Origin of the sequence: Sphaerospermopsis sp. LEGE 00249, from assembly GCF_014299995.1 — a bacterium.
In the GTDB taxonomy this organism is placed as follows: domain Bacteria; phylum Cyanobacteriota; class Cyanobacteriia; order Cyanobacteriales; family Nostocaceae; genus Sphaerospermopsis; species Sphaerospermopsis kisseleviana.
Map to the genome: position 1 here is coordinate 1 of NZ_JACJUZ010000040.1, position 48,375 is coordinate 48,375.

59 protein-coding genes and 2 pseudogenes are annotated in these 48,375 nt (G+C 37.2%); 33 read left to right on the forward strand and 28 right to left on the reverse strand.

Going from position 1 to position 48,375, the window contains the following annotated elements; all coding sequences use genetic code 11:
• Positions 1–70: IS630 transposase-related protein (locus H5968_RS26145; protein ID WP_222620568.1), on the reverse strand; the 70-nt coding region annotated here is incomplete at its 3' end.
• Between the two features lie 490 nt (positions 71–560).
• Between H5968_RS26145 and dusB the strand changes: the two genes are divergently transcribed.
• Together dusB and H5968_RS25735 are read left to right on the forward strand one after the other, a co-directional pair.
• Positions 561–1,637 (forward strand): tRNA dihydrouridine synthase DusB, encoded by a 1,077-nt coding sequence (dusB, locus tag H5968_RS14530; protein ID WP_187040530.1) that lies wholly within the window; start codon positions 561–563, stop codon positions 1,635–1,637.
• Positions 1,638–1,652: 15 nt separating this feature from the next.
• The gene (locus H5968_RS25735; protein WP_255427138.1) at positions 1,653–1,778 is read left to right on the forward strand and encodes a hypothetical protein; all 126 of its coding nucleotides are present in this window, start codon (positions 1,653–1,655) and stop codon (positions 1,776–1,778) included.
• On the opposite strand, the gene dnaK is transcribed toward H5968_RS25735, so the two are convergent.
• Together dnaK and H5968_RS14540 are read right to left on the reverse strand one after the other, a co-directional pair.
• A complete protein-coding gene (dnaK, locus tag H5968_RS14535) occupies positions 1,762–3,672 on the reverse strand; it encodes a molecular chaperone DnaK (protein ID WP_187040531.1) in 1,911 nt (636 codons plus the stop codon). The two genes, H5968_RS25735 and dnaK, sit on opposite strands and share 17 nt — an antisense overlap.
• A 321-nt stretch (positions 3,673–3,993) precedes the next feature.
• Positions 3,994–4,164, reverse strand: a complete 171-nt coding sequence (locus tag H5968_RS14540) for a hypothetical protein (RefSeq protein WP_187040532.1) — start codon at positions 4,162–4,164, stop codon at positions 3,994–3,996.
• A 92-nt stretch (positions 4,165–4,256) separates the two neighbouring features.
• Between H5968_RS14540 and H5968_RS14545 the strand changes: the two genes are divergently transcribed.
• A complete protein-coding gene (locus H5968_RS14545; protein ID WP_187040562.1) occupies positions 4,257–5,051 on the forward strand; it encodes an Rpn family recombination-promoting nuclease/putative transposase in 795 nt (264 codons plus the stop codon).
• Between the two features lie 83 nt (positions 5,052–5,134).
• On the opposite strand, the gene arsC is transcribed toward H5968_RS14545, so the two are convergent.
• From arsC to H5968_RS14575, 6 genes are all read right to left on the reverse strand, one after another.
• Positions 5,135–5,530, reverse strand: coding sequence for an arsenate reductase, glutathione/glutaredoxin type (gene arsC / locus H5968_RS14550; protein WP_255427139.1), 396 nt, complete (start codon positions 5,528–5,530; stop codon positions 5,135–5,137).
• Between the two features lie 232 nt (positions 5,531–5,762).
• Positions 5,763–6,923: an ACR3 family arsenite efflux transporter gene (gene arsB, locus H5968_RS14555; protein WP_096571761.1), complete on the reverse strand. Its 1,161-nt coding sequence runs from the start codon at positions 6,921–6,923 to the stop codon at positions 5,763–5,765.
• A gap of 226 nt (positions 6,924–7,149) precedes the next feature.
• Complete coding sequence (gene arsJ / locus H5968_RS14560; RefSeq protein ID WP_137666017.1) at positions 7,150–8,412, reverse strand: organoarsenical effux MFS transporter ArsJ; 1,263 nt, start codon at positions 8,410–8,412, stop codon at positions 7,150–7,152.
• An 86-nt stretch (positions 8,413–8,498) separates the two neighbouring features.
• A complete protein-coding gene (locus H5968_RS14565; protein WP_187040533.1) occupies positions 8,499–9,515 on the reverse strand; it encodes an ArsJ-associated glyceraldehyde-3-phosphate dehydrogenase in 1,017 nt (338 codons plus the stop codon).
• Position 9,516: 1 nt separating this feature from the next.
• The gene (locus tag H5968_RS14570) at positions 9,517–10,575 is read right to left on the reverse strand and encodes a PstS family phosphate ABC transporter substrate-binding protein (RefSeq protein ID WP_187040534.1); all 1,059 of its coding nucleotides are present in this window, start codon (positions 10,573–10,575) and stop codon (positions 9,517–9,519) included.
• A gap of 156 nt (positions 10,576–10,731) precedes the next feature.
• The gene (locus tag H5968_RS14575; protein WP_187040535.1) at positions 10,732–11,055 is read right to left on the reverse strand and encodes a helix-turn-helix transcriptional regulator; all 324 of its coding nucleotides are present in this window, start codon (positions 11,053–11,055) and stop codon (positions 10,732–10,734) included.
• Between the two features lie 100 nt (positions 11,056–11,155).
• Between H5968_RS14575 and H5968_RS14580 the strand changes: the two are divergent.
• A pseudogene (locus tag H5968_RS14580) lies at positions 11,156–12,984 on the forward strand (SUMF1/EgtB/PvdO family nonheme iron enzyme).
• Positions 12,985–13,639: 655 nt separating this feature from the next.
• Here the strand turns inward: H5968_RS14580 and H5968_RS14585 are convergent.
• From H5968_RS14585 to H5968_RS14595, 3 genes are all read right to left on the reverse strand, one after another.
• Positions 13,640–14,845 (reverse strand): aspartate aminotransferase, encoded by a 1,206-nt coding sequence (locus H5968_RS14585; RefSeq protein WP_187040536.1) that lies wholly within the window; start codon positions 14,843–14,845, stop codon positions 13,640–13,642.
• A gap of 106 nt (positions 14,846–14,951) precedes the next feature.
• The gene (locus H5968_RS14590) at positions 14,952–16,100 is read right to left on the reverse strand and encodes an iron-containing alcohol dehydrogenase family protein (protein WP_187040564.1); all 1,149 of its coding nucleotides are present in this window, start codon (positions 16,098–16,100) and stop codon (positions 14,952–14,954) included.
• 229 nt (positions 16,101–16,329) lie between these two features.
• On the reverse strand, positions 16,330–16,851 hold the full coding sequence (locus H5968_RS14595; RefSeq protein ID WP_096571754.1) for a Ycf51 family protein: 522 nt from the start codon (positions 16,849–16,851) through the stop codon (positions 16,330–16,332).
• 331 nt (positions 16,852–17,182) lie between these two features.
• On the opposite strand from H5968_RS14595, the gene H5968_RS14600 reads away from it, so the two are divergent.
• Positions 17,183–17,965, forward strand: a complete 783-nt coding sequence (locus tag H5968_RS14600; RefSeq protein WP_137666010.1) for an HAD family hydrolase — start codon at positions 17,183–17,185, stop codon at positions 17,963–17,965.
• 134 nt (positions 17,966–18,099) lie between these two features.
• Positions 18,100–19,275: a DNA double-strand break repair nuclease NurA gene (locus H5968_RS14605; protein ID WP_096571752.1), complete on the forward strand. Its 1,176-nt coding sequence runs from the start codon at positions 18,100–18,102 to the stop codon at positions 19,273–19,275.
• A 164-nt stretch (positions 19,276–19,439) separates the two neighbouring features.
• On the opposite strand, the gene ychF is transcribed toward H5968_RS14605, so the two are convergent.
• The 3 genes from ychF to H5968_RS14620 all read right to left on the reverse strand — a co-directional run bounded on the left by ychF (position 19,440) and on the right by H5968_RS14620 (position 21,172).
• Entirely contained in the window at positions 19,440–20,531 is a 1,092-nt protein-coding gene (ychF, locus tag H5968_RS14610; RefSeq protein ID WP_187040537.1) for a redox-regulated ATPase YchF, read from the reverse strand.
• A 39-nt stretch (positions 20,532–20,570) separates the two neighbouring features.
• Complete coding sequence (locus H5968_RS25740; RefSeq protein ID WP_228051606.1) at positions 20,571–20,771, reverse strand: hypothetical protein; 201 nt, start codon at positions 20,769–20,771, stop codon at positions 20,571–20,573.
• An 83-nt stretch (positions 20,772–20,854) separates the two neighbouring features.
• A complete protein-coding gene (locus H5968_RS14620; protein WP_096571749.1) occupies positions 20,855–21,172 on the reverse strand; it encodes a hypothetical protein in 318 nt (105 codons plus the stop codon).
• 340 nt (positions 21,173–21,512) lie between these two features.
• Between H5968_RS14620 and H5968_RS14625 the strand changes: the two genes are divergently transcribed.
• Positions 21,513–21,677: a hypothetical protein gene (locus H5968_RS14625; protein WP_228051600.1), complete on the forward strand. Its 165-nt coding sequence runs from the start codon at positions 21,513–21,515 to the stop codon at positions 21,675–21,677.
• Between the two features lie 82 nt (positions 21,678–21,759).
• On the forward strand, positions 21,760–21,885 hold the full coding sequence (locus H5968_RS25745; protein WP_255427140.1) for a hypothetical protein: 126 nt from the start codon (positions 21,760–21,762) through the stop codon (positions 21,883–21,885).
• Between the two features lie 8 nt (positions 21,886–21,893).
• Here the strand turns inward: H5968_RS25745 and H5968_RS14635 are convergent.
• Positions 21,894–23,093 (reverse strand): annotated as a pseudogene (locus tag H5968_RS14635) (IS4 family transposase).
• 84 nt (positions 23,094–23,177) lie between these two features.
• Here H5968_RS14635 and H5968_RS25750 point away from each other — a divergent pair.
• Positions 23,178–23,303: a hypothetical protein gene (locus H5968_RS25750; RefSeq protein WP_255427141.1), complete on the forward strand. Its 126-nt coding sequence runs from the start codon at positions 23,178–23,180 to the stop codon at positions 23,301–23,303.
• A 92-nt stretch (positions 23,304–23,395) separates the two neighbouring features.
• Here H5968_RS25750 and H5968_RS14640 read toward each other — a convergent pair whose 3' ends face one another.
• From H5968_RS14640 to acnB, 4 genes are all read right to left on the reverse strand, one after another.
• Positions 23,396–25,414, reverse strand: a complete 2,019-nt coding sequence (locus tag H5968_RS14640; protein WP_187040539.1) for an ATP-binding protein — start codon at positions 25,412–25,414, stop codon at positions 23,396–23,398.
• A 158-nt stretch (positions 25,415–25,572) separates the two neighbouring features.
• Positions 25,573–25,914: a XisI protein gene (locus H5968_RS14645; RefSeq protein WP_187040540.1), complete on the reverse strand. Its 342-nt coding sequence runs from the start codon at positions 25,912–25,914 to the stop codon at positions 25,573–25,575.
• The gene (locus tag H5968_RS14650) at positions 25,884–26,315 is read right to left on the reverse strand and encodes a XisH family protein (RefSeq protein WP_187040541.1); all 432 of its coding nucleotides are present in this window, start codon (positions 26,313–26,315) and stop codon (positions 25,884–25,886) included. The genes H5968_RS14645 and H5968_RS14650 overlap by 31 nt, the downstream gene beginning before the upstream one ends.
• A gap of 92 nt (positions 26,316–26,407) precedes the next feature.
• Entirely contained in the window at positions 26,408–28,975 is a 2,568-nt protein-coding gene (gene acnB / locus H5968_RS14655) for a bifunctional aconitate hydratase 2/2-methylisocitrate dehydratase (RefSeq protein WP_187040542.1), read from the reverse strand.
• Between the two features lie 147 nt (positions 28,976–29,122).
• Here acnB and H5968_RS14660 point away from each other — a divergent pair, with 147 nt between their 5' ends.
• The 5 genes from H5968_RS14660 to H5968_RS14680 all read left to right on the forward strand — a co-directional run bounded on the left by H5968_RS14660 (position 29,123) and on the right by H5968_RS14680 (position 31,494).
• The gene (locus H5968_RS14660) at positions 29,123–29,539 is read left to right on the forward strand and encodes a XisH family protein (RefSeq protein WP_187040565.1); all 417 of its coding nucleotides are present in this window, start codon (positions 29,123–29,125) and stop codon (positions 29,537–29,539) included.
• A complete protein-coding gene (locus H5968_RS14665; RefSeq protein WP_187040543.1) occupies positions 29,527–29,871 on the forward strand; it encodes a XisI protein in 345 nt (114 codons plus the stop codon). The genes H5968_RS14660 and H5968_RS14665 overlap by 13 nt, the downstream gene beginning before the upstream one ends.
• A 65-nt stretch (positions 29,872–29,936) precedes the next feature.
• Entirely contained in the window at positions 29,937–30,689 is a 753-nt protein-coding gene (locus tag H5968_RS14670; protein ID WP_187040544.1) for an HNH endonuclease, read from the forward strand.
• A gap of 147 nt (positions 30,690–30,836) precedes the next feature.
• Positions 30,837–31,070: a hypothetical protein gene (locus tag H5968_RS14675; protein WP_187040545.1), complete on the forward strand. Its 234-nt coding sequence runs from the start codon at positions 30,837–30,839 to the stop codon at positions 31,068–31,070.
• Positions 31,057–31,494, forward strand: coding sequence for a PIN domain-containing protein (locus H5968_RS14680; RefSeq protein ID WP_187040546.1), 438 nt, complete (start codon positions 31,057–31,059; stop codon positions 31,492–31,494). Before H5968_RS14675 ends, H5968_RS14680 begins: the two co-directional genes overlap by 14 nt.
• A gap of 167 nt (positions 31,495–31,661) precedes the next feature.
• Here H5968_RS14680 and H5968_RS14685 read toward each other — a convergent pair whose 3' ends face one another.
• Both H5968_RS14685 and H5968_RS14690 read right to left on the reverse strand, forming a co-directional pair.
• Positions 31,662–32,039 (reverse strand): hypothetical protein, encoded by a 378-nt coding sequence (locus tag H5968_RS14685; RefSeq protein WP_096571731.1) that lies wholly within the window; start codon positions 32,037–32,039, stop codon positions 31,662–31,664.
• Between the two features lie 528 nt (positions 32,040–32,567).
• The gene (locus H5968_RS14690; RefSeq protein WP_096572833.1) at positions 32,568–33,626 is read right to left on the reverse strand and encodes an NAD(P)/FAD-dependent oxidoreductase; all 1,059 of its coding nucleotides are present in this window, start codon (positions 33,624–33,626) and stop codon (positions 32,568–32,570) included.
• A gap of 102 nt (positions 33,627–33,728) precedes the next feature.
• Here H5968_RS14690 and H5968_RS14695 point away from each other — a divergent pair, with 102 nt between their 5' ends.
• The 7 genes from H5968_RS14695 (at position 33,729) to H5968_RS14720 (ending at position 38,160) form a co-directional block, all read left to right on the forward strand.
• Entirely contained in the window at positions 33,729–34,571 is an 843-nt protein-coding gene (locus H5968_RS14695) for a YaaW family protein (protein WP_096571730.1), read from the forward strand.
• On the forward strand, positions 34,553–35,884 hold the full coding sequence (locus H5968_RS14700; protein WP_187040547.1) for an O-antigen ligase: 1,332 nt from the start codon (positions 34,553–34,555) through the stop codon (positions 35,882–35,884). The genes H5968_RS14695 and H5968_RS14700 overlap by 19 nt, the downstream gene beginning before the upstream one ends.
• A 317-nt stretch (positions 35,885–36,201) precedes the next feature.
• Entirely contained in the window at positions 36,202–36,690 is a 489-nt protein-coding gene (locus H5968_RS14705) for a hypothetical protein (protein WP_187040548.1), read from the forward strand.
• Positions 36,691–36,753: 63 nt separating this feature from the next.
• Positions 36,754–36,885: a hypothetical protein gene (locus H5968_RS25755; RefSeq protein WP_255427142.1), complete on the forward strand. Its 132-nt coding sequence runs from the start codon at positions 36,754–36,756 to the stop codon at positions 36,883–36,885.
• On the forward strand, positions 36,882–37,439 hold the full coding sequence (locus H5968_RS14710) for a Uma2 family endonuclease (protein WP_187040549.1): 558 nt from the start codon (positions 36,882–36,884) through the stop codon (positions 37,437–37,439). The genes H5968_RS25755 and H5968_RS14710 overlap by 4 nt, the downstream gene beginning before the upstream one ends.
• 101 nt (positions 37,440–37,540) lie before the next feature.
• Entirely contained in the window at positions 37,541–37,768 is a 228-nt protein-coding gene (locus H5968_RS14715; RefSeq protein WP_137666290.1) for a DUF2281 domain-containing protein, read from the forward strand.
• Positions 37,765–38,160, forward strand: coding sequence for a type II toxin-antitoxin system VapC family toxin (locus H5968_RS14720; RefSeq protein WP_096571722.1), 396 nt, complete (start codon positions 37,765–37,767; stop codon positions 38,158–38,160). The genes H5968_RS14715 and H5968_RS14720 overlap by 4 nt, the downstream gene beginning before the upstream one ends.
• Here H5968_RS14720 and H5968_RS14725 read toward each other — a convergent pair.
• Both H5968_RS14725 and H5968_RS14730 read right to left on the reverse strand, forming a co-directional pair.
• A complete protein-coding gene (locus H5968_RS14725; protein ID WP_187040550.1) occupies positions 38,128–38,313 on the reverse strand; it encodes a hypothetical protein in 186 nt (61 codons plus the stop codon). The two genes, H5968_RS14720 and H5968_RS14725, sit on opposite strands and share 33 nt — an antisense overlap.
• Positions 38,306–38,581, reverse strand: coding sequence for a hypothetical protein (locus H5968_RS14730; protein ID WP_187040551.1), 276 nt, complete (start codon positions 38,579–38,581; stop codon positions 38,306–38,308). The genes H5968_RS14725 and H5968_RS14730 overlap by 8 nt, the downstream gene beginning before the upstream one ends.
• Before the next feature lie 169 nt (positions 38,582–38,750).
• Between H5968_RS14730 and H5968_RS14735 the strand changes: the two genes are divergently transcribed.
• From H5968_RS14735 to H5968_RS14775, 9 genes are all read left to right on the forward strand, one after another.
• Complete coding sequence (locus H5968_RS14735) at positions 38,751–38,966, forward strand: hypothetical protein (RefSeq protein WP_027400994.1); 216 nt, start codon at positions 38,751–38,753, stop codon at positions 38,964–38,966.
• Entirely contained in the window at positions 38,963–39,415 is a 453-nt protein-coding gene (locus tag H5968_RS14740; protein WP_187040552.1) for a type II toxin-antitoxin system mRNA interferase toxin, RelE/StbE family, read from the forward strand. Before H5968_RS14735 ends, H5968_RS14740 begins: the two co-directional genes overlap by 4 nt.
• Position 39,416: 1 nt before the next feature.
• A complete protein-coding gene (locus H5968_RS25760; protein WP_255427143.1) occupies positions 39,417–39,755 on the forward strand; it encodes a XisH family protein in 339 nt (112 codons plus the stop codon).
• 91 nt (positions 39,756–39,846) lie between these two features.
• Positions 39,847–40,065: a type II toxin-antitoxin system HicB family antitoxin gene (locus H5968_RS14750; RefSeq protein WP_002765634.1), complete on the forward strand. Its 219-nt coding sequence runs from the start codon at positions 39,847–39,849 to the stop codon at positions 40,063–40,065.
• Positions 40,066–40,067: 2 nt separating this feature from the next.
• Complete coding sequence (locus H5968_RS14755; RefSeq protein WP_187040553.1) at positions 40,068–40,256, forward strand: type II toxin-antitoxin system HicA family toxin; 189 nt, start codon at positions 40,068–40,070, stop codon at positions 40,254–40,256.
• A 343-nt stretch (positions 40,257–40,599) separates the two neighbouring features.
• Positions 40,600–40,818, forward strand: a complete 219-nt coding sequence (locus H5968_RS14760; RefSeq protein ID WP_096571719.1) for a hypothetical protein — start codon at positions 40,600–40,602, stop codon at positions 40,816–40,818.
• A gap of 4 nt (positions 40,819–40,822) precedes the next feature.
• Positions 40,823–41,221: a PIN domain-containing protein gene (locus tag H5968_RS14765; RefSeq protein WP_137906231.1), complete on the forward strand. Its 399-nt coding sequence runs from the start codon at positions 40,823–40,825 to the stop codon at positions 41,219–41,221.
• 173 nt (positions 41,222–41,394) lie between these two features.
• Entirely contained in the window at positions 41,395–41,601 is a 207-nt protein-coding gene (locus H5968_RS14770) for a prevent-host-death protein (protein ID WP_187040554.1), read from the forward strand.
• Position 41,602: 1 nt separating this feature from the next.
• A complete protein-coding gene (locus H5968_RS14775; RefSeq protein WP_187040555.1) occupies positions 41,603–41,803 on the forward strand; it encodes a Txe/YoeB family addiction module toxin in 201 nt (66 codons plus the stop codon).
• 132 nt (positions 41,804–41,935) lie between these two features.
• Here H5968_RS14775 and aroB read toward each other — a convergent pair whose 3' ends face one another.
• Positions 41,936–43,033 carry a 3-dehydroquinate synthase gene (aroB, locus tag H5968_RS14780; RefSeq protein WP_187040556.1) on the reverse strand — a complete coding sequence of 366 codons (1,098 nt, stop codon included), beginning with the start codon at positions 43,031–43,033 and terminating at the stop codon, positions 41,936–41,938.
• A 148-nt stretch (positions 43,034–43,181) separates the two neighbouring features.
• On the opposite strand from aroB, the gene petL reads away from it, so the two are divergent.
• Complete coding sequence (gene petL / locus H5968_RS14785; RefSeq protein ID WP_187040557.1) at positions 43,182–43,274, forward strand: cytochrome b6-f complex subunit PetL; 93 nt, start codon at positions 43,182–43,184, stop codon at positions 43,272–43,274.
• A gap of 111 nt (positions 43,275–43,385) precedes the next feature.
• On the opposite strand, the gene bioB is transcribed toward petL, so the two are convergent.
• Positions 43,386–44,387, reverse strand: coding sequence for a biotin synthase BioB (gene bioB, locus H5968_RS14790; RefSeq protein ID WP_187040558.1), 1,002 nt, complete (start codon positions 44,385–44,387; stop codon positions 43,386–43,388).
• Between the two features lie 76 nt (positions 44,388–44,463).
• Between bioB and H5968_RS14795 the strand changes: the two genes are divergently transcribed.
• Positions 44,464–45,033: a GNAT family N-acetyltransferase gene (locus tag H5968_RS14795; protein ID WP_187040559.1), complete on the forward strand. Its 570-nt coding sequence runs from the start codon at positions 44,464–44,466 to the stop codon at positions 45,031–45,033.
• A 241-nt stretch (positions 45,034–45,274) separates the two neighbouring features.
• A complete protein-coding gene (locus H5968_RS14800) occupies positions 45,275–46,723 on the forward strand; it encodes a YdiU family protein (RefSeq protein WP_187040560.1) in 1,449 nt (482 codons plus the stop codon).
• Positions 46,724–46,767: 44 nt separating this feature from the next.
• Here the strand turns inward: H5968_RS14800 and H5968_RS14805 are convergent, their stop codons facing one another.
• Both H5968_RS14805 and H5968_RS14810 read right to left on the reverse strand, forming a co-directional pair.
• A complete protein-coding gene (locus H5968_RS14805; RefSeq protein ID WP_187040561.1) occupies positions 46,768–47,823 on the reverse strand; it encodes a glycerate kinase in 1,056 nt (351 codons plus the stop codon).
• Between the two features lie 193 nt (positions 47,824–48,016).
• Positions 48,017–48,349, reverse strand: a complete 333-nt coding sequence (locus tag H5968_RS14810; protein WP_137666309.1) for a DUF565 domain-containing protein — start codon at positions 48,347–48,349, stop codon at positions 48,017–48,019.
• Positions 48,350–48,375: the final 26 nt, after the last annotated feature.

Here is a 48,375-nt window from a genome sequence, read left to right on the forward strand (position 1 = left end):
CACCATTTTCTATATAATCTATTACTTTTTGTCTTAAATCTAAACTATAAGCCATGATTTCTACTCCCATACCTTCTCTCTTCAATCTTATACTCTTTTTGTCTCATTCTTAAGTTAAACTACTATAGTAGTGCTATTGTCGGTGCTAAGACTTTATCTGAATTTTGTAAAGATTTAGAAGATTCTGGTCGTAATAAAAACTTAGCAGAAGCCCCATCAAAATTATCCAAAGCAATGACAGAATATCAAAGAGTTGAAGCAGCTTTACAGCTAGAATGTGAGTAATAGGCAAGAGTCAAAAGGCAGGATCGAAGACGTTTTGAAGGTACTTAACTTTTATGTATGTACTTTGTTTCTAGTCATTAGACATCTCCAAAATAGAATGTATTAATTTGTCATAAGTTGTAGGGGCGAAGCTTATGGGCGATAATTTAACGGAAAAATCAGACATCTAGATATCCCATAAGCTTCGACCTGCCCCCATAAATAAGTTCCATAATTTCTTTTCTGGAGATGTCTATTATATTAATTTAATTGATTGAATTTATTGAATTATTCTTATGCTTTCACTGTCCCCTACTCTTCAAGCTCGACTTTCCCAACCTTTAAAAATCGGCTCATTTGAAGTCAAAAGCCGGGTGCTACAATCACCATTATCCGGGGTGACAGATTTGGTATTTCGGCGTTTAGTGCGGCGTTATGCACCAGATTCAATGATGTATACGGAAATGGTAAACGCCACGGGGTTGCATTATGTCAAACAACTACCAAAAATTATGGAGGTAGACCCCAACGAACGCCCTATTAGTATTCAGTTATTTGATTGTCGTCCTGATTTTTTAGCCGAAGCAGCAGTTAAAGCAGTAGCAGAAGGTGCGGATACTGTTGATATTAATATGGGTTGTCCAGTTAATAAAATCACTAAAAATGGTGGTGGTTCTTCCTTATTAAGACAACCGGAAGTAGCTGAAGCTATTGTGCGGGAAGTTGTGAAAGCTGTTGATGTTCCCGTAACCGTGAAAACCCGCATTGGTTGGAATGATAAAGAAATTACCATTCTTGACTTTGCTAAAAGAATGGAAGATGCGGGTGCAAAAATGATTACCGTGCATGGTAGAACCCGCGCTCAAGGTTACAATGGTAACGCTCGTTGGGAATGGATAGCCAAGGTAAAAGAAATCTTATCTATTCCTGTAATTGGAAATGGGGATATTTTCTCAGTTGAAGCGGCGGTAAGATGTTTAGAAGAAACCGGTGCAGATGGGGTGATGTGTTCCCGTGGAACTTTGGGTTATCCGTTTTTAGTCGGTGAAGTTGACCATTTCTTAAAGACTGGGGAATTATTACCAGCGCCTACACCCATAGAACGTTTACAATGTGCCAGAGAACATCTTTATGCTTTATGGGAGTATAAAGGCGATCGCGGAGTTCGTCAAGCCCGTAAACATCTCACCTGGTATGCTAAAGGTTTCACGGGTGCAGCAGACCTGCGCGGACAATTAAGTTTAGTAGAAACCGTGCAACAAGGTTTAGATTTAATTGATAAAGCAATAGAAAAAATATCCTCCGGTTATGAACCAGAAGATTGGGGACTGGGGACTGGGGACTGGGGACTGGGAAAAAATTTTAGATTTTAGATTTTAGATTTTAGATTGGAGTTATTTGTATTCTTCCCAATCACCAATCACCAATCACCAATCACCAATCACCAATCACCAATCACCAATCACCAATCACCAATCACCAATCACCAATCACCGCTTACTTACTCTCAGTAAAATCAGCATCAATCACATCATCACCACCACCGGAAGGAGGAGTAGAACCACCACCAGCACCGGGACTTTCAGCACCAGGAGCAGCACCACCACCAGCTTGTTGATAGATATTGCTACCTACTGCAAACAACGCTTGTTGCAATTCTGGTGTGAGTTTCTTGATTTGCTCATCATCTTCCTTAGCTACTGCTTCCCGCAAATCTTTCACCAAAGCTTGAACCTTGGTTTTATCAGCTTCTGGAACTTTATCACCTAATTCTTCCAATTGCTTCTCAGCTTGGTAAGCTAAAGAGTCAGCTTGGTTCTTGCGTTCAATTTTCTCACGACGTTCTTTGTCCGCAGATGCGTTGCGTTCAGCTTCCTGTACCATGCGTTCCACATCATTTTTATCCAAGGTGGAAGCACCAGTAATGCTGATAGATTGTTCCTTACCAGTTCCCTTATCTTTTGCAGTAACGTTGAGGATACCGTTAGCATCAATGTCAAAGGTAACTTCAATTTGAGGTACACCACGGGGAGCAGGAGGAATACCATCTAAGCGGAAAGTTCCCAAACTCTTGTTATCGTTAGCAAACTCCCGTTCACCTTGCAGAACATGAATTTCTACGTTGGTTTGACCATCAACCGCAGTGGAGAATACCTCAGATTTTTTGGTAGGAATAGTTGTGTTACGAGGAATAATCTTGGTCATCACTCCACCCAAGGTTTCCACACCCAAGGATAGAGGAGTTACGTCTAACAACAAGATACCTGTAACGTCACCAGCAAGCACACCCGCTTGAATAGCAGCACCCACAGCTACCACTTCATCAGGGTTAACGCTTTGGTTAGGGTCTTTACCCAACACCCGTTTTACTACTTCCTGAACTGCGGGAATACGAGTAGAACCACCAACTAAAACAACTTCATCAATATTGCTCTTATTTAACTTGGCATCTCTGAGAGCATTTTCTACAGGAATGCGACAACGGTCAATTAAATCGGAACAAAGTTCTTCAAAAGTTGCACGAGTTAAAGTAGTATCCAGGTGTTTTGGACCATCCTGGGTAGCGGTAATGAAGGGAAGGTTAATTTCCGCTTGGGTAACGCTGGATAGTTCAATTTTGGCTTTTTCCGCAGCTTCAGTCAGACGTTGTAAAGCTTGTTTATCTTTGCGGAGGTCAATACCTTCTGCTTTTTTGAATTGTTCTGCTAAGAAGTCAACTATTTTTTTATCGAAGTCGTCACCACCCAAGTGGGTATCACCAGAGGTTGCTAATACTTCAAATACACCATCACCAACTTCTAATACAGATACGTCGAATGTACCACCACCTAAGTCAAATACCAGGATGGTTTCGTTGCTCTTTTTATCAAAACCGTAAGCTAGAGAAGCGGCGGTAGGTTCGTTGATAATCCGTAATACTTCAATACCAGCGATTTTACCAGCGTCTTTGGTTGCTTGACGTTGGGAGTCGTTGAAATAAGCAGGAACGGTGATCACTGCTTGGGTAACGGTTTCACCCAGATATTTACTAGCGTCTTCTACCAGTTTGCGGAGAACTTTAGCGGAAATTTCTTCTGGTGCAAATTGCTTACCAGCACCGGGAGAATCTAGTTTAACGTTACCACTGCTGCTGAGAACTTTATAAGAAACTTCTGTAGCTTCGTTGGTAACTTCGTCAAAACGGCGACCGATGAAACGTTTTACAGAATAAAAAGTATTTTCGGGGTTCATCACCGCTTGACGTTTAGCGATTTGACCGACTAAATTATCACCATTTTTCGCAAACGCCACAACAGATGGCGTGGTTCTAAAACCTTCAGCGTTAGCAATTACAGTGGGTTTACCACCTTCCATCACTGCTACGCAAGAGTTAGTTGTACCTAAGTCAATTCCTACTACTTTTGCCATTTTGGGTGCTGCTTCCGTATAACTACAAATGAATGGGATTATAAAGGACTAAATGTTTGAACCTTATATTTGAACCTTATGTTTGAACCTTTTGAACCAACTGATTGAAAATAAGCAGTCAGTCCAGCATGGTTGCGCTAGTCTGGGGTGAAAACCCCAAATTACGCTGATATATATACTGAACTTATGTAGCCAGTCCATGAAGGGTGGTTTCCCGAACCTCCCGAACCTTGGATGGGACGGTTTATTTTAAAGGTTGTTTTTAGTTGGTTCATGGATTGAACTGCTGTTACTCTGAATAATGTATGAGAATTAATACGTTCAGGAATTGGGGTGAACCGTAATTTCTAAGTCGTATTTGCCGTCAAAGTGGGATAATGGTGATTGGTGACTGGTGATTGGTGATTGGGGAGAGAATAAATAATGATGGTAAATCAGCAACAAGTAGGTCAACATAATTAAAAGTAAAATAGAAGTGTATAAAGTGGACATATCCCTGATTTCTTCAAGAAGTTGGGGATATGGATATTACGTTTTTTCAGGTTGAGTTACTTAGCAAAAGTAAAATTTTTGAATTATCCACAGTGAAAACTGACAGCATATTTTACCGACTTTTTCAAGAGTTTCCGAGTATATTTTTTGAATTAATTGGTCAGAAAACACAAACCGCAGCGGCCTATAAATTCTCATCTGTGGAAATTAAACAAACCGCTTTTCGCATAGATGGGGTTTTTCTACCAAAACAAGATGTACAAAACCCGATTTATTTCGTGGAAGTGCAGTTTCAAGACGATGCGCGAATTTATTACCGTTTATTCTCGGAAGTTTTTTTATACCTACGTCAATATCAACCTCAAAATCCTTGGAGGGGGGTTGTTATTTATCCCAGTCGCAATTTAGATACAGCAGATACTCAACATTACAGTGAATTTTTCACCAGTCAGCGTGTCAGCCGAATTTATCTAGATGAACTGGGTGAAAGTGCATCTTTACCCATTGGTATTGCTACGATAAAATTAATCATCGAAGATGAAAACAAAACAATTACCACAGCTAAAGAGTTAATCAACAGAACCAAGCAAGAAATCAATAACGACAAACAACAAAAGTTATTAGAATTAGTAGAAACTATCTTGGTTTACAAGTTTCCTAGAATGAGTAGAAAGGAGATGGAAGCTATGTTTAGTCTAAGTGATTTGAAACAAACAAAGGTTTATCAAGAAGGACGTGAAGAAGGAAGAGAAGAAGGAAGCTTGGAAGCAAAATTAGAAGCTGTTCCTAGATTATTAGCTTTAAATTTGACAGTGGAACAAATCGCCCAAGCTTTGAATTTAACAGTTGAAACTGTGCAAAAAATTGCTGAAGGGATGCAAAATTAGTAAGTAATCAGTCATCAGTAATCAGCTATTATTTGGGATTGATGAGGAATTTTAGCTGATTGCTGACTGCTGATAGCTGAATGCTAGGATAAATCGGCAATTAATTTAATAACTCTTTCCTTTACCTCATCTCTGATACGCCGAAATGTGTCAATATTCTCACCTTGAGGATCATCTAATTGCCAATCTGCAAACACTTCTCTTAATAACCATTCCTGGGGTAAATTTACCCCACAACCACATAAAGAAATCACAGCATCAAAATCTTCTGGGTTAAAGTTTGTGAAAGGTTTAGAAGTTTGATCACTAATATCAATACCCACTTCTAACATAACTTGTACAGTAATCGGATCTACTTCACTGGCTGCTAAACCAGAACTATAAACTTCTATTTTTCCCTGTCCCAAAGTTTTAGCAAAACCTTCCGCCATTTGAGAACGACGGGAATTTTTATTACATACAAACATTACTTTTTTCATGGTTTTTTAATTGATAAACAACCAACACAGAAGACACAGACTGGAAAAATCAAACCTGATATGTTTGATAACATCTAATACCAATTCTGTATGAAGATGCACAAAATTATATAACGAACCGCAAAGAACGCAAAGGACACAAAGTGAAGAGAGTTTTAGAGAGTTTTTGGAGTGGCTAAGTTTATTTTTTCTTTCATTGGTATGCTCCTGTTTTCTCCTAAATCTTGATCAACTAATTATTAGCACTAAAAACATTAATACAACGCGGATCTGGTAATGTCGCTTTTTCCGGTTCTCTGGGAAACCATGCTGCTGTGCGTTTACAAAATTCTACCAACATCAACATAACTGGAACTTCAATTAAAACCCCTACCACTGTTGCTAATGCTGCACCAGAATTTAAACCAAATAACATTACAGCAGTAGCTATGGCAACTTCAAAATGATTACTAGCACCAATTAAAGCTGCTGGGGCTGCATCTTCATAGGATATATTTAATTTTAATGCGGCTACATAACTAATTAAAAAAATGAAATTAGTTTGGATAAACAAAGGAACAGCTATTAATAAAATATGCAAAGGATTTTTAACAATTAATTCTCCTTTGAAAGCAAATAGCAAAACTAAAGTAATTAACAAAGCTGAAATTGCCACAGGAGAAAGATATTTTAAAAATTGTCTTTCAAACCATTGTCTACCTTTATATTTAAAAATCCAATAACGGCTATACATTCCCGCTGCTAAAGGCAACCCGACATAAATTAACACCGATAAAACAATAGTTTGCCAAGGTACTGTTAAATCATTTGCTGCTAGTAACCATCGCCCCAAGGGTGCATATAAAAATAGCATCGTTAAAGAATTAACTGCTACCATTACTAATGTATGACCTTGATTTCCATAGGCAAGATATCCCCACATTAAAACCATTGCGGTACAAGGCGCAATTCCTAATAAAATCGTACCAGCTATGTAGGAATTAGCTAAACTAATTTCACTACCTCTAATTATTTCTGTACCTGTAATTAATGGTTTAAATAACCAACCTAAAAAGAACTGAGAAAATACTACCATTGTGAATGGTTTAATTAACCAATTCATGACTAAAGTCAGAATTACAGGTTTTGGCGCACGCAGGGCATTTACAGCTTGGGTAAAATCTATTTTTACCATGATGGGGTACATCATGAAAAATAGACAGATAGCAATAGGAATGGAAACTTGATAAACACTAATAGCGTCAAGTGTGACAGCAATACCTGGAAATATCCGACCTAAAGCAATTCCTACTAAGATACAAATAAACACCCAAACAGTGAGGTATTTTTCAAAAAAGCTGAGATTGCTTTTAGCCTTGATTGGAGTTATATTGTCTCCGTGATGTAGATTCATATAGTCCTCCAAAACTCTAATAAATTCACAGCAACATTACACACTCAAGGAAATTATAATCTGTCACCTGTCACCCAATACTGTTCGGTTAAAGATTTTTGTAGGTTGGGTTGAACAAAGTGAAACCCAACAAATGTCTATAAATGTTGGGTTTCGTTCCTCAACCCAACCTACAGAATTTTATTTTTTTGGCTTAACCGAAAAGTGTTGACCTGTCACCTAATTTCTATTCCCCATCTCCACCTTTCCAAGCAATATTTTTACTAGGTTGGGGGTTAGGTAACTTGAGAGAAACTAAAGCTGCTGCTAAGACAAAAACCATTGATGTCCACAGACAACCAACTAAACCAAATAATTGATAAACTAAACCGGATAATACTGTACCTGCAAGACGACCACCGGAGTTAGCCATATAATAGAAACCAACGTTTAAGGCTACTTTATCATCATCAGTAAATGCCAAAACCAGGTAAGAATGAACTGCGGAATTAAAGGCAAATACCACACCAAATAAAAGTAGTCCACTAATAATAACTATATTAGCAGGTAAATTGATTTGGAGAGCAAGAGCGATCGCACAAGGAACAGCAGTTAAAGTAAATGTCCAAAACTGGATAGTTTGAGATTCCGGTGGACGACCAGAACCGAATTTTTGTAATAAATTAGGTGCTAAAAATTGCACAATTCCATAGCCAATTACCCAACAAGCTAAAAACCCACCCACTTGATAAAAAGACCAACCTAAAACTTCACGTAAAAATACAGGTAAACCCACTACAAACCACACATCCCGCGAACCAAATAGAAAGAACCTAGCCGCAGATAAAATATTAATTTCCTGACTTTTAGAAAACAGTTGACTAAATTTAACCTTCTTCTTAATTTTGCCCATACCCTGGGGTAATAATAAACCAGTGAACATAATTAAAAATAGTCCACCTGCCATAATTAACAAAGCATTGACAAAACCAAATACAGATAACAAAGCACTACCAACAAAAAAACCAACGCCTTTTAAAGCATTTTTAGAACCCGTTAAAACAGCCACCCATTTAAACAAAGAAGACTGGGCATCTTGAGGAACAACCAAACGAATAGCACTTTTAGAACTCATCTTAGTTAAATCTTTAGCAATGCCTGAAAATGCCTGGGCTACCATTACATAAAAAACTGCAAACCACTGCACCCACTCAGGATTTAAAAAAGACAACATTACCAAAGAAAAAACCTGTAAACCGATACCACTATAAAGAGTAACTTTCAATCCAAATTGCGAACCTATCCAACCGCCCAAAAAATTAGTAACAATTCCAAAAACCTCATAAAACAGAAATAAAAACGCAATTTGTAAAGGTGTATAACCGATTTTATTGAAATACAATAAAACCAACATCCGCAAAGCACCATCAGTAACAGTAAAACCCCAATAAGCCAGGGTAACTAAAGCATAATTTCTTAAATTTGCACCCGAACCAGTAGTAGAAGCCATGATTAAAATCTCTAATTTTCTTTATCTCTCTGCGTCTCTGCGTGAGAAAAAATATTTAGGGTAGGAAACCCACCCTTTAAAAACCATTATTTCTGCAAACTTAAAGCCACTTTTTTAGCTAATTCCGCCATCCGGTTAGCATAACCCCATTCATTATCATACCAAGCTAAAATTTTCACCTGAGTTTCATCAACAACCATCGTAGAAAGGGCATCAATAATGGAAGAACGAGGATCATCTTTATAGTCAATTGACACTAAAGGACGTTCTTCATAACCCAAAATTCCCTTTAATGGTTCTTGTTCGGAAGCTGCTTTCAATAAACCATTAATTTCTGCTATTGTTGTGGGTCTCACAACTTCAAAAACACAATCTGTTAAGGAAGCATTCAACAAAGGAACACGCACAGCTAAACCATTCAATTTACCATTTAATTCTGGATAAATTAAACCGATGGCTGTAGCTGAACCAGTAGATGTAGGAATTAATGAAAGACTTGTTGCCCTAGCCCGACGCAAATCTTTATGAGGTGCATCAACAATAGTTTGAGTGTTAGTATTATCGTGAATTGTGGTAATAATTCCGTGCTTAATTCCTAAGCCTTCATGAATTACTTTGACGACAGGTGCTAAACAGTTGGTAGTACAAGAGGCGGCGGTTAAAAGATGATGTTTTTCAGCTTCATAAAGGTGATCATTTACCCCCATAACAATATTTAACGCCCCTGCTTTTACAGGTGCTGCAACAATTACTTTTTGCACACCTCTTTTGAAATAAGGGTTAAGAGTTTCTGGACTTCTAAACTTTCCTGAACATTCTAAAACAATATCAACTCCAAATTCTTCCCAAGGAACTTCACCAGGTTGGGAATATTCACTAAAAGTTAAGGGTTTATTATCAATAAATACTCTGTTTTCTACAGCTTCAACTTCTTTTTCCCACTTTCCATGTACAGAATCAAATTTGAGTAAATGCGCTGCTGTTACTGCACCACCTTTAAGTTCATTTATATGTACAAATTCTATTTCTGGCCAACTCCAAGCAGCGCGAACTGCTAAACGTCCCATGCGGCCAAAGCCATTAATTCCTACACGAATTGTCATTTTAAAATTCCTTTTGTTTACGTAATAATTCCCCGATGGTTAAATCAAATTCTGATTTACCAGCAAATACTGTTCCGGCTTTACCGTTATGTAAATGCACATAATCAATTTTGTAGGCTTCCTCTGATAAAGGTACAGAACCTACAGAATTAACTATTGTTGGTGCTTTTTGTAAATAGAAATCTACAAATTTATAAATATCTCCCTGGTTTTGATTAGACCAAATATTTACATATATAAATAAAGGTCTAGACAGTGGTTGATATTTAGATTTTTCTACTGTTTCTTGTGATGGTAAAATTGCCCCTTTACCGTTATTAACAGCTACCACTTTTAATTTATCTTGGTTTTTTTCATAGTAAGCGTAACCAAAATAACCCAAGGCGTTGGGATCTTTGTTGATGCCTTCTACTAAAACATCGTCGTCTTCGCTGGCTGTGTAGTCGTTGCGGCTGGTTGTTTCTTTACCCAGAATTGCTTCTGTAAAGTAGTCAAATGTACCAGATTTTTTACCCGCACCGTATAAATTCAGAGGACGATCTGGCCAAGAACTACGTATTTGATTCCATTTGGTAATTTTTCCTTCGGCCGCAGCTTCCCACATTTTTTTTAATTCTGCTACGGTAATATCTTTTGCCCAGTCATTTTGCGGATGTACGGCAATGGTTAAGGCATCGAAAGCAATGGGTAATTCTATGTATTTGATACCATTCTTATTACACATTGCCATCTCCGCTTGAGAAATTGGTCGAGAGGCATTATTTATATCTGTTTTACCATCACAGAATTTTTCAAACCCTCCCCCAGTACCGGAAATGTTTACTTGTACTTGGGTGTTGTTTTTGGTGTTGGCTGTAAATTCTTTGGCGATCGCCTGGGTAATGGGATATACTGTACTTGAACCGTCAATTTTAATGATTGATACAGTCCCGGAAGTAGCGGCTGTTGCAGTTTGTGGTGACTGCTGAATATTGCTGGAAGTGTCAGGTGTACTGGTACAACTGCTGGCTAATGCTAACATTCCCACCGCTAGGACTAATCTTTGTGCCGTTGTTTTCACTGACTTTACCTGTCTGCTTGATAATATATCTTTGTATTCATCATTTCAAAAAAATTTGATATGTCAAGTACGAGGATAGCATAATACATAAAAATTAATCAAAAAAAATTGATGGATTGGGTACTGAAAACTGGGAAGAGGTTTTGCTAGTGTTGCTTACTCACAACAAGAACGACGGGGAGAAAGTACAGAATTACGGTGAATATCGGCTAAATACTGTTCTAAAACCTGAAATTGAGGTAAGTTGAGACTATAATAAATCCAACGTCCTTCTTGACGGGAATTAACGAGATTTGCTTCTTTGAGATTTTTCAGGTGAAAGGATAGTTTTGATTGACTGATATCTAAAATATCGCATAGATCACAGACACAGAGTTCACGGTGACGGAGTAATTCTATTACTTTAATTCTAATGGGTTCTGATAGGGCGTGAAAGCCGGCAATTATTAAGTGTGGGGGTGTGGTTGTGGGGGTGATCATTTATTTCTCAAATACTAAAGAGGATTCCTATATAAAGATAGGACACAGTATAACCAATCAAGTTATATTATAAAAGTTATACAGTCTTTTGCCACAGTTTATGATCTGCTGCTTAAATCCAGAGTGTACCCAACCTATCAACCCTGATGATAACAAATTCTGTCAAACTTGCAGAACTCCCTTAATACCATTATTAATCAATCGCTTTCGGGTTTTGCGGGTGCTATCTACTGAAGGTGGTTTTGGTAGAAATTATTTAGCGGAAGATACTCAGAAACTGAATGAAACTTGTGTTATCAAGCAATTTGCACCCAAACAATCAGGAAGTTACGCATTAAAAAAAGCGGTTGAATTATTTAACGCAGAAGCTAAACTATTACAAGATTTAGGTGAACATCCCCAAATACCTGCGCTGTTTGCTTATTTTGAAGATAACGGTTTTCTGTATTTAGTGCAGCAGTTTATTAAAGGTGAAAATTTATTCAATGAATTAACCCAAAAAGGAACATATAACGAAACTCAAATTAAAGAATTATTACTAGATTTATTACCAGTTTTAAAATTTATTCATGAGCGTGATGTAATTCATCGAGATATTAAACCTCAGAATATCATGCGCCGAGAAAGTGAGGTAAATTGGTGTTAATTGATTTTGGCGCATCTAAAGAATTAACATCTACAGTTCACACTCAAATGGGGACAACTATCGGTTCTTATGGTTATAGTCCTTATGAACAAATTAAGGGTGGTAAAGCTTATCCAGCAAGTGATTTATTTGCTTTAGGTGTAACTTGTTTTCATCTATTAACAGGAAATTCACCTTTTGAACTTTGGGCGAAAAATGGTTTTGCATGGGTGGTGGATTGGCGGAAATATTCATCTAATTCTGTCAGTAAGGAACTGGGTACAGTTTTAGATAAGTTGTTGAAATTTGATGTTAATGAACGTTATCAATCTGCGGATGAAGTTATTAAAGATTTAGAAGTTCCAGAGACACTTTCAACCCGTCGTGATTTTCTCAAAACTACAGGTTTAGCTATTGGTAGTATCACGACTTTAGGGTTTATATCATCAAAGTTATTTGCTGTAACTCCAGGTAAAGAATCAAATTCAAATTCTCTCAATACTTTTAATTTTGAAGTTGTCACCACCGACGCATCGGGAAAAATCATCAATAAACTTAAATCGTCTGCAAAATATTTTACAGAAGACTTGGGAAATGGTGTCACTTTGGAAATGGTGGAAATACCAGGAGGAACATTTATGATGGGTTCACCGGAAACTGAAGCGCAACGAGACTCCGATGAAAGTCCCCAACATCAAGTGACTGTTTCTGGTTTTTTCATCGGTAAATATGAAGTGACACAAAAACAATATCAAGCGATTATGGGAAGTAACCCTTCTTACTTCAAAGGTGAAAACCGTCCTGTGGAAAGAGTCAGTTGGGATGATGCAGTTACTTTCTGTGAAAAGTTAAGCGAAAAAACAGGAAAAAAATACACTTTACCCAGTGAAGCACAATGGGAGTATGCTTGTCGATCCGGCACGACTACACCTTTTTATTTTGGTGAAAGTATTACCCCAGATTTGGTAAATTATGATGGTAATTATCCTTATGCTTCTGCTCCTAAAGGTTTTTATCGTCAACAAACCACAAATGTAGGTACTTTTCCCCCTAATGCTTTTGGTTTGTATGATATGCACGGTAATGTATGGGAGTGGTGTTTGGATAGTTATCATGATAACTATAAGAATGCGCCTATAGATGGTAGTGCTTGGATTATTAAAAACAACAAAATTAAGCAACTGCGCGGTGGTTCGTGGGAATACAATGCTACATTTTGCTCTTCTGATTCTCGCTTCAACCTCGCCGTTGACAACTATAGCTACACTGTCGGTTTTCGTGTGGTTTTGATTTCTAAGACTTAGTAAACAGTCAATACTGTTCGGTTAAGGATTTTTGTAGGTTGGGTTGAACAAAGTGAAACCCAGCAAACACCTGTAAATGTTGGGTTATGCCTTCGGCACACTACGTGAACGTTCCATTGCTATGGCTCCTGCGTCGCCACGCAAGCTATCGCAACGCTGACGCAAACAACCCAACCTACCCAATCTCATGGTTTTGAGCTTAACCGACAAGTATTGAGTAAACAGTTGCATTTTCGTCTTATTTTCTATTACTGTATTTGTCAGAATCAGGATATCCAGGATTTGAGGATGTACAGGATTTTTGTAATGTCTATTTTCCTAAATTATTTGATAAATTGGTTATTGATATTCTGAAAATTTGATGTTTAATGATATTCATTTATTAAGATTCACTGAATGACATTATATTCATTGATAATCAATCATCATAAATCCTGATTCTGACAATTAAAATCTGAACAATAACAAATAACTCCCCATCCTGTAAATCCTTAAATCCTGGATATCCTGATTCTGACAAAAATTATCTGCGTTCATCTGCGTTCATCTGCGTTTTCTATCCTGAAAATCCTAGATACCCGACTTCTAATCAATACTTGTTATGTATGAACATAATTGAAAAAAGAAGTCGGGGATCTTAAAAAACCAACTTTAATTACACAGAAACAACCGCTTCCTGTTGATAACAAATTCCTGCTTCTTTGAATCTTTGTAAAGCTTCACCCAAGCGATCGCAATCTGCAATTAAACTAATTCTCACATATCCTTCACCACCTGGACCAAAAGCATTTCCAGGAGTCACAACTACCCCTGTTTTTTGCAGTACATCTAAAGCAAAATCTGTAGAACCCATACCGACAGTACACCTTACCCACAAATACATGGTAGCTTTACTTTTAGGAATATTCCAACCTAATTTTCCTAAACCATCTATCAAGAAATCTCGACGGGTGCGGTAACGAGTTTGCACTTCTTGTAAATAAGAATCTGGTAATTCTAAAGCGGTTTCTGCTGCTGTTTGTAATGCGGAAAAAATGCCATAATCTAAGTTAGTTTTTAAGGTTCTTAAACCTTGAATAATGTGACGATTTCCGACTACAAAACCAACCCGCCAACCTGCCATGTTATAAGTTTTTGATAAGGTGTGAAATTCCACACCAATATCTTTTGCACCAGGAATTTCTAATAAACTTGTAGGTTGATAACCATCAAAAGCTAATTCTGCATAACATAAATCATGCACTAACAGAATTTCATACTTTTTAGCAAAAGCAACAATTTCTTCAAAAAATTCACGGGGTGCGGTGGCTGCGGTGGGATTACTGGGATAATTGAAATAAAGAATTTTGGCTTTTTGTGCTACTTCTTCAGGGATAGAACTTAAATCAATTAACCAGTCATTTTCTTCCTTTAAAGTGATATTGTGAATGACACCACCAGCGATAATTGGACCACGAAAATGGACGGGGTAAGATGGGGATGGTACTAAGACAATATCACCAGGATTGATATAGGCGATCGCCAAATGTCCTAAACCTTCCTTAGAACCCAACAAAGGTAAAGCTTCACTATCAGGATCTAAAACCACATTGTAACGGCGATTGTACCATTTAGTAATTGCCTTGCGGAAATTAGCAGTACCTTCAAAGGGTGGATAACCATGATTAGCAGGATTTTGTAAAGCTTGCATCGCTGCTTCTATCACCGGTTGAGGTGTTGCACCATCGGGGTTTCCCATTCCCAAATCAATCAAATCTAAACCTTGTTCTCTTGCTTTTGCTTTGAGTTCATCCAATCTAGCAAAAACATAAGGCGGTAATTTCTGTATTCTTTCTGCGGGAGTAATCCAACTTAAACTCATTCTAAAAACCTCGGAATAGGTGACAGGTGACAGGTGACAGGTGACAGTAAGAAGGTAAAAGGTAAGAGTTTATTTTTACCAATTACCCATTACCTATTCCCTATTGTTAATTTTTAACTTTTAATTGATTTGGTGCAGTGGTAGAAACCATTGCGGCCATTAACTGTTCTAAAGCAACGGGAAAAGGTAATCTGTGAATATCAGAATTTGGTGCTAAAGTAATTTCTGCGGACGTTTGCAATTCAGTTAAGGTAATATTTCCTAATCCCAAATCTGCTAATGTTTTGGGTAATCCAATCTCTGCATAAAACTTTAATAACTGTTGTCTTGCTGCATCTGCAAGTTGATTACTTTGTAGCATTTCTTCCAATCGCAGTTGTACTAAAATCCCATAAGCTACTTTTTCGCCGTGAATGCTACCATGTCCGCAGATATGGGTTAAACCATTATGTACTGCATGGGCAGCTACTGTACGACATTGTGCGCCACCTAAACCACCGATGACACCGGCTAATAATACGGTAGCATCTACAACTTCTCTCCATACTTCACTACCAGGAGATTGTAAAGCTGCGGCGGATTTTTGCAGTAAAATATCTCTTAAAACTCTTGCTTGTTGGACTGCGGCAATAATTAAAGTTTCTTGTAAATGTCCACTACTTACTGACGCTTCGTACCATTTGGCGATCGCATCTCCAATACCTGCAACTAATGTCCTTTGAGGTGCAGTTTGAATCAAATCATAATCCAAAATCAGTAAATCAGGACAACGGCATAAACCCACATCATACAAAAACGCCCCTGATTCAGAATATACATTAGATAAAGCCGTCCACGCTGCACAGGTAGCCGCCGAAGTAGGAATTGTGACAATTGGTAATTGTAATTGATGGGCGACTAACTTAGCTGTATCTAAAGCCTTACCACCACCTACACCAATAATGATATCTGCTTTATGTTCCTTTGCAGCTTTGCGTAAAGCCTTTAAAGTTGCTTCACAGCAGTCTGCACCATAAGAACTAGCAACCGTATCTAAATTTTCAGCTTGGAAAATCGGTTGTAAACTTTCCTGAAAAATACTGAGAGTGCGATTTCCGGCGACAATTAAAGGACGAGTTCCCAAACGGGTAATTTCCACCACTGCGGAAGGGAGTACACCCCCACCCCGAATGACTTTAGCCGGAGCGATGGTCAATGTCAATAATGTACTAGCGGTTTGAGTAGACAAGGCTGGAGTAAGAGATTGATTAGGTATCATAAATAATATGTCAAAACTTGATATTCTTCATACAATCAGACTAATGATTCAGGTTTCTGGTAGCGACATCCATAGAAAGCTATTACTAATAGGGAAAATTCCTAAGTTTTAATATCTTAATATAAAATTAATCTTGATTGTATTGTAAGTCACAAAAAAATCTCTGGTTTGGTGAAAGGCTGGTGCAGTCAGGATCACACCTAATCACCAATCACCAATCACCATTTTAAGCTTTAGCTTCTGGCAATTGTGCAAATTTATCTAAGTAAACTTCTACGGACATTTCAGGATCTGCACGAGTTACCAAAGTTCGTTCTACCTTACCCAAGTAAACTGGTATAGATATTCCTGGTTCTGGGTGGATAATGGTACGGGCGCGAATTGTCAGTTGGTTGTTTCCGCCAGCACCTAAGCGCCCATAGGAATAAAGATTACTGGCAGCTTGGCGTAAAGTTGCTTCTAATTCTTCTGGGGTAATTTCTGGTGTTGTGGCAATTACCGCCTGGTTAGAACCGTTATCATAAACTAGGGTGTATTTAACAGCACCGGGAATGACTGTCCGACTCAGAGGTACTAAAGACAGGGAAAATAAACCTGCGGTTAACACGATCATAAAGCCGGTTGTACCCACCAGCCGAAAGCGTATACCCCATTTGAGGATAAAAGCCAAAATTGTCAGGACTGCAAACGCTATGGTAGCAATTCCTGACCATTGGGTGTATTGGAGAAAATCAGCTGTTGTAGGCATAAGGTTTTAATTACGGATATACCCATTTTACTAAAAAAATGGGTCGAAAGCCTTGCCCTTCTAAGGTGGGGGGTATGTCAATAGACCTCTCCAAAATAGAATGTATTAATTTGTCATAAGTTGTAGGGGTGAAGCTTATGGTAAAACGGAAGAAAAAACAAATGCAGTTTGATTAATTAAGATTGGTTAAATGGGCGTTAGGTCTAGTTAGCAGGAGGTACAAAGTTTTCATGTAACAAGCTGACGGATAGCTGTTCCCTGTTGATAACTGATACAAAAAATTATTGCCAATTCAGGTAAGCTGAAAACAGCAGTTTTCATCCTTAAAACCATGACAGTCAAACATCCCGCAATTTTAGCCTTAGACTTTGATGGAGTGATTTGCGATGGACTAATTGAATATTTTGAAGTAGCTTGGCGTACTTATTGTCAAATTTGGTCTTCTAGTAAGAAGACATCATCAGAAAATTTAGCTCAAAGATTTTATCGTTTACGTCCTGTAATTGAAACTGGTTGGGAAATGCCTGTTTTAATTAAAGCTTTAATTAATGGTTTTACTGATGAGGAAATTTTACAAGATTGGTTAAAAATTACCCCAGCAATTTTAACGGCAGATCATCTAGAAGCTAAAGAAATCATGAAAAAACTAGATGGTTTACGGGATGAATGGATAGCAACAGATTTAGAGGGTTGGTTAAGTTTGCATAAGTTCTATCCAGGGGTGATAGAAAGATTAAAATTAACTCTTGCAAGTGGAGTACAATTATTTATTGTCACCACAAAAGAAGGGCGTTTTGTTAAGCAGTTGTTACAACAAGAAGGGGTTAATTTACCAGATACAGCGATTTTCGGTAAGGAAGTAAAACGCCCAAAATACGAGACTTTACGAGAATTAATTTCACAGGAAAAAATTAAATATGAAAATTTATGGTTTGTGGAAGATAGACTCAAAACCTTAGAGTTAGTTAAACAGCAATCTGATTTAAAGGATGTGCAACTATTTTTAGCAGATTGGGGTTATAATACTCAACCAGAACGGGAAGCAGGACAAAATGATTCTCGTATTCGGGTAATTTCACTTTCTGATTTTTCTCAAGATTTTTCTCATTGGTAAATAATTGGTAAATATTAATTATCAGGTGACAGGTGACAGTAAGAAGATAATAGTAGTTCAGAAGTCAGGAATAAAAATAAATCTTACCAATCATCAATCACCAATCACCAATCACCAATCACCAATCACCAATTATGCTTGATTTAACAAAATTAGCGGGACAAATGCAAGGTTTAAGTCAGCATCTTTCCGCAGAAGTTGCTGAAAGTAACCGCCGTTTAGAGTTAGCAAAGGAACACTTAAAACAAGCTTGTAAATGTCAACAAGAGTTAATGGAACGTCAAGAAAAATGGCGCGATCGCATTCTTTTTGCTAATGCTACACCCATCGAACCTTTAGAAACTTGTATTGATATTCCTGTTCCTCCTAAAGTTCATACTGTCATCGCTACCGATGGTTCACAAATTGCCCCTAACCATCATGAAATTGCTTATTGTTACTTATTAAATATTGGCAGAGTCGTTTTACATTACGGTCAAAATAAACACCCACTTCTCGATAGTTTACCGGAAGTATTTTATAAGCCAGAAGATTTGTATATCGCTCGTCAATGGGGTTTAAGAACCGAAGAATGGATGAGTAACCGCCGTACAGCTTCGGAAATTACGGTATTATCTGAATTAGCTTGTAGTGTAAAAACCGAAGTTCCAGCTTTAGCAATGGTGGATGGTTCGTTAATATACTGGTTTTTAGATCAATTACCAATGGATGCACGCGATCGCATCTTACCCCCAATTTTAGCAGCTTGGCAACAATTACAAAAAGCCGAAATTCCCATCATTGGTTATCTTAGCGCCGCCCGTAATCTTGAATCTACAAACTTTTTACGGTTGTTAGCTTGTCCCTATCCCGTCCCTGACTGTATCAGTTATTGCCCAGATCAACTAGATCATGTACCATGTAGAAAATTTGAAAACCTGCGAGATACGACTTTATGGACAACCCAGCTAAAACCAGGACAAAGGGGACCCTTATGGCGCAGTAATAACAGGATTTTACAACTTTATGAAGAACAAACAATTTATTTTTGTTATGTTCACGTAGGTACGGAAATTTCCCGGATCGAGTTTCCTGCTTGGGTAGCAAATAGTTCTCAAATGTTAGATCAAGCATTAGGCTTAATGTTAGCACAAGTACAAAAAGGATACGGTTATCCTGTGGCAATTGCGGAAGCGCATAATCAAGCTGTAGTCAGAGGTGGCGATAAAAATCATTTCTTTGCGCTTTTAGAAAGGGAAATGATTAAAGCTGGTATAAAAAATGTTGGTATTTCTTACAAAGAAGCCAGAAAACGGGGAAGTATCGCGTAAAATAATTGATAATTGATAATTGATAATTGATAATTGATAATTGATAATGCGTAATTTTAATTTTGAAGATTGAGATCCCCGACTTCTCTTATTATTCTATTTTGAGAAGTCAGGGATCTGAATTTCATCTATCACCTATCACCTATCACCTATCACCTCTTTATCTACACATTAAATCGGAATAACATTACATCCCCTTCTTTAACAATATATTCCTTTCCTTCACTTCTCACTAAACCTTTTTCCTTTGCAGCATTCATTGAACCATGAGTGACTAAATCATCATAAGCAACGGTTTCTGCACGAATAAAACCCCGTTCAAAATCAGAGTGAATCACACCTGCTGCTTGAGGTGCAGACATTCCAGCATTAATAGTCCAAGCGCGGGTTTCTTTAGGTCCAGAAGTAAAATATGTCCGCAAACCTAACAGAGTATAAGTAGCACGAATTAAAGATTTTAAACCGCCTTCTTTTACACCTAAAGATTCGAGAAAATCGGCTTTATCTTCCTCTGGTAATTCTACTAATTCTGCTTCCACTTGAGCAGAAACTATGACAACTTGAGCATTTTCTGTAGATGCAACTTCTCGGACTTTTTCTACAAATTCATTACCCGTTGCTAAGTCATCTTCAGAAACATTAGCAGCGTAAATAATGGGTTTATTTGTCAGTAGTCCTAACCCCTTAATAATGGCTGCTTCTTCTTCATTTAAACTTACTTGACGGACTGATTTACCTTCATTTAAAGCTGCTGCTAATTTTTCCAAAACAGTAATTTCAAATTGTGCATCTTTACTGGTGCGTGCTTGTTTACGAGTGCGTTCAATGCGTTTTTCAATTTGCGCTAAATCTGATAAACCCAGTTCTAAATTAATAGTTTCAATATCTCGCACTGGGTCCACAGAACCGGCAACATGAATGATATCATCATTTTCAAAACAACGCACAACATGAACTATGGCATCAACTTCGCGGATGTGGGATAAAAATTGATTTCCCAAACCTTCACCTTGACTTGCACCTTTTACCAAACCAGCAATATCCACAAATTCCACACGCGCAGGTATAATTTGTTCAGAATTGGCAAGTTTGGCGAGAACATTTAACCGGTCATCTGGTACTGAGACAATGCCAACATTCGGTTCAATGGTACAAAAAGGAAAGTTAGCAGCTTCAGCTTTAGCGTTAGCGACTACAGCGTTAAATAAGGTTGATTTTCCGACGTTGGGAAGTCCGACTATTCCGGCTCTTAGCATTTTAGATTTTTAGATGTTGAACTCCAATTATAGGATAATTCAAACAGGTTTCGGGATGGTTTGGGGAATGGGTCCGGGTACTGTTTGCGGTATGGGTTGGGGTATGGTTTGGGGAATAGGTCCGGGAACGGGTTCTGGTACTGGTTCTGGGAACGCAGGAGGAATGTTTGGTTGCGGGGGTGGTTCGGGTTTTGGTAGGGGTTGGGGTTCGGGTATGGAAATGGCACAGGGATAAGTCATGGTCATTTTGGCGTGATGCGACTTTCCCAAGCTAGATGATACCTTAATTTATTGGCATCTTCCCAAATGGTTATACTCAAATTTTAAGGATCACGATTTTCCCACAATTCTAATAACCCAACTGTTCCTACAAAAAATGTATAAACTGCATATTTGATGGGGTTGTGATTTTTAGCAGGTGCATAAATAGCGGCGATGATTCCTTCAATAAAATGCGCTGCTAGGGCAATGTGAGCAAGGATTAAAACGGGATTTAATACAGTTGGTAATTGGTGGCTAGTTGTGATTGTTTCGATGTTCCATATTTCTAATCCCATTCCCGCAGTAATTAAGGGGATGGAGATAAATTTGATGATGGTGAATAGTTTTTGTTTGCTAGATTTGATGTCTTTAAAGTTCATGTTGTTTGATTTTTTCAACTAAGAATATTCTACATTTTATCTCATTAAATTATTTATTAATTCATCAATTCTTAAAAGCTCCTAAGTAATTTGTTGTACCGTATTTAGTTCAGTTGCCGGATCAGGGGAAACGCATCTAAATTATCTTGACAAAATACCATATTAGTGAATCAAGATAGAAAAATATCTAATTCCATTCAAAATCTGATTAATTCCTTAGACATCTCCGAAAAAGAATTAAATTATGGTATAACAAGGTAAAATCGTGTATCTACCCTGAGATTATGAGCAACATAGTTGAGTATAAATAGTCAGGTCAAATTAATCAAAGGTAAAAACTATGACTCAAGCAATTGATCAACATATAATTCAAGAAAATATCCTATTAGATAAATTTAGAAATCTAACCATTGAAGAACAACAAACTATTTTAGATTTTGTAGAATTTATGTACAGAAAAAAAATAGATTACCAGAAAATCAAGAAGTTTCTGCTTATGATTTAGCTAAAGAATGGGCTGGATCTGTAGATAGTGGAATTGGTGATTTATCTACAAATAAGAAGTATCTTCAAGGATTTGGTAAATAATGAAATCGAAAATTATTATAGATACTTCTCCTTTGGTTGCTTTTATTGATAAAAGTGATAATTTTCATCTGTGGACGGTAGAAACATGGAAAAATTTATGTCCTCCTTTATTGCTTAACGGGTGACAAGGTGGCTAAACAGCTTGTTTCATAAGGGATAGAGCCTGAAAGCCACGTTGAAAAAAGAGGCGTTTATGCGGCTTGAGAGCGATTAAGTTCAGAGCTAAATCAGCCCATAATTCCATGCCATAAATCCATAATTGTCCGTAGAGAGCAAAGCCAAAATCACTCTGACGTGGGTACTTATCCTAGTGTTGTTGAATACGTCCGGCATAAATCTCTATACCTAATTTTTTCATCCGCTGACCGTACATAGTGGCCAAACTATAAGCAATAATAATCAATAAGACTAAAGCTAAAAAACGAGTTTCATTCACTTTAGTGTCCTCTAAATTATAGCCACCTGTTTTACAATCTTTAAAGAACTGTTCAATTCCCCATCGGCATCTATAAAGACATAAAGTTTGTTTCAGAGTTGGCAGATTTGTTAAAATATACCAAGGTTCTTTTGGTCCTTTTTGACGATATTTTCTCTTCCAATAAACAGCAATATTAAATAAGCCTAATTCATCCCCTTTACCACATTTAACTCCCTCATAAAACTTCGACATTCCTGGCTTAAATCCTTGGTTTTTAAGCACTTGATATTCTTGTCCTGGGTTTTCCTGAAAATGAAGGTCTTTCTTCTGACGTAGAGCAAAGCACACTCCTTGCTCATCAAGCCATTTAGCAAGTTTTGGACTATGAAATTCTCTATCTGCTAACACCACAATTCGACATTTTTTTAACAACTTTATTGCCGTTTTTATTAATCTTTTTTGGGTTTGTAAATTACTATTTCCGACATGATTTAATGTTTCCCAATATAGTGGTAAGGCATGAGTACCCCATACCAATGTCACCATAAATATGTTTCGCCCCTTCCACTGTGTTCTATCCAATGCTACCATCCAATAACCATATTTTTGATATTGTTTTTTATGAAAATAACGCCGCTGTTCTCGATTCAGTTGCTTTGGTGTTAACGATTGTCTAATCCAATATTTTATCAACGGAAACCATAATAATTTTACGCAGAGTTTCCCTATTGCTAAAAATCTTTGTAGATTGCGTTTCCTGCTTTCATATTGAATTGGTTGGGGAAATAAACTTGCCAATTTTGACAGTTTTACTTGGCGATGAGCTTGTATCAATAACAACAATATCTCTAGTGTCAGATACTGCTGTTCACTTAAATGCTTTCGGAAAATTGTTTGATATGATTGTGGTAACATTTTGTTGTTTTGGGGGCTTCCTTGCCCCTATTTTTTTCCCTCCTTATTTTCTCAAATTATTGCCACATCTCATCTTCAGCCCCCTTGTCACCCGTTAAGGTCAATCATATAACAAAAAAAGCGATCGCTCTCTCTCCCTACCTACACCAAACAGCGATCGCTCCTCATCCCACTTACATCAAACAGCGATCGCACTTCCATCATCCCTAAAAACCGTGATCGCGTTTCTCATTATTCCAAAACAAAGGAGTGCGCTTGTCTGTAATCACGTAAAAAGCGATTTTGAAAATAAAAATTACTAATTAATCTTCATAATCTTCATATTTTTTAAGTTGTTTATCTTGAGTATATTCAGGATCATTAAGATACTCAATTAATTCTTGTAAAACAATTATATCCATGCTATCTCCACGTGTTTCAAGATTAGACATTCTATGTGTAACACCATGATAAGGTCTATACTCCAGATAGTCTTCATGTAGTGTAGTTGTAATTTGATAATTTTTCCGCCACTCTTCTCCTGTTTCCCAAACTACAACCAAGTTTATATCTTTGGAATTTTTTGTTCCTGTCTCTATATCCTCAATTAATCCATTTAATGAATACTTGTACTCTAAAACTTGAGGTGCAGACTGAAATGGTAATACTTTTTGAGATTCATAATTTTCTAAATTTTCCTCCTGAACTCCTAAAGGATTTTCGTTTTTATCATAAATATGTAAATGATTTTTATCTATAACTATCCTATATAAACTATCATAATCAGAACGTTCATTCGTTGCCATTATTTTGATACCACGAATAACGCCACCAGCAATCATCTGATTAAAGAGTGCTATTACATCTTGTTCTCGAGATGGCATAGATGTAATAGAAATTTCTTGTGTTGGGTTGAAAAAGTTTTTATTAACTATATTTAATGGATTTTGTTGTTCATGTTCTTCCATTTCCTTTTTCCAATCATCAATTCTTTTTTGTATTAATATATCCTCTCTACTTTTTCCAGTGCCAGTAGGTTTTAAACATTTATGATACCTAAATAAAACATCTACCAAACGAGAAGCAATTTTTTGTGCGAGTTCTTGCAATTGTTTTTTATAGCTTTTTCTACCTAAATCTGGTGTATAGTTTTCAAAGTGAATCAAAACAAAAGCATTGTTTTGACGACTAATATTTTGTCCCAACGGAATTTGAATTGTTTCTCCTTGGGGCATATTATTTGATGCTAATTGTATTCCACCAGATAAAACTTTATTTCCTATTCTATAGCTTAAATCACGACTAAAATTATTCCAATGATTCACTGACCAAACATAAGCACAATACACATAAGGTTTATGTTTTTCTAGAAGCTCTTTTTCCTCTTCTTCTAATTTTAGTTTTAGTTCCTTATGAGAATCAGATGAGGAAAAATTCCACTCACCATAAATAACCGACTTATTCATAAATGTCTTAGGTAATTCATTATAATCTTTATGTCTATCTAGTAATTCTTGTTTCTTTTGCTGTATGGTTTCATAACAAATACATTTTGATTTCTGAGTAGTTTCATGAATCCATAGATAAGTAGGACTTGTTATTGATTCTCTAGTTAATTTTCCATTTTTATCAAATACATCTAAAATAACCTCTAATTTTTCAGTGGGTTTAATAGATCCTAATGCGGTTTTAAGTCTTAAAACTTTTAGCCATGAACTAGCTTCTTTCATTCCTACCCAAGTGAGGTTTTTAGGAAAAGTATTTTTATCAAATTCAAGACAAATGGAAACACCTGTATCATTATTTTCCACAATTGTTCTAAAGTATGGATCTAAAGGTTCTTTATCAGGAGTTACTTGAGGTCTTCCTAAAGAATTATCATCATCATCTACCCACTCTCTTGCATTAACCATTTTCCCAACAGCACTATAATTAGCAGTTTTTGTACACAGTTGAATATAATTAAATCCATAGGCTAAATAAGTCGCTCCAACACCTTTATGTCCACGATTTTTGTTATTTTTAAAAGAAAAAAATGGAGTTAAAAATGATTTGAATTGTTTTTCATCTAAACCTGTTCCATTATCTGTTACCATTAGTATATTTTTTTGTAAATTAATGGTGATCCAAATTTTTGGAATATAATTATCCTCTTTAGTAGCACGTTTTTCTACAGAGTCCATAGAATTTTGAATAGTTTCAGAAAAGGGATCGTACCATCCTGCATAGGATGTTAAAATACCTTTGATTTGATTTTTAAGGGATTTTAGTTTTACTTCTGCATCAGCTTCGGTTTTTGCTTCAAGAGGATCAAATGAGTCAAAAGGTTGGAATGATTGCATAGTTAGGGTGTTTTTATCATTGTGTGGGTAATTAAGAGTTTGGAATTTATTGATCAAGTTGAAACATTAAATTCCACACTATTCAACTATACCAGAAAATCTTCAATTTTAAGTATTTTCTCCACAGTGATAACCCAGCAGCAACCCTCCAAACCTCTCTAAGCCACAGCAAACTCTGTAAACTTCCGAGTTTCAGGATCATGAAAAGCTAAAACAATATCCTCTTTTGGTACACCTTCCCTTAATAACTCCGTTGCTATTCCTTCCTCAGTCCAATCTTCCTCAATGTAAATCTTCTGATTTTTAATACGAACATAAACATGAGTATTATTAACTCTTTTTTTGTTAACCCAATCAATACTACGCCAAAAATAATGATGATTATTGTCATCAAAAATTAAACAATTTTCCGGGTGAAAATCAGGAGCTTTTTCAACAATTTGATAATATTCTGTTAAGATTTTTTTGATTATTTCTCCATATCTTGTGAGCTTATCCATGATACAATTTCCTCCTGTTCGTTATTAAAAACAATAAACTCTACCTGATGGCGTTTAACAATAGCTTTAACTGATTTCCTTTGAAAAAAGGTCTCAAATACCGTATCTTTGACAGCTAAATAAATTGCATAATGTTTTTCAGATAAATCTAAAATATCACGATATACAATATATTGTCCTAATGCCAATTCAAAATCCCTCATCGGAGAAGGATTAATAAAACTTTTTATTTCTACAACAATGGTACGATTATTTTGTTCAGCTAATAACGTTTTCTCCGCAAGTAGATCAGCATAAAGTTGGGCATCTTCGTATTGTAAAAAATAAGAATCGGCTAAAATTCTCCAACCATCTTTAATTAAAGCATTTTTAACCGCATCATGGTAGATATCCTTTGCCATTTTTCTCCCTAGTTTAAGATCATTTACTCTTCCCCACATAACATAAATTATAACATTTCAGGTGAGTCCATCCAGACCCACCCTCAACTATATTATACCAAAGCTGCCTGTTCCTCCTTACTAATCACCCTACCTTCATCCTCAAAACCAACAATTTGATCAAAATTCAAATAACGATACAAATTATCCGCAAAAGGATGGATTTTCTCACCCACAATATCCAAATATTCCTGCACATTAGGAAGTCTTCCCAACAACGCACAAACTGCCGCTAATTCTGCCGATCCTAAATACACTTGTGCGCCATTTCCCATGCGATTATTGAAGTTACGAGTAGAGGTAGAAAACACAGTAGTATTATCTTCCACTCTCGCCTGATTTCCCATACACAAACTGCATCCAGGAATCTCAGTTCTCGCTTTTGCACCTACGAAAACATCATACACACCTTCTACCTTTAATTGGTGTTCATCCATTCTTGTAGGTGGTGCGATCCATAACCTTGCTTTTACCTCACCTGCACCTTCTAAAACCTTGGCAGTTGCCCGATAATGACCGATATTTGTCATACAAGAACCTACGAAAACTTCCTGTACTGGATCATTCGCAACTTCCGATAATAATTTAACATTATCGGGGTCATTGGGAGCAGCAACAATTGGTTCTTTGATCTCGTTTAAATCAATCTCAATTATTTCTGCATATTCCGCATCTCTATCGGCTGACATTAACTGCGGGTTGGCTAACCATGCTTCCATTTTTGCTACTCTTCTCATGATGGTTCGCGCATCAGAATAACCCCGTGCTACCATATTTTTTAACAGGGCAATATTTGACCGCAAATATTCGGCAATGGTTTCTTCACTCAATTTAATTGTACATCCAGCACAAGAACGTTCTGCGGAAGCATCTGTTAATTCAAATGCTTGTTCTACTTTTAAATTGGGTAAACCTTCAATTTCCATGATCCGTCCAGAAAAAACATTTTTCTTGTTCTTTTTCTCGACGGTTAATAATCCTTTTTGGATGGCAACATAAGGAATAGCGTTAACAATATCTCTCAAAGTTATTCCTGGTTGCAATTCTCCTTTAAATCTTACCAAAACTGATTCTGGCATATCTAAAGGCATTACACCCAATGCACCCGCAAACGCAACTAACCCAGAACCCGCAGGAAAGGATATTCCCAAGGGGAAGCGGGTGTGGGAGTCTCCACCTGTTCCCACGGTGTCGGGTAACAACATCCGGTTTAACCAGGAGTGAATGATACCATCCCCAGGACGCAACGCTACACCACCACGGGAGGAAATGAAGTCTGGTAGTTCTTGGTGGGTTTTAATATCCACTGGTTTGGGATATGCTGCGGTATGGCAGAAACTCTGCATTACTAAGTCTGCACTGAAACCTAAACAAGCAAGTTCTTTTAACTCATCTCTGGTCATGGGTCCTGTAGTGTCCTGAGAACCCACTGTAGTCATGATGGGTTCGCAAGAAGTACCGGGACGTACACCGGGTAAACCGCACGCCTTCCCGACCATTTTTTGCGCTAATGAGAAGCCTTTTCCAGTATCCTTGGGTTGTTGAGGACGGATAAATAAATTGCTGGGTTCTAAACCTAATGCTTGACGGGTTTTGTCGGTGAGGGTACGTCCAATTAATAGGGGGATACGTCCACCGGCGCGAACTTCATCTAAAATGGTATCAGGTTTAAGGGTGAAGGTGGAAATAACTTCTCCCGCAGCGTTGGTAATTTCACCTTTGTAGGGGTAAATTGTGATCACGTCACCGGTTTCCATTTTGGTGACATCGCATTGTATGGGTAATGCACCTGCATCTTCGGCTGTGTTAAAAAAGATAGGTGCGATCGCACTACCTAAAACGTAACCACCGGCGCGTTTATTGGGAACGAAGGGAATATCATTACCTAAATGCCATAATACAGAATTGATTGCTGACTTACGAGATGAACCTGTACCGACAACATCACCGACGTAAGCTACAGGATGTCCTTTTTTCTTCAAGTCTGCAATGGTGTCTAAACTTCCCGGTTGACGGGTTTCTAACATTGCTAAAGCATGAAGGGGAATATCAGGACGGGTGGTAGCGTGAGTTGCGGGTGATAAGTCGTCGGTGTTGGTTTCTCCAGGAACTTTGAAAACGGTAACGGTGATAGCTTCGGGAAGTGTGGGACGCACAGTAAACCATTCTGCTGCTGCCCAAGAGTCTACCACTTTTTTAGCGAATTTGTTGGTTTTAGAAAGTTCTAAAACATCGTGAAACGCATCATAAACTAAGAGAATTTTGCTTAATGCGGTGGCAGCGTTTTCTGCTACAGGGGAAGAAAGTAAATTAATCAGTGATTGTACGTTATAACCGCCTACCATTGTACCTAGTAATTCTACTGCTTCGATAGCAGAAATTAAAGGACTGGTAATTTCTCCTTTAGCAATAGCAGTGAGAAAACCAGCTTTAACGTAAGCAGCTTGATCTACTCCGGGGGGTATGCGATCGCGTAATAAATGTAATAATAACTCTTCTTGTCCTTGGGGGGGATTTTTGAGTAATTCACATAATTCTGATGTTTGTTTTGCATCTAATGGTAAGGGGGGAATACCAATTTGGGCGCGTTCTTGGGTATGTTGTTGATATTCTGCTAACATGATTTAGCTTTTCTCCTCTCAATGTCTTGTTTTCTTTATTTTATTGTAAAGGAAATGTTACAGGAGTTACTGGTAAACGAATTTGTCAGATATAAACAGTTTATAGTTTATAATCAGATTATTAAAATTTTACTAAATTTAACTTTTATGTCAGCCAGGGATACCTACCATGAAGCAATTAAAAATGCCTTAATCAAAGATGGTTGGATGATTATTCGTGATCCTTATACTATTAAATATGAGGAGATCCAATTATTTGCCGACTTATTAGCTGATAGAACTTTAGAAATTGAACGTAATGGACAACAAATTATTGTGGAAGTGAAGAGTTTTATCAGTCGTTCACCCATGCGTGAATTTGAAACAGCTTTAGGGCAATATATTATTTATCGTACCTTATTAAAAGTCATTCTTCCTGAAGCTAAAATTTATGTAGGAGTAAGTCGTAGTATTTATAAATCTTTCTTTCTGCAAAAAGCGATTTCGTTTATCATAGAAGAAAATGGTTTAAGATTAATAGTTGTTGATTTGAATAAGGAGGAAATAATTCAATGGATAAATTAAATCTATATCGCAATGTGATCAAGAAAATTCTCACAGAATATGAACAATTAGCATCACAAACACCTAATCCTGAAGGTGTTGATAGTATATTAGCATTTGATGAACAAAGAGATCAATATCTTTGGTTTCAAACAGGTTGGCAGAATGATCATAAAATTAGAGGTATTACTGTTTATGTGAGAATTAAAAATGAGAAAATTTACATTGAGGAAGATTGGACAGAAGAAGGTATTGCAAATGAGTTATTAACCGAAGGTGTACCAAAGGAAGATATTGTTTTAGCTTTTCATGATCCGGAAACTCGGAAGTTTACAGATTTTGCTGTGGCTTAGGTTTAATAATGTAGGTTATAATAGTTACACAGAATATTTTTAATATTTAAAATAAGTGGTGAATTATGAGAAAACCTGATAATTGGAATAGCCTGATAGATTCATTTAGTAACTGTAATTGTCCCTATGCTTACATAGTAAGTTATTATCTTTCGAGATTTGATAAAGATGCTTATACCAAATTAGGTTTTGGAAATCAAGGGGAAACACATATAAAAATATCATCCATATTTGAAATTCCACCTAATACATTGAAAAATTTTAGAGACGCTTTTGATCCTTATCATGAAAATAATCGTAAAGGTTGGTGGCAGAGAGATTTATGGCGTGTTGAAAAAGAAATTTTTAATGGATTTAAAACATATTCTGAAAATGAATTATATGAGTTAGTATGTAAAATTTTAAGTAATCCAAAACAAGATTTTAAATACTTTTTTGATTCTGATCAATTAACCAGTGAAATAGATAATATCACACTATTTCCTGATGAAGTAAACGACACACAAATTTTAACAGAAGGATCTGTTAGACAAGTAACAGTTAATGCTTATGAAAGAAATAATGAAGCTCGAAAAATATGTATTGAATATTATGGTACAAATTGTTATGTATGTGGGTTTAACTTTGAAAAAATTTATGGTGAAATGGGTAAAGATTTTATTCATGTTCATCATTTAATTCCTTTATCTAAAATTAATCAAGAATACGGAGTTGATCCAATTAAAGATTTACGTCCAGTATGTCCTAATTGTCATGCTATGATACATCGGAAAAATCCACCATATACCATAGAACAAATTAAAAATATTCTTCAATAGCTGATATGGTGAATAGGAAGGAAAAGTGATAGCTTAAGGTCTCATTCTCACAAATAAACCCATCCTGTAAATCCTTAAATCCTGGACATCCTGATTCTGACAATATGCTATAATTAGTTAACCAATAGATATCAAGAACCACCAATTATGACCACAAACATACACTTCCAAGCAAAAGTAAATCACGGGAAAATCGAAATTCCCCTGGAATATCAAGAAGAAATAAACAGCGCGGAAATAGTCGAAATTGTGATTTTACAACCTATCCCCAAAAAGAAACAATTCCCAGCAACAGGAATAATTAGTAACTTAACCACAAACCCGATCAAAATTGCTAATTTTCAACCACTGACTAGAGAAGAAGCAAATGAACGGTGGTAATATGACAAAATACTTTATTGATTCCAATATTTGGCTTTATCGTTTTATCTTAAATAGTAGTGATTCCAACGCCATAAAAAAGCAACAAATAGCTACAACCATTACCAGTCAAGAAAATTTATTAATCAGCACACAAGTTATTAATGAAGTTTGTGCAAATTTAATTCGCAAAGCAGGTTTTGATAACTCACAAATTAAAACTTTAACAGAAGAATTTGCCCAAGGTTGTGAAATTTTACCCGTCTCCCTAGAAACTATTCAATATGCAGCAAAATTACGTGATAACTATTCTCTCTCTTTTTGGGATAGTCTAATAGTTGCTAGTGCAATTTTAGGAAAAGCAAATATTCTTTACTCAGAAGATATGCAGCATAGTTTAATGATTAATAATACCTTACAAATTGTCAATCCATTTTTATCTTAACATCCTGAAAATCCTTAAATCCTGGACATCCTGATTCTGACAACCAAAATCAAGTCTGAAAACCCAATATTGTCATCAATTCCATCAAAGAAATAGTTAGATCCCAGACTTCTGGAAAAAGTCAGGGATCTGATGATAGTCGAAAGTTGTGGAGGAATTAACAGCAATCAACCAAACCAGTTAGAAGGTTGAAAACCTGGTTGAATTGTTTCACAAAGGTGTTGACTAATAAACTCTGCTTTTGCTTGCATGATTGAAAAAATCCCTTGGTGAATCAAGTTTTGTAGATGTAATTTTTGTTCTAAAGGATTACGGGATAACTTGTGATTGAAAAAACTCTCTTTGGGATTTTCAGCAAACTCTATTTGACTCTCAGAAACTCGACTATCAACACCAGGAAGACGATCAATTACAAAAGAAATTAGCTCTTGACGTAAATCAGGAACTGCAAAAACCTGTTGATAAGGTTGGTAGGGGTATGTATGCAAAACACTTTCAATTTCACTAATAACAGATTGCTGTGTTAACTTAACTACGGTTTTCATTTGTTCTTATCTCCTTTTCCATGCAAATAAATGATTGGTGCAACAAAACATTTATCTCAATAGCAATTTGGTAATGATAAGCAGTGATCACCCTTTCCCACACCATACCCGACACCCCCAATTCAAGATTTAATCTTGGCAAGATATCAGATGATTCAAAGTTGATGATATTTAGTTGTAATTTATACCTATTTAAAGATGTTATTTTCAAATAGGAATCCAGCTACTGCTTAATTACCGATGTTAGAGCTATACAAATATAATTATTTCATATTTACGCTATTTTGGTGAAAAACTACACAAAACGCAGCATAAACTATTAGGGATCAATTTTATTTACCTTTATTTACAAAAAATTTTGTTAATTATGCTTAACCTGAAAGTAAAGTTAAACTCACAATAAGATTTACATTACCTCTGATATTATTTCTATATGAAGCTGCTCCTAATTATGCCCCCGTCTGTGGGCTTATTTTGTCTTTCCCCAGAATTATATTCTGAGGGAAAAATTAAAGTGTAATTTACATATTAAAAAAATCTTAAAAAGTCCACATCTTCCATCAATAGATGTTGCAGTTGCTGATCAATTTCAGCAGCAGCAGCTAATCCCGAAACCATTGCTCCTTCTACCAAATTTCCGCCACACCAATCACCACAACAAACTAAAGGTAAAGGAGTATTGGCAGATAAACAAGGTATATCTAAAGGAGTACGAGGAAAAGCATAACGCCAACGATGTACTTGCATCCATTGAGGATTTTCTAACCAGGGAAGTGCTAAATTTTCTGCTGCTTTTTGCAACATATCATTACCAACAGGTTGTAAATCTTGGGTTTCTAGATGTTGTTGAGCGAACTTGGCGCTACTTTGTAACACAAAATGCGGTGGTTGTGATTGGTGACGCTTGCTACTATCGAATCCAATCCATGCTAAATCAGTATGATCATTAAAGGTTAAAGCTTTCCAATGGGGTAAGGGTTGAGAGTTGGGGGAAAATCCCGCCATGACACTAATACAAGGGTAAAACTCAACAGAATGCAAACTATCGAAAAAATCAGCACCCAATAAACTTTTACCCAAAGGCGCTAATAAATCTCCAGCTTGGGGTGCAGGAATAGCAACTATTAAAGCCTTGGCGTTTAATTGTTCATTATTGTCTAAAGTAAGATACCAAGCATTTTCTGTGGTAAGATTAATCTTGATCACACGCTGATTAAATAAAATCTCTAAACCAGGAGTGAGAAATTTAGCAATACTGCTCATTCCCTCTGGTGCAACATAACGCGGACTACAGTTTGCTGGTTGAGATATACCTTCAGTGATGGAAAATTCATAAACTATATCTGTCCAGATTTTCAGAATTTGCCGTTTTTGCAATAATTCCACAAAATTCGTGAATAATTCACCCTTTGGCTTGAGATAACAAGCACCATGATCCGCCCAAGTTTCCTGCAAACGCCGTGTAGCAACTCTTCCCCCCACACCACGAGATTTTTCCACCACTAAAACCCCATAACCAGCTTGACGTAACCGCTGGGCGCAAACTAAACCAGATATACCCGCACCAATGACAACAATATCAGTAATATGAGAATTTGACATATTTCACAATTCAACCTTGACAATAACTATTAAAAGCTAATAGTAGAATAGGGTACAGACTAGCAGCATGGAAGGGAGGATGGGAAATTGGATGAACTAAGGGCGGTACTAGAGTTAGCCACTGAAGAAGAACTACAAGACTTAACAGCTATTCTGTTTAGTCGCAAATTTAATCCCCTAGATTATGTTCACACACCCGAACCCATCGTAGTGCAAAGCCAAGATCGTCAAGCTTGGTTAGATGCAATAGAAAACCGCTTTCGCTTTTTAGCGGCTGATGGGATCACGGTATTACGGGGGCGCACTGATCAAGTAACTTACCGACAAGCATTAATTCAAGTATGTAAATATTTGAAAATTCCTTATTATGAGGATTTAGCAACTGTTGATTTAGAAGCAGAGGTATTTTTGCATCTTTTAGGAAAGGTGTGGAAAAAATTGCCAAAACAAGAACAACAAAAAATTGCCACTAAAATACAACGTCAGTTATTATCATCAGAGGAGCAAAAACCATTACCTCTGTCATTACAAAAAGATCCTTTAGGATTAATTTTCAAAGGTGGTAGTGCTTTAGCTGTAACTTCCGTGATTCAGCCTTATGTACTTCAACAAATTGCCCGTCAATTTGCCATTCATTTAGCTACCTATCAAGTAGCCAAAGAAGCCGCAATTACAGGTACACAAGTAGCCAGCAAACAGTTTCAAAGCTATGTCACAGCACAAATGGCGCGAAGGGGAATGACTGTAAGTGCAGCCCGATATAGTGCAGTTCGCACAGTATTTGCTGTTGTCGGACCAATGATGTGGGCTTGGTTTTTTGCTGATTTAGGTTGGAGAGCGATCGCTACTAACTATGGTCGCATTATTCCCACTATTTTCACCCTCGCGCAAATTCGTCTCACCCGTGCAGAATGTTGGGAGTTAGCTTGAACAAGGCTTTTTATCATCCTGATTCTAGTTTGCAACCTGCGTGGAACAGTCTTCAATTTGGGTTGCTTGTTTTCCCTGTCAATCCATTTTTGGGGGCTGTAACTATTTGTTTGGCATCATTAATAACTTGGGCGAAAAAATACCGCACCATTAGCCAAAAACCCCTGCACAAAGGATTTGCAAGTTTAAGTTTATTGTTGTTGATAACTACCGGGTTTGCCTCTCATAAATTAGAGGCTTTCCTGGGTTTATTCAACTTATTACCTTATTTTTTTGTATTTGCCGGATTAACTTCCCTAATTCAAACACCTGCTCAATTATGGCGAATAGCTTGGATTATGATCATAGGTTCTTTACCTGTGGTAATTATCGGTTTTGGACAATTATTTTTAGGTTGGAGTTTTAAAATACAATTTCTTTGGGTGTTAATAGATTTGACAATTTCCCCTGGAGGAGATCCACCCGGACGCATGGCTTCTGTGTTCATGCACGCCAATACTTTAGCCGCTTATTTAGTGACAATTTTTATTTTGGGTTTGGGTTTATGGCTAGACAATTATCAAAAACTCCAACAAAAAATCCCACAGAAAATCACAACTAATTACCGTCCCATTATTTTCTTAACAATAGCAGTAATTGCGAATTTTATAGCTTTGATTTTAACCAACTCTAGAAATGCTTGGGGAATAGCGATTATTACCTGTTTAGCTTATGCTTTATATCAAGGTTGGCGGTTAGTTGTCGCTGGTTTTTTGAGTATTGCCACTAGCATATTGTTAGCAGCTTTTGCACCAGGAGCGATCGCGCAATTTTTCCGTCGTTTCGTTCCTTATTTTATCTGGGCGCGGTTAAATGATCAAATGTACCCTGATCGACCAGTAGCATTAATGCGAAAAACTCAATGGGAATTTGCTTGGAATTTAACACAACAACATCCCTTTACAGGTTGGGGTTTACGCAGTTTTAGCGGACTCTATAAAACCAAAATGCAAATTGATCCAGGTCATCCCCACAACTTATTTTTAATGTTATCAGCAGAAACCGGTTTAATTACCACTTTGTTATTTTGTGGGTTACTCCTATGGATTTTAATTATTGCTAGTAAAACTCTATGGAAATCAGAATCTTTAGAACCAGAAAACAGAATCATTTTTTTCAGTTATCTACTTGCTTTTATCGGTTGGATAATATTTAATACCGTAGATGTCACAACATTTGATTTACGGTTAAGTACATTATTTTGGGTGTTTTTAGCTGCCCTATGCGGTGTATGTTATCAGTATAAGTCACGTCATCATACCAATTCTATGTAACAGGATGTTTGAAAAGTGTTTAATGTATAAATAAACCCCTCTCCAAACCTCTCCCCGCCGCGGGGAGAGGCTTTGAAACCCCCCTTCCCTACAAGGGAATGGGGGAAGGGGGGTTAGGTTTCTAGAGATTATCGGTTTCATCTAATACTTTTCAAACAACCTCTAAGGTTGCGCTATATTTCCGTAGGGACAATTCATGAATTGCCCCTACCATGTATAATTTGTTGTAATTTGAAAACAATCGTTACAATACTTAATTTAATCGTGTAAATATTTACAATTAATATATTGACCGACAACGGTTGTATTACGATGGATTGATTAACAATAATACCTCAACTATCTATTCTCACTTAATCAGTCCTAGTGGACAAAGTGTATTCTATGATGATGCAGATAGCGATCGCGCTCCCTTCACTCTCACAGAAACAGGAACTTACAAACTAATTATTGATGGTTATTTAGATAACACAGGTGATTACAGTTTCCGGTTAATTGATGCTAGTGCAGCTACAAATTTAGCTTTAAACACTCAAGTTACAGGTACTCTTGATCCAGGGTTAGAAACTGCCATTTACCGCATTACTGGTACTGCTGGACAAAAATTACGGTTTGATTCTTTAATTACTGGTTTTGTGAATGGGTATTGCACACTTTATAAACCAGGTAATCAATATGTTACTAGCTACTATCTTGGATCTGACTTTGAAGTTGATTTACCAGGAGATGGCACTTATTTGTTAGTTGTTGGTGGCTATACAGCAAATGAAACAGTTAACTATAAATTCCAAATTACGGAGGTTTAGATAATTTTAGGCGAGGTGCTTTAGCGAAACGCACCGAAGGTATCGCTTTTTGGGATGTGGGGAGTGCGATCGCTTTTTGGGATGTGGGGAGTGCGATCGCTGTTTGGGGATGTGGGGAGTGCGATCGCTTTTAGGGGATGTGGGAGGGCGATCGCTGTTACAATTAAAGAGATTTTGGAGGGTATGAAGCGATGATAGTTACAGCAATTAGACCCGTAACAATCGAAGAGTTTTTGCAATTACCAGAAACAGAACCTGCTTCCGAATTTATTAATGGACAGATCATACAAAAACCGATGCCTCAAGGGGAACATAGTCAACTTCAGATTGACCTCTGCGAAAGAATTAATCAAATTGCCAAACCTCAAAAAATCGCCAAAGCCTTTCCCGAACTACGCTGTGTTTTTGGTGGATTAGCGATCGTTCCTGACATAGCTGTATTTCGTTGGGAGCGAATTCCTCGATTGTCGTCAGGACGGATTGCCAATCGTTTTGAAATTTATCCCGATTGGGCGATTGAAATTCTCTTGCCCGATCAAAAATATAAACAAGTCCTAGCCAAACTATTACACTGTGCCGAGTATGGGACGGAATTGGGATGGTTGCTAGATGCTGAAGATGAAAGCATTTTAGTTGTAGATAGCGATCGCCGAGTGAGGGAATTTAAAAATAGTGATCGTCTGCCTGTTCTTACAGGGATTTCATTAGAGCTAAACGTTCAAGAAGTCTTTAGCTGGTTGATTTTTTGACAGGATCGCTTTTGGGGATGTGGGGAGGGCGATCGCGAAGCACGACCTAAAAATCATTTGCTAAAATAGAAGTAACTTAAAGTTACAGGAAAAACAAATAAATGATCACTTTAGAAATGGCGATCGCTAAAATTAAACAATTACCTCTTGAACAGCGCAATGAAGTAATTAAATTTATCGAGTTCTTAGAATTTAAAGCAGGAAACATTGATCTTGCTTCCCAAGAAACAAAAACTACAAAAAATTACCCACTGAGAGGAAAACCTATTACCATTGCTAATGATTTTGATGAACCTTTGCCGGAACTTTGGGAAGCATTAGCAGAATGATTTTACTAGATACCCATATTTGGCTATGGTTACTTCACGATCCTAGTCAATTATCACAAGCAGCACAAGCAGCTATTGAAAGTGAAGAATCTCAAAATGGCTTATTAGTTTCCGCTATTTCTGTTTGGGAAGTAGCAGTTAAATCTAGTGTCGGTAAATTAGTTTTGCCTTTACCCATTGATGAATGGTATCAGTTAGCGCAAACTCATTCAGGTATAATCATAGAACCTTTATCACCCATAGATGCAATTGCCAGTACACAGTTACCAGACAATTTTCACAAAGATCCAGCAGACAGAATTTTAGTTGCTATTGCTAGACGTTATGAAATTCCCCTTGTTACCTGTGATGCCAAAATTTTAAATTATCCCCATGTAAAAACGATTTGGTAAATATGCGATCGCTTTTTGAGATGTGGGAGGGCGATCGCTGTTTGGGATGTGGAGGAAGTACGATCGCTGTTGGGATGTGGGAGTGCGATCGCTGTTTGGGGATGTGAAGGGGTGATCGCTTTTTGGGGATGTGGAGAATCGAGAACTAATCATCTCTATTTCCACGAGTTAAATAACGGACTTCCTCCAATAAAATATTAAATCGCTGATCGCTTTCAGCTTGTCTTTGTTTGATCAATTCCATTTCACGCTGATTTTGAGCAGCTACTTGTAGCAATGCTTGAGCCGTTACTCTCAACCCATCTATGCTATCTTTAACTTCAGTTATACTTTCCCTAACTTCAGTTATACTTTCTCGCAACTCAGTCACAATGGAAGCCAAATCATCAAGCATTTCATCATTCCACCGTTGTACAGTCATAGTATGTTCTTAATATTGCAATTAAACTAATATTCTAATTATACCAAAGATATCGCTTTTTGAGAATGTGGAGGGCGATCGCTTTTGGAGATGTGGAAAGTGCGATCACAAAACTTCAAAAAGAACGATACCATTAAATTAAAATAAGTCAAACTAATTAAGTACAGCCATGAAAACATCAGCATTCCAGAAAGCTATTGAGTCAGTCGAAATTTTATCAATAGAAGATCAAGAAATATTACTGAACCTTCTGCAAAAAAGACTGCACGAAGCAAAAAGAACCAAACTATCTCAAGAAATTACAGAAGTTCGTCAGGAATTTTATGAAGGAAACTTTCAATTTGGTTCAGTTAATCAATTCTTAGGAGAACTTGATCAACCATGAACATCGCTTGGACTCCCAAATCATTGCGTTCTTTTAAACGTCTAATCCGAAAATATCCAAATCTTCGACCTCTGATTGAACAAACTTTATTGCAATTAGCTGAAGATCCTTTTTATCCTAGTTTACGTACTCACAAACTAAAAGGTGAGTTAGCTAATGTCTGGTCTTGTTCAATTGACTATAATTATCGTATTTTGTTTGAATTTGTTGAAAATACTGAAGACCAACAAGAAGCTATTTTGTTGCTCAATTTGGGAACTCATGATGAAGTATATCGATACGAAAGTGCGATAGCGAAGCCCACTGAAGGTATCGCTTTTAGGAGATGTGAGAGGGCGATCACTTTTTGGGATTTAGAAATGAATCAAGTGATCTCAGGTGATTCAGGTCAAGAAATTTCAATCGATCTCATTAGTCAACGGATTAGTAAAATCCTAATGAATGTGTGATATGGCAAAATCATTTACTCCTGAACTTAAGAAAATCCTTGATGGAGCAGGTTGCTACTTTGAACGAAGTGGCAAAGGAGATCATGAAATTTGGTACAGTCCACTCACACAAAGAACAGCAGAGAGAATTTTAGCGGCTGAAAAAACTGGTAAAAAAATAGCAGTAGAGATAAAATCATTTTTAGGAGCATCAGAAGTAACTGAATTTCACCTAGCACTTGGTCAATGTCTCAATTACCGTTCAGCTTTGAAATTGACTGAACCTGAGCGGATGCTGTATTTAGCTATTCCCGTAGATGATCGCTTGTTGGGAATGCGATCACTCATCTACCATCTATGATTTGTAGGGGTTTAGCAATACTAACACCTTGCATTTTTGGTAAAAATAGGTTTATAATTCATTATATGTAATTATCTTCAAAAAGAAAATAATGCTAACTACATACACTGCCAAATATACAAAAGTTAATAGCGGCTATATGGGACAACTGATTGAATGGCAAGAAGTTATTACTGAAGGAGAAACCTTAGAAGAATGTAGAATTATGTTACAAGATGCTCTCAAAGAAATGATCATTGCTTATCGTCAACAAAATAAAGAAATTCCCACAGGAAGCTCTTTACTTGAACAAATTCCGGTAGAAGTTTGATTATGTCAGTAAAACGAAAAGATTTAATTAAATATTTAAAAGAAAACGGATATTATTTATTACGGGAAGGTGGAAATCATTCGATTTATACTAATGATCTAAAAACTATTCCTGTCAAAAGACATCGCACAATTGATCGCATTACGGCAAATGCAATTTGCAAACAAGCAGATTTATTACCTAAGTTTTAAATATTACCGGATCTCTCATGGGACGCTTTGCTATTCAGAGAATAGTAGGTATCGCCTTTAGCGATCGCTGTTTGGGGGATGTGGGGGTGCGATCACTTTGAGAGGGTGTTTGAAAAGTTTTGGATCGTGATTTTAGGCACTTCATGATCCCCCCTAACCCCCCTTAAAAAGGGGGGAACTAGAGTCAAAGTCCCCCTTTTCAAGGGGAATTTAGGGGGATCTAGAAATAGTTGATACACCATCAGCGACTTTTAAAACATCCTCTGATGCTTTCAGGGATGGTAAAGGAAATAAACCGAGGTATAATAGAACTAACAAGCAAATAAAGACTAGGAAAATAGATATGATTACAGTAGAATTTCAAACCACTATTGAAAATGGGATGATCAAAATTCCCGAACAGTACCAACAACAGTTAAAACAACCCAATATAGTTAAAGTCACTCTTCAACAAGACACTTCTGAACAGTCTGGAAATTACCTTCAATATTTATTAGAACATCCGTTAAATATAGAAAAATTAACTCCAATGAAACGAGAAGAAATTTACGAAAACGAATAAAAAAATGACATTTTTAGATTCAAATATCTGGATATATGCACTTAATCAGAGTCAAGATATCCGAAAACATCAAATTGCTAACCATCTAGCCACACAAACAGGACTTTATTTAAGTACCCAGGTAATCAATGAAGTTTGTGTAAACTTAATCAAAAAAGGAAATTTTTCTGAAAATCAAATTCAAAATCTTATTCAAGGTTTTTATCAAATTCATCATATCATTGAACTTGATTTGAATATATTGTTAACAGCATCCACATTAAGAACAAAATATTTATTCTCATTTTGGGATAGTTTAATTATCGCCAGCGCACTATCAGTTAATGTGAATCAACTCTATTCAGAGGATATGCAACACGGTTTTACAGTGGAAGGATTACAAATTATTAATCCTTTTCTCTAAGCGATCGCTTTTTTTGGGATGTGAGAGGGCGATAGCGAAGCGCTGCTGCAAGCAGTTCGCTGTTTGGGGATGTGAGAGAGCGATACCTACGGTAAGCTACCGCTAACACCAATAGCTCATCAAAACTTTTGCAATTATAATTGTTAACAACCCAGTAAGTTATATTCGCAGCTATGAATAACGCATTACAATATATTTGTGATTCAGAAGGGCAAACAGTTTCCGTAGTTGTACCCATTGCCCTTTGGCAAGAAATAATGACTGAGAGAGAAACCGCTTATCTATTAAGCAGTTCAGCCATGAAAGCAAGATTACTTGCAGCTAGAAAACGTCAAGAAGGAATTTCTTTGGAAGCAGCCTGTGAAAAACTTGGAATTTGATATGGATGCTTTTGAGGACTTAGCTTGGTGGATCGAAACTGATCGTAAAAAAGCATTAAAAATCATTAAACTAATTCGTGAAGTACAACGTAATCCATTTGAAGGCACAGGACAACCTGAAGCCCTAAAACACGATCTATCTGGCTGCTGGTCAAGGCGAATAGATCAAGAACATCGTCTAGTTTCAATACTGTTCGGTTAACGAAATTTTCTACTTAAACAACCTATTGTATAAAAACAACAAATTGTTGAAGATGTTGGGTTTCGTTCCTCAACCCAACCTTGTATCTTAGAGGAGGTTGCATCTTGCCCGCTAAACTGATGTGGAAATGCTTTAACCTGCCATTTCCTCTAATACCTGCCTCATAGTATCCGTTGGTACTTCGTCTGTCACTTTAACTGCACCTATTTGGGTAGGTAACACAAACCGCACTTTCCCAGATTTGACTTTTTTATCTAATTGCAAAGCATCAATAATCGCTGCAATATCTAAACCTGCTGGTAATTTTGTCGGTAAACCTGCTTTTTGAATCAGTGCATTTTGACGTTCTGTGTCGGCTTTTTGCCAAAGTCCCAATTTTACAGCAATTTCCCCTGCTGCTATCATGCCAATACCCACAGCTTCACCATGTTTCAACAAGCGATAATTGGTTAAACTTTCCACCGCATGGCCGATAGTATGACCATAATTCAAAATTGCCCGCAGTCCAGATTCTTTTTCATCTTGACTGACAACATCTGCCTTCGCTTGACAAGAATGAGTTAATATGTAATTTATCAGGTCGGATTTTACATAGCGGAGTTGGTCAAGGTGCTTACTCGCTTCCAATTGAGTAAACAATTCAGCGTCCCAAATTACGCCGTACTTGATCACTTCCGCCATTCCCGCCCTAAATTCGGCTGCTGGTAAGGTTTTCAGGACTTCAGGATCTATTAATACTAAACTGGGTTGGTGAAATGCACCGATCAAGTTTTTACCTTGAGGATGGTTAACGCCGGTTTTACCACCTACAGATGAATCTACCATTGCTAATAAGCTGGTAGGAACTTGGACAACATTAATTCCTCTTAACCAAGTAGCAGCAGCAAACCCAGTCATATCACCAACCACACCACCACCTAAAGCGACCATCGTTGAGGAACGTTCTAACCGATGTTCTAAGGCCACATCATAGATTTTTTGGATGGAGTTTAAAGTTTTGTAGCGTTCTCCAGGGGGGAGATTGTAGTGAACCACATCAAAACCAACATTTTTTAAAGAGGCGATCGCCCTTTCCCCATAATGTTTAAATATCATCGGGTTAGAAACCAACAGTACCTTTTTACCCAGTTTTAAACCCGTCATCTGTTCACCCAGTTGATCTAAACTCCCTGGTGCAACACTAATTTCATAAGAATTTTCTGGTATATCAACTTTAATTACAGAACTCATTTAACAACCCTGATATCATCACAATTTCGCGTATTTTATCGCAGTTTGGTAATTGATAATTTTTCTGTCACCTGTCACCTGTCACCTGTCACCTGTCACCTGTTTCCATGATTGAATAGAAATAAGTCACTAAACAGGAGTAATACAAATGGCTATCGTTGAATACATTGCATTTTTAGGCGTGTTTATGGGTATCGCAGTTGGTTTATTATTTGGTCTACGTTCCGCCAAGATCATCTAATTCCTAATTATTCACCCTAAAACCCTTTCTAGAGGCGGGTTTTCCCGCCCTTGATAAACAAACTCAAACCCTAACAGGTTTTCTACTCTGTCACCTGTAACCTGTAACCTTTCACCTGACCACAGCAGCAGGTTTTTTCCCCTGCTTCTCAAACGGTGGCCGCATTTCCAAACCCAATAAATTCAACATATCCCGATCTGCATCATAATCAGGACAGGGAGTAGTCACCGTCAACATCTTATTATCATCACTGGAAAAAATCGAATTAGCACCCGCCATAAAACATAAAGCTTGTTCAACTGGGGAAAGTTTCGCCCTTCCCGCACTTAAACGCACATCAGAAGTGGGCATAATAATTCTAGCAGTAGCAATCATCCGCACCACTTCCCAAATAGGTACTTCTGGCTGATTTGCCAACGGTGTACCCTCAACCTGTGAGAGAATATTAATAGGTACTGATTCGGGATGGGGTTGTAAATTAGAAAGGGTGTATAACATTCCTACCCGGTCCTCAATGCTTTCACCTAAACCGAGAATACCACCAGAACACACGGTTACATTAGTCGTGCGGACGTTTTCAATGGTGTTTAGGCGATCGCCATAGGTCCGAGTAGTAATCACAGTGCTATAATATTCCTCAGACGTATCTAAATTGTGATTATAAGCATATAATCCCGCATCTTCCAACCTTTGAGCTTGGTTTGCAGTTAACATCCCCAAAGTGCAGCAAACCTCTAAACCCATCGAGGTGACATCTTTTACCATATCCAGGACTTGCTCAAACTGGGAATTATCCCGCACTTCACGCCAAGCAGCACCCATACACACCCGACTTACACCGGTTTCCTTTGCTTTTTTAGCAATATTTAACACCGTATCCTTTTCTAACAGTGCTTCCGGTTTTACCTCGGTTTTATAGCGTGACGACTGAGCGCAATAACCACAATCTTCCGGGCAACCACCAGTTTTAATAGATATCAACTTACAAACCTGTATTTGTTTAGGATTATGAAATTGCCGATGTACAGTAGCAGCTTGATAAACAAGCTCTAGAAATGGTGTATTATAAATAGCCAAAATCTCATCTTTTTGCCAATTGTAGCGTATTCCCACCGTGACTATCCTTTTTTAGAATGTTACCAAAATAAACAAAATTACAGCAAAAACAGCAAAATAATAATTTTAGTATATGAAATCAGAACTGCCACTAATTAAAACTAACCGCTTATTTTTAAAAGTAGCTACTTCCGAAGATATACCGCAAATCATCAAATATTTTACTATAAATAAAGACCATCTTACTCCATTTTCACCTACTTGGGCTGATGGTTTTTTCACAGCAGAATATTGGCAATATCAAATTGAGCAATATCATCTAGAAATTATTCACGGTTGCGGTTTAAGATTCTTTATACATCATCAAAACCACCCCAAAGAAATAATCGGCGTTCTCAACTTCAGTAATTTTATACGCGGAGCAGCTAGTTTTTGTAATGTTGGATATAGTTTAGCAGAAGCAGCACAAGGTCATGGTTACATGACAGAAGCATTAAAAGCGGGAAATAAATATATATTTAATGAACTAAATTTTCACCGGATCATGGCCAATTATATGCCCCATAATCGCCGTAGTGGTAATGTATTAAAAAGAGCAGGTTTTGTAATTGAAGGATATGCTAGAGACTATTTATTAATTAATGGTCAATGGGAAGATCATATACTTACCAGTTTAACTAACTATAAATGGAAACCGTATTAACAGGAGTCAGGAGTCAGGAGTCGTAGGGGCGAAGCATTTGGACGACAAATTATCAATTTTATGAAAAGGCTATTTTCCGAATGCTTCGCCCGTACAGGAGTCAGGAGTCAGGAGTCAGGATAAAGAATTGATGTTTTAACCCTATTCCCTATTCCCTATTCCCTATTCCCTATTCCCTATTCCCTATTCCCTATTCCCTATAATGTAAGATAAAGAGAACACCAATTAAAAACTACTAAAAATGACACTTGCTGAAACTCCAAATCCCACCACTTCAAGTAATCCTTTACTATCACTTAAATATGAAAGTGCCTTAGAATCATTAGGTAATGATTACTATGATGAAGTCGCAGCCGAGGAATTTCCTCAACACATTTTGCGCTGGCGTAATAATGCAATTTTACCACGCTTAGGACTTGAAGCAACAACAGTAAAAGACGAAGATTTTATTCACGCATTTGGTAAATTTCAAAGCAGAAAACCATTTTTAGCATTGCGTTATCACGGTTATCAATTTGGTGAATATAACCCCCATTTAGGCGATGGTAGAGGGTTTCTTTACGGACAAGTTAGGGGAATAGATGGGGAATTATATGATTTTGGGACAAAAGGTTCAGGAAGAACACCTTACTCCCGTGGTGGTGATGGAATGCTCACTCTGAAAGGAGGAGTTAGAGAAGTTTTAGCCGCAGAAGCATTACATCGTTTAGGTGTGAAAACTTCCCGTTGTTTAAGTATGATTGAAACCGGGTTAAGTTTATGGCGTGGTGATGAACCTTCTCCCACTCGTTCCTCAGTCATGATTAGAATGAGTAAATCTCATATTCGGTTTGGAACTTTTGAAAGATTGCATTATTTAAAACGACCTGATTTAACTCAAAAATTGTTAGATCATGTGATTGATGAATATTACCCAAACTTGAAAAATGAAGATGATAAATATGCTTTATTTTATGCTGAATTAGTCAAAAGAGTAGCCGAGTTAGTAGCACAATGGATGGCAGCAGGTTTTTGTCATGCAGTTTTAAATACTGATAATATGTCAATTACCGGCGAAAGTTTTGATTATGGACCTTATGCTTTTATTCCTTCCTATGATCTATACTTTACTGCTGCTTATTTTGATTATTATCGCCGCTATTGTTACGGACAGCAACCAAGTATTTGTCATCTGAATTTAGAACTATTGCAAGAACCGTTAAAAGCAATCATTGATCTTGCTGATTTGCATCATGGTTTAGGTAAATTTGCCGAATACTATCATCTGGAATATCGAAATTTAATGTTGAAAAAGTTAGGTTTTGAAGATAGTAACTTAGCGGAAGGTGATGATTTATTAGATTTGACAGTGAGTTTTTTGAAAGATAGTCAAATTAATTATCATCAATTTTTCGCAGATATGGCGCAGACTTTTTCTATGAAATGGCGTGATGAACCAGCTTTAGTAATGAATGGTTCTGATATTGTCCCATCTGTAGGTTCATCAACTATTTTTGATAATTGGTGTCTGCTTTATCATAAAATCCTGAATAATTTTGACCCTGAGCAAATGCAGACAATTTCCCAAACTTTAGCTAAATATAATCCCCAAGCAAATTTATTAAGACCAGTGATTGAGTCTATTTGGCAACCAATTGTAGAAGAGGATAATTGGCAACCTTTTTATGATTTAGTCAAAGGATTTCAATAGAACGTTTGATTGAGATTCTGATGGTTAAACAGGTGTAATCTCAGTTAACATTTGTCAGAGTGATAACTAGAGATTGCACCAAAAGAGTGATCAGTATTCACTTGAATGACTAAATCAACTTTCGAGGATCTTAATAATGGCTTGATCAATAATTCTGGATGTAATGAACGCCAAAAGTAATTGACAAATGCCTCGATTTGTGAATCATTCATGCCAGATTTACCAGCAGCGATCATTTTCCTTTCTGCTTGTTTACGCCATTCTAAAGAACAACGATAATCGCTGGGATCAAGTGCTATCAAGCTATCTAAGCGTTGCCATAGTGGTAAATAAGCTTGCAGTTGGTGATTCATGTCACGAGCAAAAGCCCGATCATCATCTGTGATAATGGGGGGTGGTGCGGTAGTAAAAGCTTGGGGATCAATGGGTAGTACACCCACAAACCAACCTTCAAACAGGACTATATCAATGTTGGTGACAATTTCTGGGGTAGAGCGATCGCCAGCACCAGAGAAAGCCGATTTATCGAAGCGGGGAACTGTCACAGGACTGTTGCCTTGACGAATTTGATCGAGTACACTTAAACCTAAGTCGATATCGTGAGTTCCTGGTGGACCACGCCAAATCAAACGGGGATCTTGCTGCGTTAAAGTCAAGCGATCGCTGTATGTTTTGTATAAGTCATCCAAAGATAAACTTAAAGTAGAGTATCCCAACTCCTGAAGAATCAAACTGAGAATCCGGGACATTGTGGTTTTACCAGTACCTTGTCCACCTAAAATCCCCTGAATGAAAGGTCTGCCTAACTTTTGTCGCTGGGATGCAATTTTTATTCCCAACGGTAGCCATAAATCCCACAATACCTGTAACATAGCCTGAATGGGAATTTGCAGGTTATTTTCACAAAATTGGCTAAAAGCAGGGAAAACCGATTTCAGTAGCTGCGATCGCTCTTGAATAACTTGAGTTACATTGTGGGGGGTAATATTAAAAACATTTGCCCTCACAGGATCAGCCAGTGTTGCTGCTTGTGCTAACACTTGCCAATCAGCATCTATTTCACCTGTGAGCAAAAATTCATTTAGCCACTCACTGAGCATAACTAGCACCCATTACCAACATAACTTGATCAATTGATAATTGACAATTGATAATTGATAATTGTGTCATTCAACAGTGACAAACTTTCATTTCCAGGTGAAAAAAGCCAAAAATTCCGCTTTGTCAAGACTATGACTTGAACATGAGAGGTAATTGTCAATTTTTCATTGTTAATTGTCCATCATTGAAATCTTACGAACCCAGCTTAAAGGCTTCTAAGAATAGACTGTAGATGAAACCAACTTTCAGAAAGTTCAGAGTTTCCACCCACAGAGCTTGTCTAGCCAAAAAGCGGCGACTGTAAAAAATCCTGCTGGTGATCTCCGTTAGTAGAACCAAAAAAGCAGCGGACACCATATCCAACTCGGCCTTTTGTCCAGCGGTAGTAGATACTGCCGATCCCATAAAAAAACCAAATAACCAACTGATTAAAAGTAGGGATAAGCGCCGCCAAGGATTAACAAACCATTGCTCCACACTCCTAGCAATGGTACTGAATAGGTTGTTAAGACGAGTATTTTGCATATTGGGGACTGGGGACTGGGGAATGG

Bases quoted from the DNA above. Each gene is read 5' to 3' on its own strand.
- dusB (WP_187040530.1), top strand. From the start codon at position 561: ATGCTTTCACTGTCCCCTACTCTTCAAGCTCGACTTTCCCAACCTTTA.
- dnaK (WP_187040531.1), bottom strand. From the start codon at position 3,672: ATGGCAAAAGTAGTAGGAATTGACTTAGGTACAACTAACTCTTGCGTA.
- H5968_RS14540 (WP_187040532.1), bottom strand. From the start codon at position 4,164: ATGTCCACTTTATACACTTCTATTTTACTTTTAATTATGTTGACCTAC.
- arsC (WP_255427139.1), bottom strand. From the start codon at position 5,530: ATGAAAAAAGTAATGTTTGTATGTAATAAAAATTCCCGTCGTTCTCAA.
- arsB (WP_096571761.1), bottom strand. From the start codon at position 6,923: ATGAATCTACATCACGGAGACAATATAACTCCAATCAAGGCTAAAAGC.
- arsJ (WP_137666017.1), bottom strand. From the start codon at position 8,412: ATGGCTTCTACTACTGGTTCGGGTGCAAATTTAAGAAATTATGCTTTA.
- H5968_RS14565 (WP_187040533.1), bottom strand. From the start codon at position 9,515: ATGACAATTCGTGTAGGAATTAATGGCTTTGGCCGCATGGGACGTTTA.
- H5968_RS14575 (WP_187040535.1), bottom strand. From the start codon at position 11,055: ATGATCACCCCCACAACCACACCCCCACACTTAATAATTGCCGGCTTT.
- H5968_RS14585 (WP_187040536.1), bottom strand. From the start codon at position 14,845: ATGAGTTTAAGTTGGATTACTCCCGCAGAAAGAATACAGAAATTACCG.
- H5968_RS14595 (WP_096571754.1), bottom strand. From the start codon at position 16,851: ATGCCTACAACAGCTGATTTTCTCCAATACACCCAATGGTCAGGAATT.
- H5968_RS14600 (WP_137666010.1), top strand. From the start codon at position 17,183: ATGACAGTCAAACATCCCGCAATTTTAGCCTTAGACTTTGATGGAGTG.
- H5968_RS14605 (WP_096571752.1), top strand. From the start codon at position 18,100: ATGCTTGATTTAACAAAATTAGCGGGACAAATGCAAGGTTTAAGTCAG.
- ychF (WP_187040537.1), bottom strand. From the start codon at position 20,531: ATGCTAAGAGCCGGAATAGTCGGACTTCCCAACGTCGGAAAATCAACC.
- H5968_RS25740 (WP_228051606.1), bottom strand. From the start codon at position 20,771: ATGACTTATCCCTGTGCCATTTCCATACCCGAACCCCAACCCCTACCA.
- H5968_RS14620 (WP_096571749.1), bottom strand. From the start codon at position 21,172: ATGAACTTTAAAGACATCAAATCTAGCAAACAAAAACTATTCACCATC.
- H5968_RS14625 (WP_228051600.1), top strand. From the start codon at position 21,513: ATGACTCAAGCAATTGATCAACATATAATTCAAGAAAATATCCTATTA.
- H5968_RS25745 (WP_255427140.1), top strand. From the start codon at position 21,760: ATGAAATCGAAAATTATTATAGATACTTCTCCTTTGGTTGCTTTTATT.
- H5968_RS14640 (WP_187040539.1), bottom strand. From the start codon at position 25,414: ATGCAATCATTCCAACCTTTTGACTCATTTGATCCTCTTGAAGCAAAA.
- H5968_RS14645 (WP_187040540.1), bottom strand. From the start codon at position 25,914: ATGGATAAGCTCACAAGATATGGAGAAATAATCAAAAAAATCTTAACA.
- H5968_RS14650 (WP_187040541.1), bottom strand. From the start codon at position 26,315: ATGGCAAAGGATATCTACCATGATGCGGTTAAAAATGCTTTAATTAAA.
- acnB (WP_187040542.1), bottom strand. From the start codon at position 28,975: ATGTTAGCAGAATATCAACAACATACCCAAGAACGCGCCCAAATTGGT.
- H5968_RS14660 (WP_187040565.1), top strand. From the start codon at position 29,123: ATGTCAGCCAGGGATACCTACCATGAAGCAATTAAAAATGCCTTAATC.
- H5968_RS14665 (WP_187040543.1), top strand. From the start codon at position 29,527: ATGGATAAATTAAATCTATATCGCAATGTGATCAAGAAAATTCTCACA.
- H5968_RS14670 (WP_187040544.1), top strand. From the start codon at position 29,937: ATGAGAAAACCTGATAATTGGAATAGCCTGATAGATTCATTTAGTAAC.
- H5968_RS14675 (WP_187040545.1), top strand. From the start codon at position 30,837: ATGACCACAAACATACACTTCCAAGCAAAAGTAAATCACGGGAAAATC.
- H5968_RS14680 (WP_187040546.1), top strand. From the start codon at position 31,057: ATGAACGGTGGTAATATGACAAAATACTTTATTGATTCCAATATTTGG.
- H5968_RS14685 (WP_096571731.1), bottom strand. From the start codon at position 32,039: ATGAAAACCGTAGTTAAGTTAACACAGCAATCTGTTATTAGTGAAATT.
- H5968_RS14700 (WP_187040547.1), top strand. From the start codon at position 34,553: ATGTTGGGAGTTAGCTTGAACAAGGCTTTTTATCATCCTGATTCTAGT.
- H5968_RS14710 (WP_187040549.1), top strand. From the start codon at position 36,882: ATGATAGTTACAGCAATTAGACCCGTAACAATCGAAGAGTTTTTGCAA.
- H5968_RS14715 (WP_137666290.1), top strand. From the start codon at position 37,541: ATGATCACTTTAGAAATGGCGATCGCTAAAATTAAACAATTACCTCTT.
- H5968_RS14720 (WP_096571722.1), top strand. From the start codon at position 37,765: ATGATTTTACTAGATACCCATATTTGGCTATGGTTACTTCACGATCCT.
- H5968_RS14725 (WP_187040550.1), bottom strand. From the start codon at position 38,313: ATGATTAGTTCTCGATTCTCCACATCCCCAAAAAGCGATCACCCCTTC.
- H5968_RS14730 (WP_187040551.1), bottom strand. From the start codon at position 38,581: ATGACTGTACAACGGTGGAATGATGAAATGCTTGATGATTTGGCTTCC.
- H5968_RS14735 (WP_027400994.1), top strand. From the start codon at position 38,751: ATGAAAACATCAGCATTCCAGAAAGCTATTGAGTCAGTCGAAATTTTA.
- H5968_RS14740 (WP_187040552.1), top strand. From the start codon at position 38,963: ATGAACATCGCTTGGACTCCCAAATCATTGCGTTCTTTTAAACGTCTA.
- H5968_RS25760 (WP_255427143.1), top strand. From the start codon at position 39,417: ATGGCAAAATCATTTACTCCTGAACTTAAGAAAATCCTTGATGGAGCA.
- H5968_RS14750 (WP_002765634.1), top strand. From the start codon at position 39,847: ATGCTAACTACATACACTGCCAAATATACAAAAGTTAATAGCGGCTAT.
- H5968_RS14755 (WP_187040553.1), top strand. From the start codon at position 40,068: ATGTCAGTAAAACGAAAAGATTTAATTAAATATTTAAAAGAAAACGGA.
- H5968_RS14760 (WP_096571719.1), top strand. From the start codon at position 40,600: ATGATTACAGTAGAATTTCAAACCACTATTGAAAATGGGATGATCAAA.
- H5968_RS14765 (WP_137906231.1), top strand. From the start codon at position 40,823: ATGACATTTTTAGATTCAAATATCTGGATATATGCACTTAATCAGAGT.
- H5968_RS14770 (WP_187040554.1), top strand. From the start codon at position 41,395: ATGAATAACGCATTACAATATATTTGTGATTCAGAAGGGCAAACAGTT.
- H5968_RS14775 (WP_187040555.1), top strand. From the start codon at position 41,603: ATGGATGCTTTTGAGGACTTAGCTTGGTGGATCGAAACTGATCGTAAA.
- aroB (WP_187040556.1), bottom strand. From the start codon at position 43,033: ATGAGTTCTGTAATTAAAGTTGATATACCAGAAAATTCTTATGAAATT.
- petL (WP_187040557.1), top strand. From the start codon at position 43,182: ATGGCTATCGTTGAATACATTGCATTTTTAGGCGTGTTTATGGGTATC.
- H5968_RS14795 (WP_187040559.1), top strand. From the start codon at position 44,464: ATGAAATCAGAACTGCCACTAATTAAAACTAACCGCTTATTTTTAAAA.
- H5968_RS14800 (WP_187040560.1), top strand. From the start codon at position 45,275: ATGACACTTGCTGAAACTCCAAATCCCACCACTTCAAGTAATCCTTTA.
- H5968_RS14805 (WP_187040561.1), bottom strand. From the start codon at position 47,823: ATGCTCAGTGAGTGGCTAAATGAATTTTTGCTCACAGGTGAAATAGAT.
- H5968_RS14810 (WP_137666309.1), bottom strand. From the start codon at position 48,349: ATGCAAAATACTCGTCTTAACAACCTATTCAGTACCATTGCTAGGAGT.